The sequence below is a fragment of the Aliidongia sp. genome (genome assembly GCF_035943795.1).
Lineage (GTDB): Bacteria > Pseudomonadota > Alphaproteobacteria > ATCC43930 > CGMCC-115725 > Aliidongia.
The window spans coordinates 1-50,329 of sequence record NZ_DASZBY010000062.1 but is presented as its reverse complement, the minus strand read 5'-3'; the positions used below and the strand labels follow the sequence as shown (position 1 = coordinate 50,329).

Below are 50,329 nucleotides of genomic sequence, written 5' to 3'. Positions count from 1 at the left end.
TGATCCGCTCGATCTTGCCCGCGTCCTTGTCCACGCACACCACAGACGTGCCGAACTCCGAGAAGCACGCCCCAGACACAAGCCCGACGTAGCCCGTCCCGATGACCGCAATGCGCATCAATATCTCCTCGTGGTAATGGCAAGCTCAGCCAGACCACATGCCCGATCGGCCGGCCCGGCGCCAACAAAATCCGCCATCGCCCCGGTCTGCGGGTCGGTAAAACGACCGCCGGCCGGCAGGACTCGCCAGACAACGGGGCATCTGCGCGGAAAATTCCGCACTGCGGTCGTAACAATTTTGGTGCCGGTCGAAAGCGCTGGCGGCGGCGGCCGGGATCGTGAGAAAGAGCCTGTGGCATTGGCCGAAACCCGGACGGAAGAAACCCGGGGCATGACGCGTTATAGATCCGGAAGAACCGGGTACGGGCGCAATCCCTTCAGAGGATCGAAGAGACCGATGGCGAAAAATATCCTGGTCACCGGCGGCGCCGGCTATATCGGCAGTCACACCGCCAAGGCCCTGTCCCGCGCCGGCTATCGCCCGGTGACCTACGACAGCCTGGTCTACGGCCATCGCCACGCGGTGAAGTGGGGACCGTTCGTCGAAGGCGACATCGCCGATACCCCCAAACTCGAGCAGGTGATCAAGGACGAGGCGATCGATGCCGTCGTGCATTTCGCCGCCTTCGCCTATGTCGGCGAATCGGTCACCAAGCCCGAGATCTATTTCCAGAACAACGTGGTCGGCTCGCTGTCGCTGCTGGACGCGATGCGCCATACCGGCGTGAAGCCGATCGTGTTCTCTTCGACCTGTGCCACCTACGGCATGCCGGACCGCATGCCGATCACCGAAGAGACGCTGCAGCGCCCGATCAACCCCTATGGCGAGACCAAGCTGATGATCGAGCGGGCACTCGCCTGGTACGGGCCGGCCCACGACATCCGCTCGGTCTCGCTCCGCTATTTCAATGCCTGCGGCGCCGATCCCGAGGGCGAGATCGGCGAGGAGCATGATCCCGAAACCCATCTCATCCCGCTGATCCTCGATGCGGCGCTGGGCAAGCGCGCGGCGATCGACGTGTTCGGCACGGATTATCCGACGCCGGACGGCACGGCCGTGCGCGACTATATCCATGTCCAGGACCTGGCGGACGCCCATGTGAAGGCGCTGGCCTATCTGTTCGACGGCGGTGCCACCACCCAGGTCAATCTCGGCACCGGCACCGGCAATTCGGTGCGCGAGGTGATCGACGCGGTCGAGCGGGTGACCGGGCGCACCGTGCCGCGCCGCGAAGTGGCCCGCCGCGCCGGCGATCCGCCCGAGCTGGTCGCCGATCCGTCGAAGGCGAACAGCCTGCTGGGCTGGAAACCCGCGATGTCGGACATCGACAGCATCATCCGCACGGCCTGGGCCTGGCATACGAGGTAACGGCGTCGTTTCCCGCGGAAATGGGGTCGGGACGCTCGGGATTTGACAAGCCGGCGCCATGCAGGCTCTCTCTCACCGGTACGGTAGCCGGCGGGGGCGAGCCGGTACCGTTGCACATTTGAATCGAGTCGGGACGAGAATGGCCTTGAACGAAGAAAACGCGGCTGTCGACAATGCCGAGGACGGCGCCAGGAAGCGGGCATCCCGCGCGCGCAAGCCGGTGGAGCCGACGCCCCAGGTCATCGACCTCAGTCCGACGCCGGTCCGGGTGCCGGCATCGTCGTTCGAGCCGATCCGCGTCGAAGGCAAGTTCTTCTTTACCGGCCAGACCAAGTTCTTCCTCAAGGGCGTCACCTATGGCCCGTTCCCGGTCGGCGCCGACGGTACCCAGTTCCCGCCGGCCGATCGCGTGCGCCAGGATTTCGGCCTGATGGTCGAGGCCGGTGTCAACACGCTGCGCGTCTTCACCGTTCCGCCGGTCTGGCTGCTCGACATCGCCGCGGAATTCGGCCTACGCGTGCTGGCCGGCATTCCCTGGTCCCAGCACATCACCTTCCTCGACAGCGAGGCGACCAAGTCCGAGATCCGCCGCATGGTGATGGCCGGCGTGCGCTCGCTCGGCCGCCACCGGGCGCTGCTCGCCTACATGATCGGCAACGAGATTCCGCCCGACATGATCCGCTGGCACGGGCCGGACAAGGTGCGCGCCTTCCTGATCGATCTGGTCAAGGAGGTAAAGGCCTATGATCCGACCGGTCTGGTCAGCTACGCCAATTTCCCGTCGACCGAATATCTGACCGTCGATTTCACGGATTTCCTGTGCTTCAACGTCTATCTGCACAATGAATCGGCGTTCCGGCGCTATATCGCGCGCCTGCATAACCTGGCGGTCGACCGGCCGCTCGTGCTGACCGAGTTCGGCATGGATTCCATGCGCGAGGGCAAAGAGCACCAGGCCGAGACGATCGGCTGGCAGGTGCGTACCGCGTTCGAGCTCGGGTGCGCCGGCACCTGCGTGTTTGCCTGGACCGACGAATGGTTCACCGGCGGCCACCTGATCGAGGATTGGGAATTCGGCGTCGTCGACAAGGACCGGCAGAAGAAGCCGGCGTTCGACGCCATCGCCGCCAACTACCTGGGACAGCTGCCGCCGGCGCTGCCGGCCTATCCGCGCGTCTCGGTCGTGGTCTGCGCCTACAATGCCGACCGGACGATGGACCAGTGCCTGGCCTCGCTCGAGCACATGAACTATCCGAATTACGAGGTCATCGTCGTCAACGACGGCTCGACCGACCGGACGCTGGAGATCTCGCAGCGCTACGAATATTGCAAGATCATCAGCCAGCCGAACAAGGGCCTGTCGGTCGCGCGCAACGTCGGCGCGGAGCTGGCGACCGGCGAGATCGTCGCCTATACGGATTCCGACTGCGTCGCCGACAAGGACTGGCTGACCTACCTGGTCGCCAAGATGCAGCACAAGGGCCTGTCCGCGGTCGGCGGCCCGAACTTCCCGCCGCCGGAGGACGATCTGGTGCCGGCCGCCGTCGCGGTCTCGCCGGGCGGGCCGACCCATGTGCTGGTGTCGGACGAGGTGGCCGAGCATATCGCCGGCTGCAACATGGCGTTCAAGCGCGACGTGCTGTTGGAGCTGGGCGGGTTCGACCCGACCTACCGCGCGGCCGGCGACGATGTCGACATCTGTTGGCGCTTCCAGAATGCCGGCTACACCATTGGCTTTGCACCGGCCGCCGTGGTCTGGCATTTCCGCCGCAATACGGTCGAGGCCTATCTCAGCCAGCAGAAGGGCTATGGCAAGGCAGAGGCGCTGGTCTATTCCAAGCACCCCTTGCGCTTCAACCTGTTCGGCCAGGCGAAATGGCTGGGCCGGATCTATGGCGACCTGTCGGCCTCGCTGCTGCTGTCACGCCGGCCGGTGATCTATTCCGGCGTGTTCGGTCGCGGCCTGTTCCAGACCATGTACGAGCCGCCCTCGTCCTTGGCCGCGTTCCTGCCGCTGACCTTCGAATGGAACATCGTCGCGATCGCGCTCGCCTTCGTCGGGCTGGTCGCCGGCGGCTGGTGGCTGCTGCTGTGGGTGCCGCTGCTGACGACCTGGACCATGTGCATCTCGGGCGCGCTCAAGGCGCCCATCGACCGGCGCTTCCGCTCGCTGAAGGCGCGGGCGCTGATCGCCCTGCTGATCTACCTGGGGCCGATCCTGCGCGGCTGGACCCGGGTCAAGTGGCGGGTCAAGGAATCCAACGCGGTCGACCATCTGCCGGCCGAGCCGATCCAGCAGCAGGCGCGGCTCGACTGGCGCAACCGCGCGCTGTTCCTGTCCTATTGGGGCCAGAATTACGAAGAGAAGGAAGTACTGCTGGCCGGCCTGATGGAGTTCTTGGTGCCGCGCAAATACTTCCTGCAGATGGACGAGGGCTGGAGCGACTGGGACCTGAAGATCGCCCGCGGCCTGTGGAGCCGGGCGTTCGTCATGGTCTGCACCGAGAACCACGGCGGCGAGAAGCGGGCGGTGCGCGTGCGCTGCTCGATGCGCCTGTCGCGCCTGTCGTCCTTCGTGCTGCGGCTCTATGCCGGTGCCACGGCGGTGGCGCTGGTCGTGGGCGCGCCGGTGCCGGCGGCGATCATCGCCGTCGTGGGCCTGGCGAACTTCGCCTACATCGCCGACCAGACCTGGCGCTTCGGCACTATCATGAACCGCGTCATCGACGAGGTCGCGCGCAAGGCCCAGCTCCTGCCGATGACCGGCCGCAAGGCCGGCTGACCGCAACTCCATGGCCATGCGCGGGCTCGCCTGGAAGATCTCGGGCTATGTGCGGCCCTATACGCCGCTGCTCGCCGCCGCGCTGGTCCAGGTCTTCGTGCTGCTGGGCTTCGAGCTCCTGAAGCCCTGGCCGCTCAAGATCGTCATCGACAATGCGCTGGGCGGCAAGCCGCTCGCGTTCGGCCCGCTGCTGTGGCTGCTGCCGGGCATCCCGGCCTGGTCGGCCGACCGGCTGGTCGCGGTCGCGGTCGGCGCGCTCGTCGTGATCTACCTGCTGAGCGGCGCGCTGACCGTGGTCTATAATGCCATGGCGATCTGGCTGGGCCAACGCATGGTGACCGACCTGCGCGGCCGGCTCTATGCCCATCTGCAGCGCCTGTCGCTGGCCTATCACAGCCGCCAGCGGGTCGGCGACCTGATGATGCGCGTCACATCCGACAGCTATGCCGTGCAGACCATGATCATGAACGGCGTCTTGCCGATCCTGCAGGCGATCGTGCTGCTGATCGGCATGATCTTCGTGCTGGCGCCGATCGATCCGGAGCTGACCCTGGTCTCGCTCACGGTCGTGCCGCTGCTGTTCCTGCTGATCGGCCTGTTCAACCGCAAGATCGCCGATATCGCGACGGTGGCGCGCGACAACGACAGCCTGGTCTATTCGGTCGCCCATTGGGGCCTGGGCTCGATCAAGCTGGTCCAGGCCTTCACCAAGGAGGCCGAGGAGCATCGCCGCTTCATGGACGTAAGCGGGGCGGCCCTGCGCTCGCACCTGAAGCTCTATTCCTGGCAGACGCTCTATTCGGCGGTGATCGGCACCCTGATGGCGCTGGGCACGGCACTCGTCATCTATGTCGGCGCGCACGAGGTCCTGTCGGGCGCGCTGTCGATCGGCACGCTGCTGGTGTTCACGACGTATCTCGCCCAGCTCTACGGCCCGGTCAACCAGATCACCCAGAGTTGGGGGCTGATCGCCGGCGCCCGGGTCGGCGCCACGCGGTGCTTCGAGATCCTGGATACCGAGGCGGATCTCCAGGACGGCAGCCGGCTCTTCCCGGACAGCGGGGCCACCGGCCGGATCGAGTGGCAGGGCGTCGCCTTCCGCTACCGGGCGGACCAGTCGGTGCTGCGCGGCATCACACTCCAGGTCGAGCCGGGCCAGACCGTGGCGCTGGTCGGCGCCACCGGCGCCGGCAAGTCGACCCTGTTGGGCCTGATCCCGCGCTTCTTCGACCCGAGCGAGGGCGCGATCCTGATCGATGGCGTCGACGCCCGCGACTATGAGATCCGCTCGCTGCGCCGCCAGGTCGCCATGGTGCTGCAGCCGCCCCTGGTGTTTCCGCTGAGCGTGCGCGAGAACATCGCCTATGGACGGCCGGACGCGAGCCTGGACGAGGTCAAGCACGCGGCGCGCCTGGCCGAGATCGATCGGTTGATCGAGAGCCTGCCCGAGGGCTACGAGACCATCGTGGGCGAGGGTGGGGCGACTTTTTCCGAGGGCGAGAAGCAGCGCCTGACCATTGCCCGCGCCCTGTTGCGCGATGCGCCGATCCTGATTCTGGACGAGCCGACCTCGGCGCTCGACGCCGAGACCGAGTCGCTGGTCATGACCGGCATCCGCCGCCTGACCGAGGGCCGCACCACCTTCGTCATCGCGCATCGCCTGTCGACCGTGCGCCGGGCCGACGTAATTCTCGTGCTGAAAGACGGAGTGATTGCGGAGTCAGGGCGTTTCGATGAAATGATGCAGCGCAGCAACGGGTTGTTCAGACAACTCTACGATACTCAGTTCGATCTCACCGAGGAGACGCATGTTGGCGTCTAACAAAAAGACCGTGCTCGTCCTGCATCTCGCCGGACAGATTCCCATGGCAGGCATCGCCTGGCAGGCGCTGCATTATGTGCTGGGGCTGCGCCGGCTGGGCTACGACGTCTGGTATATAGAGGATTCGGGGGCGAACCCGTACGATCCCCGGCAGTTCAGCATCGTCGAGGATTGCACCTACAACGTCCAGTTCGTGAAGACGATGATGGAGCGCTTCGACCTGGGCGACCGCTGGGCCTACTGGGACGCGGCGAACGATGTGGTCCACGGCATTTCCAAGGAGCGGCTGATGTCGCTCTACGGTGAGGCGTCGGCCTTGTTCAATCTCTGCGGCGCCACGCGTTTGCGCGAAGAGCACCTGAAGTGCCCGGTCCGCATCTTCGTCGATACCGATCCGGTGTTCGAGCAGGCCAAGGTCGCCTCCGGCAACGTCGATTCGCTCGAGTACCTGAGCCTGCATACCCACCATTTCACCTATGGCGAAAACCTCGGCAACGAGGATTGCAAGGTGCCGATGGTCAAGTTCGAGTGGAAGAAGACGCGGCCGCCGGTGCTGGTCGACCTGTGGGACGCCGGCTGCGTGTCTGCCGGGCCGTTTTATTCCTCGATCGCGACCTGGGAGAACAAGGGCAAGGACATCGAGGTCGGCGGTGAGACCTATCGCTGGTCGAAGCATGTCAATTTCCTGAAATACCTGGACCTGCCGCGCGCCGTGATGCAGCCGTTCCGCCTGGCCATGACCCCGCCGTCCAAGGACGTCGAGGAGCGCGTGCGCGACGGCGGCTGGGACATCGTCGACCCGGTGCCGATCTCGGCCGACATGCAGGCCTACCGCGATTTCGTCGTCACCTCGCGCGGCGAATTCACGGTGGCCAAGGACATCTACGTGCGCCCGAACAGCGGCTGGTTCTCCGACCGCTCGGTCTGCTACCTCGCCGCCGGCCGGCCGGTCATCACCCAGGAAACCGGCTTCTCGAAATTCATCGAGACCGGCAAGGGCCTGTTCCCGTTCTCCTCGCTCGAAGAAATCCGCGAGGCGGTCGCCCGCATCAACGCCGACTACGCCCACCATTCGATCGGCGCGATCGAGGTGGCGAACGAGTTCTTCGACGCCCACACGGTGCTGACGAAGATGGTGGCGGAGGTCGGATTCTAGGCAGCGCTGGCTGGGCGGAAAAGCAGCGAAGCGCGTTCGCCGGAATTCTCCGTCATTCCCGCGCAGGCGGGAATCCAGTCAGAGCCGCGTCTGCGGCGACAAGGCTCTGTGTTCCCGCTGACCGCGCGTAACGCTGGATTTCCGCCTGCGTGGAAATGACGGTGGGACGTGTCAGCGGGCGCTGGGCGCTTCCGGCACCTGCCGGATATGCGCCCGGATCAGCGCCTTCAAGCCGGCTGTATCCCTCGCCTCGACCGCGTCGATCATCAGGAAATGCTCGCGGCTCGATTGTTCGATGCGGGCGCGGGTCTTCCATTGTTCGAGTGGGGCGGACGGGCCGCGGCTGCGGAACTCCAGGATCAGGTTGGCGAGTTCGCGGTTGCTGCACAGCCGCGCCATGCGGACGTGGAAGGCGATGTTCGCCTCGTACTGCTCCAGCAATGTGCCGTCGAACACCAGGTCGCTGAAGCGCCGGGCGAGGGCGCGCAGCTCGTCGATCGCGCCTTCGTCGGCGTTTTCGATCACGCTGTCGGCGGCCGCACTCTCCAGCACCACGCGCACGTCGCGGATCTCGTCGCTCTGGCGCGCGTCCGGCTGGTAGACGTGGTAGCCGCGGTTCGGGATGTGCTGGACCAGGCGCTTCAGCACCAGCTTATCGAGCGCGCGGCGCACCTCGATGCGGGTGCAGCCGTAGCGCCGTTCCAGGTCGATCTGCTTCAGCCAGGTGCCGAGGCCGAACAGGCCGGAATGGATATCGCGCGCCAGCAGCTCCGCCGCATCCTGGGCCGGCTTCGTCGGGGCCGCCGCACGCTTCATGTTTCCCTGCCGATCTGATCGCGAACAAACCGTTGCATAGCGGCTTGCCGGGGGTGTCATCAATATGCATTATAATTGGCGCCAATTATGGAAACAATTATGACGAACCCTGAAATCGATCCCACGTCGCGCGGCAGCGCCATGTACGACCTCGGCAGCACGCCGATCTTCGCCAGCAAGGGCGATCCGCGCTTCAGCTATTGCCTTTATGTGCCGCCCGGCATCGCCAAGGCCGCGACCCCGCCCGAGCTGATCGTCGCCATGCACGGCACCGGCCGGTCGTTCCTCGAATATCGCAATGCGCTCGCCGAGTTCGGGCGCTGGAACAATTGCATCATCCTGGCGCCGCTGTTTCCGATCGGCGTGCGCGGCGACGGCAATCGCGACGGCTTCAAGTACATGATCGAAGGCGACATCCGGTACGACCGGGTGCTGCTCGACATGGTCGACGAGGTCGGGGCTAAATACGGCCGCTCGTTCGAGCGCTTCGCCCTGTTCGGCTATTCCGGCGGAGGCCATTTCGCCCATCGTTTCCTGATGCTGCATCCGGATCGGCTGTGGGCGGCCTCGATCGGGGCCCCGGGCTCCGTCACCCTGCTCGATCCGACGCGCGACTGGTGGGTCGGCACGCGCGACGTGGCCGCCCGCTTCGGTGCGGAGATCGACACGGCAGCGATGGCGCGTGTGCCGGTGCAGATGATCGTCGGCGGCGCCGACCTGGAGACCTGGGAGATCACCCACCGCGAGGGCGGGCGGAACTGGATGCCCGGTGCCAACGATGCCGGCCGGACCCGGCCGGAACGGCTCGCCAGCCTGCAGCGCTCGTTCGAGGCGGCCGGCGTCACCGTGCGCTTCGACCTGATGCCCGGCATGGCCCATGACGGGCTGCGCGCCGTCGAGACGGTGAAGGATTTCTTCGCCGACGTGTTGAAGACCAAGCGCTGAACGGCGCACCTAGGAACAGCAGGGGTTATCGATGCAGGTGATCGGCTTCAAGCGGTGTCTCTCGGCCATGGTCCTGGCCGGCGTCGCGGCGATCGGGACGGCCCGGGCCCAGTCGGTCACGGTGGCGCTGAACGCCGATATCCGCAGCACCAACCCCGGCGTCAATCGCGACGACAATACCGACGGCGTCGTGCTGAACATGGTCGAGGGCCTGGTGGGCTATCGCCAGGACGGCACGGTCGGCCCGTTGCTGGCCGAGAAGGTCGACACCTCGGCCGATGGGCTCACCTATACGTTCCACCTCAGGAAGGGCGTCAGGTTCCACAATGGCGCGCCGATGACGTCGGCCGACGTGCTGTGGAGTTGGCAGCGCTACATGGACGCGAAGACGGAATGGCGCTGCCTCGCCGATTTCGACGGGCGCAGCGGCCTGAAGGTGGTCGAGGCCACCGCGCCGGACGCCGATACCTTCGTCATGAAGATCGACAAGCCATCGGCCCTGTTCCTCGACAGCCTGTCGCGCACCGACTGCGGCATGACCGGGATACTGTCCAAGGACTCGGTCAATCCGGACGGCACCTGGAACAGGCCGATCGGCACCGGTCCGTTCAAGTTCGTCGAATGGAAACGCGGCGAATATGTCACCGTCACCCGGTTCGACGACTATGTCTCCCCACCGGGCGACAAGGTCGACGGCTATGTCGGCAACAAGAAGGCGTTCGTGAAGGACGTGAAATTCCTGGTCGTGCCGGATGCGTCCACGGCCAAGGCCGGGTTGCTGTCCGGCGCGATCGACATCGCCCAGATCCTCGATTCCGACGCGCCGGAACTGCAGCAGAGCGACAAGGTCCAGGTGCTGACCCCGACCTCGGCGGTCAAGCACGTGCTGTTGATCCAGACCCGCGACCCGATCCTGAAGACCGTCAAGCTGCGCCAGGCGATCGCGGCGGCGCTCGACATGGGTCAGCTGGTCGCCGCCGCATCGAACGGGCTCGGCAAGATCAACAACGCGGCGGTGCCGTCGAGCTCGGCCTATTCGGACGCCGCCCAGAAGAAGGGCTATGCCTATGATCCGGCCAAGGCGAGGCAGCTGCTGGCGGAGTCCGGCTACAAGGGCGAGCCGATCAAGATCATCGCGAACAAGCGCCTGACCGTGCCCAGCTTCCCGGTCGCGGTCATGGCCCAGGCGATGCTGCAGGCGGTCGGCATCAACGTCGAGATCGAGGTGCTGGAGTGGGCGACCCAGCTCGACCGGTACAACAAGGGCAACTACCAGATGATGTCCTTCAGCTATTCCTCGCGGCTCGACCCGGCCTTGAGCTACGAGCAGTTCACCGGACCCAAGGACAAGCAGCCGCGCAAGGTCTGGGACAATCCGGACGCCCAGGCGCTGCTCGACAAGGCCTCGACCATCTCCGACCAGGCCGAACGGCAGAAGCTGTTCGATCAGCTCTACGCCATGCAACTGGCCGATACGCCGCTGATCATCCTGTTCAACGGCATCGAATTCTCGGCCCAGGGCAAGCGCGTGCAGGGCGAGCCCTATTGGGAAGGCAAGCAGCGGCTGTGGGGCGTCACGGTCGCGAATTGAGAAGACTGACCAATACTCATCGTCATCCCCGGGCTTGACCCGGGGATCCACGCAGGGCCGCTGCGCCAAACTGGGCGCCGAAGGTGAACTGCCCCACCGCGTGGATGGCCGGGTCAAGCCCGGCCATGACGGATGAAGATGAAATTTTTTTCTCCGAACTCCAACGGACGGACGCGTCATGGCCCAGGCAATCACCCCTTTCCCGTTCGTGTCCGTGTCCGGCACGCCCTACGAGCGCGGCCGGCAGTACGGCGCCGGTCTCCGGGACCGGGTGGTGGCGAGTGCCCGGCTCTACGGCAAGACGCTGGACGAGCTCGGCTACGACTCGGTCGGAAAGACCCGGCTGATCAAGCGTTTCGCGACCCAGATCGAAGGCTTCGGCGCGCATTACCTGGAAGAGATGCGCGGCGTCGCCGACGGGTCGGGCGTCGCGTTCGAAGACATCGTCATGATCAATGCCCGGACCGAGGTGATCGCCCAGGCCCGGCGCGAGAAGGACGCCGGCATCGCCGAGGTGCCGGACCCGGACGACGGCTGCACCGGCGCCGTAATCATGCCGGAGCGCAGCGTCACCGGCGCGTTGATCCACGGCCAGAACTGGGACTGGCGCGCCGAATGCGCCGAGACGGCGATCGTGCTGCGTGTGCGACGCGATGACGGGCCGGATTTCCTGACCTTCGTCGAGGCCGGCGGCCTCGCCCGCTGCGGCCTCAATGCGGCCGGCGTCGCGATCACCGCGAACTATCTGGAATCCGAGCGCGACTTCACCCAGACCGGCGTGCCGCTGTCGCTGATCCGGCGCAAGGTGCTGGAGCAGGAGCATTTCGCGCTGGCCATGCGCGCGGTCGCGACCACGCCCAAGACCTGCTCGAACAACATGATGCTCAGCACGGTCCAGGGCTTCGCCATCGATTTCGAATGCGCGCCCGACGAGGCGTTCCCGGTCTATCCGAGCGACGGGCTGATCGTGCATGCCAATCACTGGACCAGCCCGGTGGCGCTGGCCAAGCTCCGCGATACCGGCATCCCGAGCGTGCCGGAGAGCTTCTATCGCGACTGGCGGGTGCGCAAACTGCTGAGCGAGGCGGGCGGCAAGCTTGGCCCGGACGACCTCAAGGCGGCGCTGTTCGATACGTTCGGCACGCCCTATTCGGTCTGCCGTCCGCCGCGGCCGGGCAGCGGCGGCAACCTGTCGGCGACCGTCTCCATGGTGATCATGGAACCGGCCAACGGCACCATGGAGGTGGCGCCCCTGCCGGCGCTCAACCGCAGCTTCACGCGCTACAGCCTGACCGAGGATCCCGTCACCCTGGCCGCCTTCTAGGCAGGCAGCCCCATGCTGCGCTTCGCGTTCAACCGGATCCTGATGGCCTTGCCGACTCTGCTGATCGTAGCGGTGTCGGTCTTCATCCTGATCCGGCTCATCCCAGGCGATCCGGCGACCCTGATGCTGGGCGACCAGGCGACGCCGGCGAACCTGGCGGACCTGCGCGCGCGGCTGGGGCTCGACCGCAGCCTGCCGACCCAGTTCCTGCTGTGGGCCGGCCATGTGCTGCGCGGCGATTTCGGCCAGTCGATCACGTCCGGCCAGGCGGTGCTGCCGCTGATCTTCGAGCGCTTCTGGGTCAGCGCCAAGATCGTGCTGAGTGCCGCGTTCCTGGCCAGCCTGGTGGCAGTGCCGGCGGGCATGATCGCCGCTTGGCGGCAGAACAGCTGGGTCGACCTGGTGCTGGTCGGCGGGGCCACCCTGCTGTTGTCGATCCCGGCGTTCTGGATGGGCCTGCTGCTGCTGCTGTTCTTCGGGCTGAAGCTCGGCTGGTTGCCGGTCGTGGGCTATGTCTCCTTCTCCGACGACGTGGTGAAGGCGCTGCTCTATATGGTGCTGCCGGTCCTGACCCTGTTCCTGCACGAGATCGGCGTCATCCTGCGCATGTCGCGGGCGAGCACGCTCGAGGTGCTGCGGCTCGATTTCATCACCCATGCCCGTGCCAAGGGGCTGAGCGAGATGGCGGTGCTGTGGCGCCATGCCTTCAAGCCGGCGTTCGGGCCGACCTGGACCCTGCTGGGCCTGGTGCTGGGCAACCTGCTGGGCGGCATCGCGGTGGTCGAGACCGTGTTCACCATTCCCGGCCTCGGGCGCCTGCTGGTCGATTCGATCTTCGCGCGCGACTATCCGGTCATCCAGGGCTGCCTGATGTTCATTGCCTTCATCTATGTGCTGGTCAATCTGATCGTCGACCTGTGCTACCCGCTGTTCGATCCCCGGGTGACCGCGGAATGACTCGCCCCTCGCTCAACGCGATCTTCGGCGTCACGCTGATCGGGCTGCTGCTGGCCGTCGCCATCGCCGGCAGCTTCTGGACGCCGTTCGACCCGCTCGGCATCAATTTTCCGGCACGGCTGGGCGCGCCGGGTCCGCTCCATTGGCTGGGCACCGACGAGTTCGGCCGCGACGTGCTGAGCCGCCTGATGAAAGGGGCCGCCACCAGCGTGCGGATCTGCGTGCTGACCGTCTGCTTCGCGCTGGTCGCCGGCACCATCGTCGGCATCTTCACCGGCTTCGTGCGCGGCTGGAGCGACCGGATCATCATGGCCTTCGTCAATGCGCTGCTGGCCTTCCCGGGCATCCTGCTGGCGCTGGCCCTGCTGACGGTGGTCGGCGCCAACGAGTATGGCATCGTGCTGGCGCTGGGCTTCGCCTATACGCCGTCGGTCGCCCGCGTCGTGCGCGGCACCGTGCTGTCGCTGCGCGAGAAGGAATATATCGAGGCCGCGCGCGTCATGGGCAATTCGGAGCTTTTCATCATGGCGCGCCACATCCTGCCCAATTGCATCGCCTCGCTGATCGTGCTCGGCACCTCGATGTTCGGCTGGGTCCTGCTGGCCGAGAGCGCCCTGAGCTTCCTTGGCCTCGGCGTGCCGCCGCCGGCGCCGACCTGGGGCAACATGCTGGCGAGCGGCCGGCCCTACATGGTCCAGGCGGTCTGGTTGGGCCTGTTCCCCGGCCTGTGCATCGCGCTCACGCTGCTGGGCATCAACCTGCTGGGCGACGTGCTGCGCGACAAGTTCGACCCGAGGATGCGCGGGCTGTGAGCATGAACTCGACGCCCTTGCTCGAGGTCGATCGCCTGACCCTGCAGGTCGGGCGGACCGGTGCCATCGTGGTGAACGACGTCAGCCTTTCCCTGGCGCCCGGCGAGGTCCTGGGGGTCGTGGGCGAGTCCGGCAGCGGCAAGACCTTGCTGGCGCGGGCGGTCATCGGGCTGGAGCCGCCGGCGATCCGGCGGGCCGCCGGCACGATCCGGTTCGAGGGGCACGATATCGCGACCATGCCGCCAAAGGCGCTGCGCGCCTTGCGCGGCAACCGGATCGGCATGGTGTTCCAGGAGCCGATGACCTCGCTCAACCCGTCGCTGACCATCGGGCGGCAGTTGGAGGAAGGGTTGATCCTGCACCGCGACGGCGATGCGCCGGCGCGCAAGGCGGCGATTCGCGAGATGCTGCGGCGCATCGGCATCCAGGATCCCGAGGCGGCGCTGGCCGCCTATCCGCATCAATTCTCCGGCGGCATGCGCCAGCGCATCATGCTGGCCTCGGTCATGTTGCTGAAACCCGCCCTGCTGATCGCCGACGAGCCGACCACGGCCTTGGACGCGGTGGTGCAGCGCGAGGTTCTGGAGCTGATGCTGGAGCTGACGCGGGACCATGGCACGGCCGTGCTGATGATCAGCCACGACCTGTCCATGGTCGCGCGCTACAGCGACCGGGTCGCGGTCATGTGCCGGGGCGATCTGGTCGAGCAGAACACCACGGCCGAGCTGCTGCGCCGGCCGCAACAGCCCTATACCCAAAAGCTGCTGAACGCGATGCCGCACCGGACGCCGGCCCGGACCCTGCCTATGGACGAAACGCCGATCGTTGCCGTGCGCGGACTGACGGTGGACTATGCCGGCCATGGCGGGCTGATGCAGCGCCAGGCGCCGAAGCGGGCGCTGCACGGCATCGACATCGAAGTCCGGCCGCGCGAAGTCGTGGCGGTGGTCGGCGGTTCCGGCTCGGGCAAGACCACGCTCGGCCGCGCCATCGTCGGCCTGGTCAAGCCGTCGGGCGGCGAGATCCTGTTCGCCGGCCGGCCGATCGCACGCAGCGACGAGGGCTGGCGGCACTATCGGCTGAATTGCCAGATGGTGTTCCAGGATCCCTATGCCTCGCTCGATCCCCGCATGACCATCGGCCAGCTGGTGGGCGAGGCGCTGCGCCAGGTACCGGGCCTGGGACCCGCCGACAAGGTCCGGCGAATCGCCGAAGGGCTGGAGGAGGTCGGGCTCGAGCGCAAATATATCGACCGCTATCCCCACGAACTGTCGGGCGGCCAGCGACAGCGCGTCGCGATCGCCCGGGCCGTGGTGCGCCGGCCGTCCTTCGTCATCGCCGACGAACCGGTCTCGGCCCTCGACGTCACGGTGCGCGCGCAGGTCCTGGCGCTGTTCGTCGAGCTGCAGCAGCGCCACGGTTTTTCCTGCCTGTTCATCAGCCACGACCTGGGCGTGGTCGAGCAAGTGGCGGACCGGGTGGTGGTGATGCGCGACGGGCGGATCATCGAGCAGGGCGACCGCGATACGGTGTTCGACCATCCGCGCGAGGCCTATACCCGCACCCTGTTGTCGGCCATTCCGGCGCTGGAGCCGGAAAGCGGCGGCGGTGTCCGGCTGAAATGGCGGTTCGAGAATGACGCCCGGACGTCAGGCCGCGGCTGACTTCTTCCGGCCGGCGGGCAGCGCCTGGCACAGCTTTGCCAGGCAGGGCTCGCGCAGCAGCCTGGCGGCTTCCTGGGGCGAGACCCACTTCAGTTCGCGACGGCCCTTTTCGGGGAAATCCTTCAGGGTTTCGGTCACCTTCATCAGGTAGACCCAGACCTCGATCACGGTCTCGCAGGTCGAGCGCCGCTTGGTCGCGCGGTACATGCCGACCGAGGTGGGGGTGACTTCGCCCACGATACCCGCCTCTTCGAATGCTTCCTTGGCGGCATTGTCGCCGAAGCTCAGATGCGGCTCGACGCGTCCCTTCGGAATGCCCCAGCGATGGTTCTTCGCCGTCGTCACGACCAGCACGCGCGGTTCGCCCCGACGATCGAGCCGATAGGCCAGGACGCCGGATTCGAGCAGGGGCGGGTGTTTGGGCGAAACATCGAGCATGGTCGTGGCTGGTATGAAGCTCCGTCGGGAAATGCCTGGGCAGGTGGAAACGTTTTCAGAAAACAGTATAACGCCTAATCGATATCAATCGGTTAGCGAGAATACCGTTCCGGGTACGATGGCAGTGATGACTGATGTCACAGGTCGAAACCTGGGGATGCAATGCCAGCTCGCCCACTCGTTGACCGGACGAGACCCGGGGGTCTGAAAAGAAAAAACGCCGCCGAGGGGGGCCCTCGGTGGCGTTTTCGGATGCGACTCCAGAGCGGTCAGATCGCCTTCAGCTGGAACTCGATGTCGTTGGCGATGCCCCACATCCAGCCCTTGTCGGCGGACCCGACCAGCGCATAGCCGTGACCCTGGTGGCGCCAATACAGCAGGTTGACGCCGGCGCGCTTGTCGAAGGTCGGCGACATGTTGGCCCGGGTCGTGTTGGTCACCGTGATAGTGATGGGACCCAGGCTCTTGTTGTCCGTCATATAGAAGAACTGGAATGCCGGCTTGCCCTCGACCACCAGCTTGCGGGCGCCCTGGAACGCCAGGCCCCAGGGCTTCAGGTCCGGAATGCGCACGTCGGCCGGCAACAGTTTCTTTTCGGTCTCGGCGCTGGCCGGCACGTCGAACACGGCGCTCTCGGCGCCGTTGGCACTCGAGATCAGCAGATTGTGGTAGCCCGCGATATTGTCGAGCCAACTGGTCGCGGTCGAGGTCGGCTGCACGCCGTCGATCGAGACGTCGCCCGTGCCGGCCAGATAGCCGCCGCCGGCGCCGATCATCAGGAACGACAGCGAGGCGGCCGCGACCAGGCCCAGGCCCCAGCGCCGGTTGGCGATGCCCTTGCGGGCGGTCGAGGCCGCCAGCCTGGCACCGAACGACAGGATCGTGGCGCTCTTGGGCGCCTCGGCGACGGTATCGCGGCCGCGGGCGGCCGCCATCAGCCGGTCCGGCACCGGTTCGCGCAGAATCTCTTCGAAGGCGTCGCGGATCTGGGTCGCCGACTCGGTCAATGCCTGAAGCCGTGCCCGCAGTTCCGGATCCCGCTCCAGCCATGACTCGACCTCGACGGCTGCGGTCTCGTCGAGCTCGCCGTCCAGGTAAGCCACGAGCATCTCATCGCTGGGCCGCTGCATCATCACCACTCCTCCGAAGACCCCCGCCCGCGTCCAACTGCGCCACCAACGCAACCCTGGCCCGGGCGAGACGGCTCATGATGGTACCAACCGGGACCTGAGCGATCTCCGCTGCCTCCTTGTAACTGAACCCGTCCACCGTCACGAGCATCAACGCTTCCCGTTGCTCCGCCGGAAGCCGCGCCGCCGCGCGGCGGACTTCCTCCAGAGCCAGTCTCGCCTCTGCCCGTCTCACCGGCTCGTCGCTGCCGTACCGTTCGTCCTCGATCTCGCCGTCTTCCTTGCGCACGGCCTGGGATCGGATCTGATCGATCCAGATCGTCTGCACGATCCGGAACATCCAGCTGTCGAACCGCGTCCCCTCCTGGAACTGGTGTTGACGCGCCAGCGCCCGTTCGCAGGCCGCCTGCACGAGATCGTCTGCCTGGGACGCGTTGCCGGCAAGGCCCCGCGCGAACCGGCGGAGTCTCGGCAGCGACGCCACCAACTGATCGCTGAACGCCTCGCTCACCGCGACATCGTCCAGAGGGCAGTCCTCGTGCTCAGATAACGGACCGGCATCGGCTTTATTCCATTCCGCTTTGATTCTTGTCTTCAGGACCGGCCGACATTGCCGCTTTCCGCCCTCGACATAAGGCCATACCACGCCAGGGCCTGAGGGAAAACACATTGCCCTCGCAACGAAAAATCGCGATTGAGCGAGATTCTTCGCAGAAATTTCGTCGGACGCCGCGCCGAAGTCTGATACGAATGGCCGACCGGCTGGCGGGCCATGCGATTCTCGCAGGTGCCGGAAGGGTTTCGTTAGGCGCCCGGCAGATCCCGCCGCGGCCGCCGGGCTTCGGATCCTGCACGTGGGTCCGGGGTCGGTTCTTTTCCAGGGACGGAACGACGACCGATGAAAGTGGCCATCACAAAAGAGACCCGCGCCTTTGAAAAGCGGGTCGCAGCCTCACCGGAAACGGTGAAGAAAATGATCGCGCTCGGCCTCGAGGTTGTGATCGAAAAGGACGCGGGCACGTCCGCGTCCTTCACCGATGCGGCCTACGAGGCGGCGGGTGCCAAGATCGCGGCCGATGCCGCCGCGGCGATCGACGGCGCCGAACTGGTGCTCAAGGTCCAGCGACCGCAGCTGGCGACCGAGGGCGTCGACGAGCTCGCGTCGCTGAAGCCGGGCGTGACGCTGGTCGCGATCCTGGGCGCCTTGCAGAACCGTGCCGACGTCGAGGCCTATGCCAAGGCCGGCATCACCACGTTCAGCATGGACCTGATCCCGCGCATCACCCGCGCGCAGTCCATGGACGTGCTGTCATCCCAGGCCAACCTCGCCGGCTACAAGGCGGTGGTCGAGGCGGCGACGGAATATGGCCACGCCTTTCCGATGATGATGACGGCGGCCGGCACCATTCCGCCGGCGCGCGTCACGGTCATGGGCGCCGGCGTCGCGGGCCTGCAGGCGATCGCGACCGCGCGCCGCCTGGGCGCGATCGTCTCCGCCTTCGACGTGCGCGCCGTGGCCAAGGAACAGGTCGAGAGCCTGGGCGCCTCGTTCATCGAGGTCGATGCCGAGGCCGCCAAGTCGGCCGAGACCGCTGGCGGCTACGCCAAGGAAATGAGCGAAGACTACCAGCGCCGCCAGCGCGACAAGATCCACGAAGTGCTGAAGAAGGCCGACATCGTGATCTGCACCGCGCAGATTCCGGGCAAGAAGGCGCCGATCCTGGTGACCAAGGAAATGGTCGCCGACATGAAGCCGGGCTCGGTCATCGTCGATCTGGCGATCGAGAGCGGCGGCAATGCCGAGGGCGGCAAGGTCGGCAAGATCGTGACCACGCCCAACGGGGTGAAGCTGGTCGGCCATGCCAACATGCCGTCGCGCATCGCGGCCGACGCCTCGGCGCTCTATGCCAAGAACCTGCTCAATTTCCTGGCCCTGATCGTCGACAAGGAGACCAAGGGCCTGAAGATCGACGTCACCGACGATATCGTCAAAGGCACGCTCGTGACCCGCGACGGCCAGATCGTCCATCCGGCGCTGGCGCCTGCGGACGCCGCACCCGCCCAGCCTGCCGCCTGAGGAGCCCCGACATCATGGATCCGACCTCTCTGTCGCATCGCGCGACCGATCTCGCCGGCGATGCCTCGGCGCTGTCGCACAATCTCGACGACCTGGCCCGGCAGGTCGCCGAAACGGCGCAGACCGCGGCCGCCCACGGCGGCAGCCCGTTCGTGTTCTTCCTGACCGTGTTCGTGCTGGCCTGCTTCGTGGGCTATTACGTGGTCTGGCGGGTGACGCCGGCGTTGCATTCGCCGCTGATGAGCGTCACCAACGCCGTCTCCAGTGTCATCATCGTGGGCGCGCTGATCGCCGCCGGGCCGGCCGAGCTGACCTTTTCCAAGTTCATGGGCTTCATCGCCGTCGTGCTGGCTTCGGTCAACATCTTCGGCGGGTTCATCGTGACCCAGCGCATGCTGGCGATGTTCAAGAAAAAGCAGAAGTAAGGAGGACGGCCCCGTGACCGAGAACCTTTCCGCCCTTCTCTACCTCGTCGCCTCCGTGTGCTTCATCATGGCCCTGAAGGGCCTGTCGAGCCCGGAATCCAGCCGCCAGGGCAATTTCTTCGGCATCGCCGGCATGGTGATCGCCATCCTGACGACGCTCGCCTCGCCGCTGGTCGAAAGCTATTGGCTGATCGTCGTCGCCATCGCCATCGGTGGCGGCATCGGCGCCTTCATCGCGCGCAAGATCGAGATGACGGCGCTGCCGCAGCTCGTGGCTGCATTCCATTCGCTGGTGGGCTTGTCCGCCGTCTGCGTCGCGGCCGCCGCCTTCTACGCGCCTAGCCGCTACGGCATCCTCGAGCCGTCGGGCGCCATCCATACCGGCAGCCTGCTGGAAATGGGCCTGGGCACCGCAATTGGCGCCATCACGTTCACCGGCTCGATCATCGCGTTCGCCAAGCTGCAGGCGCTGATCACCGGCAAGCCGCTGGTGTTCCCGGGCCAGCATATGCTGAACCTGGCCTTGGGCGTCGGCATCGTGGTGCTGCTAGGCCTGTTCATGGCGTCCTCCTCGCCGCTGGTGTTCTGGCTGCTGGTGCTGGCCTCGCTGGCGCTGGGCTTCCTCTTGATCCTGCCAATCGGCGGCGCCGACATGCCGGTTGTGATCTCGATGCTGAACAGCTACTCCGGCTGGGCCGCCTGCGGCATCGGCTTCACACTGGCCAACAGCCTGCTGATCATTACCGGCGCGCTCGTGGGCTCGTCGGGCGCCATCCTCAGCTACATCATGTGCAAGGGGATGAACCGGTCGATCTTCAACGTCATCCTAGGCGGCTTCGGCACCGACGGCGGCACGGCGATGCCCGGTGCCAGCAAGGGCGACCAGGTGGTCAAGGCCGGGTCGGCCGAGGACGCGGCCTTCATCATGAAGAACGCGGCCAGCGTCATCGTCGTGCCCGGCTACGGCATGGCGGTGGCCCAAGCCCAGCACGCGTTGCGCGAGATGGCCGACGTGCTGAAGAAAGAGGGCGTCTCGGTCAAGTACGCGATCCATCCGGTCGCCGGCCGCATGCCGGGCCATATGAACGTGCTGCTGGCCGAGGCGAACGTGCCCTATGACGAAGTCATGGAACTGGACGAGATCAACCGCGACTTCTCGTCGACCGACGTCGCCTTCGTCATCGGCGCCAACGACGTGACCAACCCGGCGGCCAAGACCGACCCGACCTCGGCGATCTACGGCATGCCGATCCTCGACGTCGAAAAGGCCAAGACCGTGCTGTTCATCAAGCGCTCGATGGCATCAGGCTATGCCGGCGTCGATAACGAGCTGTTCTTCCGCCCGAACACCATGATGCTGTTCGGCGACGCGAAGAAGATGACGGAAGAGATCGTCAAGGCAATGACCGCCTGACGGAAGAACGAGACGCCGGCCCGGGAAACCTGGCCGGCGCTTCTTTTTCGTCATTCCCGCGAAGGCGGAAATTCAGTAAGGGCCCCGTCTGCGGCGCGTAACGCGGGATGACGGTCGGATCTGGATTCACCAGAACGAAAAGCGCCGGCAGATTGCTCTGCCAGCGCTCTCGTTTATTGCCCAAGGCCGATCCGGCGCTCTGGGAAGCCCGGGGCTAGTAGCCCTCGCGGTCCATGCGCTTGCGGAGCAGCTTGCGATGGCGGCGAACCGCCTCGGCCTGCTCGCGCGCCCGCTTCTCGGACGGCTTCTCATAATTCCGACGCAGCTTCATCTCGCGGAAAATGCCTTCCCGCTGCATCTTCTTCTTCAGCGCGCGCAGCGCTTGGTCGACATTGTTGTCGCGAACGAGGACTTGCACGGTTGACCGGCGCTCCATCGAGAGAATAAAAAACTGGCCGTGGATGCAGACTGCACCCCCGATCGAGCGGCTTTAATAGCACCGGGAAGGGGATAGGGAAAGAGGAGTCTTCCCTGCGCACCCGGCAGGGCGGACCAGCGGTGCTTGCGGGGCAATGGCGAAGCCGAAGAGCAGCGCCCTGACGGGAGCCGTCGCCGCTTGGCCTTTACCCACGCCGTGCCGCCACCCATACTCCTCATATCATGAGCATTCTCAAGATCGCCCGGATGGGGCATCCCGTATTGCGTCGCGTGGCCGATCCGGTCGCCGACCCGACCGCACCCGATGTGGCGCAGCTCGTGCGCGACATGATCGAAACGCTGGAGGACATCGGCGGCGTCGGCCTGGCCGCACCGCAGGTCCATGTCTCGCGCCGCGTCATCATCTTCAAGGTGCCGGAGGCGCGCACGACCGACATCGAGGGCGATGCGCCGCTGCCACTGACCGCATTGATCAACCCCACGATCGAGCCGGTGGGCGACGCGCTCAATCTGGGTTGGGAAGGGTGCCTGTCGATCCCCGGCCTGCGCGGCGCCGTACCTCGCTACACCACGATCCGCTATCGCGGCTTCGCGCCGGACGGGTCGGTGGTAGAGCGCGAGGCGGTGGGATTCCACGCAAGGGTCGTGCAGCACGAGTTCGACCATTTGAATGGGGTGCTCTATCCGGAGCGCATGAACGACCTATCTCTGCTGGCGTTCCTCGAGGAGGGGCAGAAGCACCCGATCGACCTGGCGGCTTACGCCCGGGGAGAAGTCGAATGACCGCACAAGCCGATTTCATCGCGGCCAAGGACCGGCTGCTGGAAGCGACCCTGCCGAACGTGCTGTTCGATGGCTGGTCGTTGGTGGCGCTCAAGGCCGGGGCCCAGGCGCTGGGCCTGCCCGAGGGCGAGATCGTCCGCCTGTTCCCCGACGGCGGGCGCGAGGCGGCTCTCTGGCTCGACGAGTGGGCCGATCGGCGCATGCTGGAAGCGCTCGAACCGATGAACCTGCCGGCCCTCAAGGTGCGCGAGCGGGTCGCGACCGCAGTCAAGACGCGGCTTAAGGTGCTGGAGCCCCATCGCGAGGCGGTGCGGCGTGCGATCGCGCTCAAGGCCTCGCCCTGGGGGGCGGCCAAGGCGGCGGAGATCGTCTATCGCACGGTCGATGCGGTCTGGTATGCCGCGGGCGACACCGCGACCGACTTCAATTTCTATACGAAGCGGGCGCTGCTCGCCGCCGCCTACGGCCCGACCGTGCTCTATTGGCTGAACGATTCGTCGGAAGGATCGGCGGACACCTTCGCCTTCCTCGATCGGCGGCTGGGCGAGATCCTGCAGATCCCGAAATTGACCGCCGGGCTGAAGCGGGCCGCCCGGCACATGACCGGCCCCTTCGAGTTTCTGCGCCAGGCCCGCCGCTAGGTGAGGCGCCTGATCCGCCGCGGCACCAGGCTGGGCTTTCAGCTGGTGCTGGGCGCGCTGGCGCTAACGGGATGCCGTGCGCTCGACATGGTCGACGCGGTGACCCCGCGCGGCGGCTATTCGATCGAACGGGACCAGGCTTATGGCCCCGATCCGCGCCAGCGCCTCGATGTCTATCGCCCGGCCGCGGATACCGGCCGTCCCATTGTGCTGTTCTTCTACGGCGGGAATTGGAAGGAAGGCTCGAAGAACGACTATCGCTTCGTCGGGCAGAGCCTGGCCACGGCCGGCTATGTCACCGTGGTCGCGGACTACCGGCTCTATCCCGCCGTCTCGTTTCCGGGATTTGTCGAGGATGGTGCGGCGGCCACGGCCTGGACCGCGGCGCATCTGACCCGGCCGGACGGCACGCCGCGGCCGATCGTGCTGCTGGGCCATTCGGCCGGCGCCTATATCGCGGCGCTGCTGGCGACCGACAAGCGCTACCTCGACGGTCCGGCGGGCCCCGGTCGGCGGGTCGTCGAGGCCTGGGTCGGTCTCGCCGGGCCCTATCAGTTCCAGCCGAAGGACGAGAACGCGCGGATCCTGGCCTCACCCGACGGACGACCCAACATGGCGGCCGACGCGGCGGATGCCGGGACGCCGCCGGCCTTCCTCCTGGTCGCCGGCGATGACGAGATCGTCGGCAAGGTCAATGCCGACCGGCTCGAGGCGAGGCTGCAGGCCCTGGGCGTGCCGGTCGTGCGCAAGACCTATCCGGGTCTGCACCACGCGACCCTTGTCGGCGGGCTCGGCTCGTCTTTCGGCTTCATCGGCCCGATCCGCGGCGACGTCCTGGCCTATCTGGACGCGTTGCCCAGCCATTGAGCTCAGCCGAGCAGCGAAGTAACGACGCCGACCGCTTCCATGGTGATGGCGAGGCCGGCCAGCGCCATGAACGTGACGCCCATCAGCACCGTCTCGATCCGCGCCCCTGCCGACGGCGCGAGCGTGACGGTCCGCTGCATCGGGTGCATCACCGGGCGCAGGGCGGGCAGGACGCGCGCCCGCACCAGCTTCCGGGCGGGAGCGACCCGAACCAGGCGGCTGGCGGCGCGGGGGGCGAAGGTCAAAGCGGCGTTGGTGTTCATGATCATCTCCTGCATGTCTTGTGTAAGGAACAAGAGCAACAGGCGGGCCAGATGATCGTATCGTTATAAATCAGTGGGTTGGGCGGAAGGGGTGGGCCGTGCCAGCGGCCGATCGTCCGGAAGCGGACGGCATTCTGTCCGGTTCCGGACAGTTCGGTGCGGCGGCGCGACCCCAGGGATCGCGCCGCCGCCCAGCTTCAGGCCGTCGCCGTACGCGGCTTCTCCAGGTTCGGCAGGAACACCGTGAAGATGCCGATCAGGGGTAGGAACGAGCATAGCTTGTAGACATAGTCGATGCCGGCCACGTCGGCGACATGGCCCAGCACGGCGGCGCCGATGCCGCCCATGCCGAAGCTGAGGCCGAAGAACAGGCCGGCGATCAGGCCGACCTTGCCCGGCACCAGTTCCTGGCCGAACACGACGATGGCGGAGAAGGCCGAGGACAACACCAGGCCGATGATGACCGAGAGAATGGTCGTCCAGAACAGGTCGGCATAGGGCAGCAGCAGGGTGAACGGCGCGACGCCCAGGATCGACACCCAGATCACGATCTTGCGTCCGATCTTGTCGCCGATCGGTCCGCCGATGATCGTGCCGGCCGCGACAGCGCCCAGCAGCACGAACAGGTGGATCTGCGCCGACGCCACGGTGAGGCCGAACTTGCTGATCAGGTAGAAGGTGAAATAGCTGCTGAGGCTGGCCAGGTAGAAGAATTTCGAGAAGACCAGCAGGCCCAGCACGCCGAGCGTGCCCAGCACCTTGCCCCGGCTCAACTCGACATGGCCGGGGCCGCGCTTCGCCTTGGGCTTCAGCAGCGACGCATTCGCCTTGTACCAGCGGCCGACCGCGAACAGCACGCCCATGGCGATCAATGCCGCGACCGAGAACCACGAGATGGCATATTGCCCGCGCGGAATGATGATGACGGCGGCGAGCAAAGGTCCCAGCGCCGAGCCGAGGTTGCCGCCGACCTGGAATAGCGACTGGGCGAAACCATGCCGGCCGCCTGACGCCATGCGGGCGACGCGCGAGGATTCCGGATGGAATACCGACGATCCGGTGCCGACGAACGCGGCCGCGATCAGCAGGATCGGATAGCTGGGCGCCACCGACAGCAGCAGCAGGCCCATCAAGGTGAAGCCCATGCCGATCGGCAGCGAATAGGGCTTCGGCCGCTTGTCGGTATAGAGCCCAATGACCGGCTGCAGCAGGGAGGCGGTGATCTGGTAGGTGAGCGTGATCAGCCCGATCTGGCCGAACGACAGGTCGAAGCTGGTCTTCAGCATCGGGTAGATCGCCAGCAGCAGCGACTGGATCATGTCGTTCAGCATGTGCGCGAAGCTGATCGAGCCCAGAATGCCGAACACCGGTCCGGCGCCGGCTTTCATCTTGTTCAGTGTGCCGTCGTCCAGGGTCGTGCTCATGGTACCGCCAGATCGTTGATGTCGCGATCGGAGCATAGCGCCGGTCGTTTTGCGATGTCCTGCCAACTTCTATCGATAAACGGACACGTATCTACGACGGCGATACAAAGCCCTTGACCGAAACCCTGGCTTGCAGCTCCCCTTAAAGCCATGGATTCGCTGATTTCCCTCGCCATTCTCATCGGCTTGTTCGCTGGTCTCGGCTGGCTGCTCGGTATCATCGGCTTCTTCAAGGCGCTGGCCGCCCGGGAGGAAGTGCGCGAGCTTCGTCAGATCGTCATCGCGTTGATGGCACGCGAAGCCGTTGCCGAACGCCCCGGCGAACCGGCCATGGCCCCGGTCGTTCCCGAATTCGTCGAGCCCTCGCCCGAGGTCGTCGACCCGGCAGAGCCGCCGCCCGTCGAGACGCTCGAGGCCGTGGTCGTGCCACCGCCCGTGAAGCCGAAGCGCGATCTGGAAGCGCTCATCACCATGCGCTGGGGCGTCTGGCTGGGGGCGGCGGCTCTGCTGTTCGCCGGCATCTTCCTGGTGCGCTATGCGGTCGAGCAGTCGTTGCTCGGCCCCGCTGCACGCTGCTCGCTCGCCGGTCTGCTGGGATTTGCCCTGCTGGGTACCGCCGAATGGCTGCAGCGTCATGAAGGTCCACCACTGCCCGGTCCGCTCGGCCGCGATCAGGCGCCGGCCGGGCTTGCCGCGGGCGGCATCGCGATCCTGTTCGGTGCCGCTTACGGCGCCGGCCCGTTCTATGGGCTGCTGCTGCCACTGGTAGCTTTTGCGGCGCTGGCCGCGGTTTCGCTGCTCGGGCTGGCCGCGGCCCTGCGCTATGGCCAATTGACCGCTGCGATCGGCCTGGCCGGCGCCTTCGCAACGCCGGCGCTCGTCGCGACCGATTCGCCGTCGCTGCCCGGCCTGTTCGCCTATCTGCTGCTGGTCTCGGCGGCGTCGCTGTTCGTGGTCCGCCATACCGCCTGGACCTGGCTCGGCTGGGCGACCGCGATCGCCGGCGCGGTCTGGATCTGCGTCGCCGATGCGATGCAGGTGCCCGATTCCTGGGTCGCCGGCCTCTTCATGCCGGCCGCCGTGGCGCTCAACCTGTTCCTGCTGCCGGCGGCCGCCCTCGATCATCCGGTCGGGCGGCGTCTCGCCTGGGTGCCGTTCGCCGTGCTCGCCGCCGCCGGCTTACTGCTCGAAGCCGGCGTGACCGGCAGCGCGCCGCGTCTGGGGCTGTTCCTGCTGTCGCCGCTCGCGGTGGCGAAGGCGGTAACGGAGCCGCGGCTCGACCGGCTGCCGTGGCTCGCCGCCCTGGTCGGCCTGGCGACGCTGCTGCTCTGGGCGCTGCCCGCCTGGGTGCCGACCGGTGAGGTGCTCACCATCGAGGGCGCCGTGCAGGCCGTGCTGCCCGGCGCCTGGGCGCCCCAGGTCGTCCAGCCGCTGATCATCGCCGCTGCCCTGTTCGCCGTCTTCCATGCCGCCGCCGGCTCCTGGCTGGAACGCCGGGCGCCCAACCCGCTGCATTGGGCAGCCCTGGTCGCCGCCGTCCCGGTCGTGACCCTGGCCGTCGTCTATACGCAGGTGACGCGTTTCCAACCCGACGCGGCCTGGGCCGTCGCGGCCGCCGTGCTGGCGGCCGCGCTGACCGGCGCCACGCTCGCCGCCGCGCGCGAGCAGTCGCTGCAGCGCGCCGGCACCCATGCCGCCGGCGCCGTTGCCGCCCTGGCGCTCGGATGCGCCATGCTGCTGCATGATTATTGGCTGTCGCTGGCGGTCGCCCTGTTCCTGCCGCCCTTGGCCTGGATCGAGGATCGGGCCGACCTGCCCCCGCTGCGCCGGGTAGCGCTGGCCGTGGCAACCCTGGTCCTGGTCCGGCTGCTGGCGAACTGGTACGTGCCGACCTATGAATTCGGCACCGGGGCGATGCTAAACGGCCTGATCCCCGGCTATCTCATTCCCGCAGCGGCCTTCGCCTATGCCGCGATCCTGTTCCGCCGCCGGGCCGATGACCTGCTCGTCGCCGTCCTGGAAGCCGGGGCGGTCGCCTTCGCCGCCTGCTTCGTGGCGCTTGAAATCCGCCATGGCTTCGGCCGGGGCCACCTCGACGGTCGGCTTGATTTTCACGAGGTCGCCTCGCATGTACTGACGGCGGCGCTGCAGGCCATCGGCTATCTCTACCTGGCCCGGCGCACCGGCCGCGCGGTGCTGCGCTGGGCCGGCCACCTGCTGGGCGCCCTCGCGTTCGTCTCGGCGGTGCTGCTGATCATCCTCAATCCGGCCTTCACCGGCGTGCGGGCCGACAGTCTCGCCCTGCTCGCCGCCTATCTCGCGCCGGCTGCGCTGGCGCTGGTCGCGCGCGGCTATCTGGCCGATCCGCGCTGGCGCAAGGCGCTCGCGACCTATGCCCTGGTCGCAGGCTTCGCATGGATCACCCTGCAGATCCGGCAGTTCTTCCATCCCGGCTCGCTCAGTCTGTTCGACGGGCGCGTCGAGGATGCGGAGCTCTGGGACTGGTCGGGCGCCTGGCTGCTCTACGGCATCGGGCTGATGGTCCAGGGCATCCGCACCCACGAACGCGGGCTGCGCCTGGCCGCCCTCGGCGTCATCGGGCTGGTGTGCGCCAAGGTCTTCCTGATCGACATGTCGGGCCTGACCGGCTTGTGGCGCGTGCTGTCGTTCCTGGGGCTCGGTCTGACGCTCATCGGCCTGGGCGTCTTCCAGCGTCGTTTCGTGCAGCCGGCCCGGCAGGCCGAGGATGCCCAGCCGGGCTAGCGGCCCCCGGACGCCCGCGCTATGTTCCGGCCCATGATGAGCGACGATATCCCCAGTCCCGCGAGCGACCCCCCCGGCTCGACCCATTTCGGCTTTCGTACCGTGGCCGAGGACGAAAAGGTCGGCCTGGTGCGCGGCGTGTTCGATTCCGTGGCTGGCCGCTACGATCTCATGAACGATCTCATGAGTGCCGGCATCCATCGCCTGTGGAAAACGGCGCTGATGGACTGGCTGCACCCGCGGCCGGGTCAGCATCTGCTCGACGTCGCGGGCGGGACCGGCGACATCGCGTTCCGCTTCCTGGAGCGGGCGCGGCCGCGCGACGCCACGGCGGAACATCCCCCGGTGCCGGCGCGGGTCACGGTCTGCGACATCAACTGGAACATGCTGGGCGTCGGGCGCGATCGGGCGATCGACCGGGGCATCCTGGGCGGCATCGACTGGGTGTGCGGCGATGCCGAAGCGCTGCCGGTGCCGTCGGGCTCGGTCGATGCCTATACCATCGCGTTCGGCCTGCGCAACGTCACTCATATCGACCTGGCGCTGGCCGAGGCGCGGCGCGTGCTGAAGCCGGGCGGGCGGTTCATCTGCCTCGAGTTCAGCCACGTCGCGGTGCCGGTGCTCGACAAGCTCTACGACACCTATTCCTTCCAGGTGCTGCCGCGGCTGGGCCGCTGGGTCGCGAAGGATGAAGAGTCCTATCGCTATCTGGCCGAGAGCATCCGACGCTTCCCGCCCCAGGGCGAGTTGGTGGAACGCATGCGCGCGGTCGGGTTCGACCAGGTGAAATATCGCAACCTCACGGGTGGCATCGCGGCGATGCATTCGGGCTGGCGGCTCTGAGCGGCGTGTTCCGCGCGCTACGGCATCTGGGCGCGCTCGTCCGGATCGGCTGGCATCTGGCCCGCCACGACGCCCTGTTCCCGTTGCGCAACATCGTCGGCCTGACGCCGTTCCTGCGTGTCGCCCGCTGGGTCCGGCCGCCCGCCGAAGTGGTGCTGGGCCTGCGCGAGGGGCAGCGGCTAGCCTTGGCACTGCGGCAATTGGGGCCGAGTTTCATCAAGCTGGGCCAGGCGCTGTCGACCCGGTCCGACCTGATCGGTGAGGAGGTCGCGGCCGATCTCTCGACCCTGCAGGACAATGTGCCGCCGTTTCCGGGTGCCCAGGCGGTAGCCGTCATCGAGGCCGAGATGGGCATGCCGCTCGCCCAGCGCTTCTGCCGGTTCGACGAGGTTGCCATTGCCGCCGCCTCGGTCGCCCAGGTGCATTTCGCGACGACGACCGAGGGTGCAGAGGTCGCGGTCAAGGTGCTGCGGCCGGGGGTCGAGCAGGCGTTCGCACGCGATCTCGACCTGCTGCTGTGGCTGGCCGAACAGCTGGAACGGTTCCAGGCCATGCGCCGGCTGAAGCCGGTCGAGGTCGTGGGCCGGCTCGCCGAATCCGTCGCCTTCGAAATGGATCTGCGGCTCGAGGCGTCGGCGGCGGCAGAGCTGGCCGAGAATTTCGCCAAGGATCCGGATTTCCGGGTGCCGTCGGTCGATTGGCTGCGGACCGGCCGACGCGTGCTGGTGACGGAACGGATCCACGGCATCCCGGTCGGCGACCGCGAAGCGCTGCTGGCGGCGGGGCTGGAGCCGAAGGAGATCGTGCGCAAGGCGGCCGCCGCCTTCTTCGCCATGGTGTTCCGCGACGGGTTCTTCCACGCCGACCTGCATCCGGGCAACCTGTTCGTGGGCCTGGACGGCGCCATCGTCGCGGTCGATTTCGGCATCATGGGCCGGCTCGACCGCAAGCATCGCTTCTACCTGGCCGACATGCTGCTGGGCTTCCTGACCGGCAATTACCGGCAGGTCGCCCAGGTACATTTCGACGCGGGCTTCGTGCCGGCCAGCGAATCGATCGACGCGTTCACGCAGGCCTGCCGGTCGATCGGCGAGCCGCTGATGGGCCAGCCCCTGGAAAAGATCTCGGTGGCTCGTCTGCTGTCGCAGCTGTTCCAGATCACCCGCACCTTCAAGATGGAAACCCAGCCGCAGCTGCTGATGCTGCAGAAGACCATGGTGCTGGCCGAGGGGCTGGGCCGGATCCTCGATCCGTCGGTCAATATGTGGTCGCTGTCCCGTCCGCTGGTCGAGGACTGGATGGCGATCAACCGGTCCGGCCCGGCGCGCGCGCTGCTGACCGTGGGCGACGCGCTGGCCGGGCTCGAACGCCTGCCGGCGATGATGGGCGATTTCGAGCGGCTGCTGCGCCAGCTGTCGCACGGCGGCCTGTCGCTCGATGCCGAAACGGTACGCGCGATCCGCGGCGACGGTGGCCACCGCAATCCGATGATCTGGCCGCTGTGGATCGCGGCCCTGGCGCTCGCCGCCATGGCCATCGCCCAATTGGTCGCGGCCGCGCATTCGGTGTAGGATCGACCCATGGAAATGAGCCTGACGGGCCGGCGGGTCCTGCTGATCATCTCGGGTGGTATCGCCGCCTACAAGTGCCTCGACCTCATTCGCCGGTTGCGCGAACGGGGCTGCGCGGTGCGCTGCGTCCTGACCAAGGCGGCCGAGCAGTTCGTGACGCCGCTCGCGGCCCAGAGCCTGAGCGAGGACAAGGTCTATACCGAGCTCTGGTCGCTGACCGACGAGAGCGAGATGGGCCATATCCGCCTGTCGCGCGAGGCCGACCTGCTGGTCGTGGCGCCGGCGACGGCCGATCTGCTGGCCCGCATGGCGGCCGGCATGGCGAACGACCTGGCTTCGACGACCCTGCTCGCGACCGACAAGCCGGTCATGGTGGCACCGTCCATGAACGTGATGATGTGGCAGCATCCGGCGACCCAGAAGAATTTCCGCACCCTGCTGGATCGCGGCGTGCTGAGCGTCGGCCCCAATGCCGGCGACCTCGCCTGCGGCGAGATCGGGTCCGGCCGGATGGCGGAGCCGATGGAGATCGTCGGCGAGATCACCGCCTTCTTCGCCGGCGAGCAGCGGCCGCTGATCGGCCGGCGGGTGCTGGTAACCAGCGGCCCGACCCATGAGCCGATCGATCCGGTGCGCTACATCGCCAACCGCTCGTCGGGCAAGCAGGGCCATGCCATCGCCGGTGCGCTGGCCCGGCTCGGCGCCGACGTGACCCTCGTCTCGGGCCCGACCCACGAACCGACGCCGGTCGGCGTGACCCTGGTGCCGATCGAGACCGCGGCCGAGATGCTGGTGGCCTGCAAGGCGGCGCTGCCGGCCGACGTCGCGGTCTGTGCCGCGGCGGTTGCCGATTGGCGCGTGGCCGAGACGGCGGGACAGAAGGTCAAGAAGACCGGCGGCGCACCGCCCAGTCTGGCGCTGGTCGAGAACCCCGACATCCTCGCGACCCTGTCCATGCCCGGCCCATCGCGGCCGCGTCTGGTCGTGGGCTTCGCGGCCGAGACCGAGGACGTGGTCGCGCATGCGACAGCGAAGCGTCGCCGCAAGGGCTGCGACTGGATCCTGGCCAATGACGTGGCGCCGGAAACCGGCACGTTCGGCGGCGACGCCAATACCATTCAACTGATCGATGACGCCGGGGTCGAGCCCTGGCCGACCCTGAGCAAACTTGCTGTGGCCGAACGCCTGGCCCAGCGCATCGCCGCCCATTTCGGCGGGGAGACCGTCTGATGTCCATTCAAGTGCCGGTACTGCGCCTGCCGCATGCTGCCGACCTGTCGCTGCCGACCTATGCCACTCCGCTCAGCGCCGGCGTCGACCTGCGCGCGGCGATCGACCAGACCCTGATCCTGCCGCCGCTCGGCCGCATCGCCGTGCCGACCGGCATCGCCATCGCCCTGCCGGCGGGCTACGAGGCGCAGGTCCGCCCGCGCTCCGGCCTGGCGCTCAACGAGGGTGTCACGGTGCTGAACAGCCCGGGCACGATCGATGCGGATTATCGTGGCGAGATCAAGGTCATTCTGATCAACCTCAGCCACCGCCCCTTTGCCATCGAGCGCGGCCAGCGTATCGCCCAGCTGGTCGTGGCGCCGGTGATCCAGATCGGGTGGCAGGAAGTGCACGTGCTGGAAAAGACCGAGCGCGGCGACGGCGGCCACGGCTCGACCGGCTCGATGTGAGGCGGGGCATTTGCAGGCGGATGTTCGCCACCCCACATATCCGTCATTCCCGCAAACGCGGGAGCCAGCGTTACGCGCGGTAGCGCGGAGATAGAGTTTCATGTCGCCGCCGACGCGGCTCTTGCGGGATTGCCGCCTTCGCGGGAATGACGGGCAGGGGTGGCAGATCGGTGTCTTCCAGATACGATCCTCAATTGCCAGGAGAACCTGATGTCCTCGACGCCACCCTTTCGCGGCCGGATCTATGACGGCATTCTGGACACGATCGGGGCGACGCCGCTGGTCCGGCTGCGCAAGCTGGCCCACCAGTACGGCGTCAAGGCCGACATCACGGCCAAGCTCGAGTTCTTCAATCCGCTGGCCTCGGTCAAGGACCGCATCGGTCGCGCCATGATCGAGGCGGCCGAGGCCGATGGGCGGCTGAAGCCTACCACCGTGATCGTCGAGCCGACCTCGGGCAATACCGGCATCGCGCTGGCCTTCGTCTGCGCCGCCAAGGGCTACCGTCTGATCCTGACCATGCCCGAAAGCATGTCGGTCGAACGGCGCAAGATGCTGAAGCTGCTGGGTGCGGAAACGGAGCTCACGCCCGCCGCCGCCGGCATGAAGGGGGCTATCGCCCGCGCCGAGGAACTGGTCAGGGAAATCGGCGACGCGATCATCCTGCAGCAGTTCCAGAATCCGGCCAATCCGGCGATCCATCGCGCGACCACGGCCGAGGAAATCTGGGGCGATACCGCGGGCCTGGTCGATGTCGTGGTTTCCGGCGTCGGCACCGGCGGTACGCTCACCGGCATTTCCCAGGTCATCAAGCCGCGCCGCCCCAGCCTCAAGATGATCGCGGTCGAGCCCGAGGACAGCCCCGTCCTATCCGGCGGCGCGCCCGGTCCGCACAAGATCCAGGGCATCGGCGCCGGCTTCGTGCCCGATACGCTGGATCCCAAGGAGGTCGACGAGGTCGTGCGCATTTCCAACGACCGCTCCTTCAAGATCGCCCGCGAGGTCGCCCGCCTCGAAGGCATACCGGTCGGCATCTCGTCCGGCGCGGCGCTGGCGGCGGCGCTCGAAGTGGGCTCGCGCCCCGGGATGGAGGGCAAGCTGATCGTCGCCATCATCCCGAGCTTCGCCGAGCGCTACCTGTCGACGCCCCTGTTCGAGGGGCTCTGACCCGGCCGATGCGCGATCTCGACGATGCCGAGTTCGAGCGCTATGCCCGGCATCTGATCCTGGACGAGGTCGGCGAGGAAGGGCAGGCGAGACTGCTCGCCGCCCGCGTCCTGGTCGTGGGTGCGGGCGGACTGGGATCGCCGCTGCTGCTCTATCTGGCAGCGGCCGGGGTCGGTACGCTCGGCATCGTCGATGATGACGCGGTCTCGCTGTCGAACCTGCAGCGGCAGGTGATCCACCGGACCGCGGATATCGGACGGCGCAAGATCGACAGCGCCGGCGAGGCCTTGAACGCGATCGAACCGGCGGTGACGCTCGATCTGTGGCCCGAGCGGCTGACGCAAGCCAACGTCGACGATCTGGTGGCGCGCTATGACCTAGTCGCCGACGGCAGCGACAATTTCGCGACCCGCTACCTGGTGAACGACGCCTGCGTGCGCCATGCGAAACCGTTCGTCTCGGGCGCGCTGCTGCGGTTCGAGGGGCAACTGTCGACCTTCAAGCCCCATGCCGGGCCGAGCCATCCCTGCTACCGCTGCCTGTTCCCGGAGCCGCCGGCTGCCGGCTCCGTGCCCCGTTGCGAGGAGGCCGGTATCCTGGGCCCGGTCGCCGGGGTCATCGGCACCCTGCAGGCGACCGAGGTGCTGAAGGAACTGCTGGGCATCGGCGAGAGCCTGTCCGGGCGGCTGATGATGTATGACGCGCTCGGCAGCTCGTTCTACACGGTACGCGTGCCGCGCGATCCGCATTGCCCCTGCTGCGGGACCGGGGCATCTTAGGCGCCAATCAAAACAATGCCCTGGGAGGGGCCGCCTGATGCGCCGCCTGATGTCCGTTCTGCTGCTCGCCGGCCTGGCCGGTTCCGCGCTCGCCGCCGACCCGATCACCCTCGACACGATCAAGACGCGCGGGACCCTGCGCGTCGGCACGCCGGGCGATTATCGTCCGTTCGCCATCCACAATGCCGATGGCAGCTACGAGGGCGCCGACATCGACATGGCCAAGGGTTTCGCCGGCAAGCTGGGCGTGCGGCTCGAGGTCGTGCCGACCGAATGGGCGAAGCTGCAGGGCGATTTCGACGGGGGCAAGTTCGATATCGCGATCGGCGGCATCACCATCACGCCGGACCGTGCGGCCAAGGGCGACTTCTCCGTGGCGCTGCTCGAAGACGGCAAGCGGCCGGTCGTACGCTGCGCCGACAAGGACAAGTTCACCTCCGTCGCCGCGATCGACCAGCCCGCGACCCGCGTGGTGGTCAATCCGGGCGCGGCCAACGAGGCTTTCGCCCGCGCCAACTTTCACCAGGCCGCCATCACCGTGAACCCGGAAAACCTCACGGTCCCCGACCGGATCGTCGAGAACAAGGCGGACGTGTTCGTCACCGACGGCATCGAGGTCGACCTGATCGCCAAGCGCCACCCGGGCGTGCTGTGCGCGGCCGCGGTGCCGGGGCCGTTCACCCACCTGACCAAGGCCTGGTACTTCCCGAAGGACCAGGCCCTGAAACAGGCGATCGACGGCTATCTGGGTGCCGCCAAGACTGACGGCACCTGGGCCGCGACACTCGAAGCGTCGATGAAGTAGCGGGCAGGACACACCCTTTCGTCATTCCCGCGCCGACGGTCGGCGATCACACGCTTACCGGATCGGAATGGCGCCCAGGAAGTCGCGCTTGCCGACGGCGACGCCGGCATGGCGCAGGATGTCGTAGGCGGCGGCGGCGTGGAAATAGAAGTTCGGCAGGCCGAAGCCGAACAGGTAGTCGGCACCGGTGAATTCCACCTCACGGCTGCCGAGCTTCATGGGAATGGTGCGCGCCTCGGCGCCCTCGAATTCGGCGGCGGGCAGCGACTTCACGAAATCCGCGACCTTGGCGATGCGCGCCTTCAACTCGTCGAAGCTGGTTTCGACGTCGGGCAGGCTCGGCATCTCGACGCCGGCCAGGCGCGCGGTGATGCCCTTGGCCTGGTCGGTCGTCACCTGGATCTGGCGGGCGAAGGCGTACATGTCCGGTGCCAGGCGATAGGAGATCAGCACGGCCGGATCGATCTTGCGCGCCTCGCAATGGGCGGCGGCCTTGTCGATGATGGCCGACAGGCTGTCCAGGATCTGCAGAATGGCCGGGACGGCGGCTTGGTGGATCGAGACGCTCATGGTTGGGTTCCTCCCTGGGGGTTCGTTCGGGTCGTGCGGCCGTGTGGATCGGCCGTCATGAAAAACGCCGCCCGGATCGCTCCGGGCGGCGCTCGCATTGTGCAACAGGGGCCTGCTCAGGCCGCCTGCTGGTTGATCACCTTCGGTGCCGAGGCGCCGCTGATGATCTGGATGGTCCGGGGCTTCAACGCTTCCGGCACTTCACGCTTGAGGTCGATCGACAGCAGGCCGTTCTCCAGGGCTGCGTCGGTGACCTCGATATGGTCGGCCAGCTCGAAACGACGATCGAAGCCGCGCTGGGCGATGCCCTGGTGCAGGTACTGCACGCCGTCCTTGGCCTGGCGCTTGCCAACGACGACGAGTTGGTTCGGACGGGCGGTGATCGTGATGTCGTCGAGCGAGAAGCCGGCCACCGCGAGCGTGATGCGGTAGGTCTGCTCACCGGTCTTTTCGATGTTGTAGCGGGGATAATTGTCAGCCGGGGCCGACTGCTGGGATTCCTGGAGGAGATTCAGGACCCGATCGAAGCCGATGGCCGAACGATAAAGGGGCGCGAAGGCGAGAGCACTCATGTCCATATCCTCGTGTGTGAGCAACATGGGAGCGCAGACGGCCGCTGCGGGACGTCCGCGCGCCAGATGTGTTCGAACCCCTTCTGGGCATCCGAACGAGACTGAATTTGGGGAGGATGCCCGGCGCTTCAAGAGGGCAGGGCATTCATCCGATCAAATTTTCCAGGCGAGCTGGTTCGGCGCTTCCGCCGGCTTGGCTCCGGCCGCGTCGGGCCCGGTCGGATCGCCGGGCGCAGTTTCCCAGCCGAGTTCCGGCAGCGCCACGATGCGATGGCCCGACAGGTCCTGGCGGCAGACGATCGAGCCCTGTTCCTCCATGTAGGTCAGCAGCCGTCGGGCGCGGCCCAACGAACGGCTGCCGTAGGCCCGCGCGATCGTGCCGTCGGACGGGCAGGGCAGATGGTCGAGCGCCGAGCGGGCGAGCAGCAGGAACACGCCCTGCACGTCGTCGGGCAGGCCGGCGGCGATGGCCAGCGCCTGGGCCCATTCCGGACTGTCCGCGACCTCGGCACCGACGCCGGCGCGCGCGGTGGCGAGGCGCCGGCGGAACGCCGGGATGTCGAGCGGCTTGCCGGCCATGTTGTGGATCCGGCAGCGCACCAGGAAATCCTGATACAGCACGGCGACCGAGCGGAACGCCGCATCCGGGTCGGCCGCGACCTGGCGCAGCACGTCGTCGAGCTTGCGCGCCGTCTCGGCGGCTTCCTCCGGCGTGGCCGTGCGCGGCGCCGGGCGGCCGCGATCGCCGAACGGTGCCGGACGCGACTGGGCCAACTGGGTCAGGATGTCGGGCGGCGGGCTCGCCGGGGCTGCTCGGCGGATGCTGGTCCGCATCGGTTCCGCTTCCGGCGCCCTCAGGATCAGCTCGCGCATGTCTTCCGACGCCGACTGGGGCAGCGGCATCAGCTTCGGGCTCATGCCGCGCGTCGCGGTCTCGACCGTGCCGATCTTCAGCGGCAGCGGCCGGCGCGATAGGGCCGGGCCCAGCGCGATGAAATGCCCGCGCTCCAGGTCGCGGAACATCTCGGCCTGGCGCCGTTCCATGCCCAAGAGGTCGGCGGCGCGCGCCATGTCGATGTCGAGGAAGGTGCGGCCCATCAGGAAATTGGACGCCTCGGCCGCGACATTCTTGGCGAGCTTGGCCAGGCGCTGGGTCGCGATCACGCCGGCCAACCCGCGCTTGCGGCCGCGGCACATCAGGTTGGTCATGGCGCCCAGCGACACCTTGCGCGCCTCGTCCGACACCTCGCCGGCGGCGGCAGGCGCGAACAGCTGGGCCTCGTCGACCACGACCAGCATTGGGTACCAGAAATCGCGCTCCGCATCGAACAGCCCGCCCAGGAAGGCGGCGGCGTGGCGCATCTGCAGTTCGGTATCGAGGTTTTCGAGGTTCAGCACGACCGACACGCGATGCTGGCGCACCCGTTCGGCGGCGCGCTGCAGCCCGGCCTCGGTATGGGCGGCGGCATCGATCACCATGTGGCCGTGCTTGTCGGCCAAGCTGACGAAATCGCCTTCCGGATCGATCACCGCCTGCTGCACCCAGGGCGCGCTCTGCTCCATCAGCCGGCGCAGCAGGTGCGACTTGCCGGAGCCCGAGTTGCCCTGCACCAACAAGCGGGTCGCCAGCAGCTCCTCCAGGTCGAGCGTCGCCGCCGGACCCGCCGCCGTGTTTCCCATGTCGATGGCAACCGTCATGCCGTGCTCCGAAGCCCCACCCGTGCCGCCGACTCGCAAGGCCGGTCGGCGGCCCCGTTCTATAGCGGATCGCGGGGGTGGGGCGGGAGTCTTGATCGCGCAGGGGCGGGGTGCGGTGGGCTTAGCGGACGTCGACCACGAGCTTGCCGGCGAGGCCGCCGTTCCGGATCGCCTGGTAGGCGTCGGCCACCGTTTCCAACGTGAAACGGCGCGGATCGAGTTGGGGCGCGACCTTGCCGGCTTCGACCAGCCGCGTCGCCTCGCGCAGGATCTCGCCATGATGCTCGCGCCCTTCGCCGGTCAGCATCGGCAGCAAGGTGAACACGCCGGAATAGGTCGCGGCCCGGAACGACAGCGGCGCAAGCGCATGGGTGCCCCAGCCGAGGCAGCTGACGACGTGGCCGAAGCGGCCGACCGCCTGGAATGCGCCGTCGAGCGTGGCGCCGCCGACCGTGTCGTAGACGAGGTCGAAGCCGCGTCCACCAGTGTGATGGGCGACATATTGCTCGACCGTCATGGCGCGATAATCGATCGGCTTGGCGCCCAACTGGATCAGGAATTCCGCTTTCGTCGCCGAATCGACGGCGAAGACCTCCGCACCCAGGGCATGGGCGATCTGGACCGCAACATGGCCGACGCCGCCGGCACCGCCCAGGACCAGCACCTTCTGGCCGGCCTGGATTTTGGCACGGTCGACCAGCCCTTCCCAGGCGGTGATGAAGATCAGCGGCAGGGCCGCAGCCTCGCGCATGCTGAGGTTCGCGGGCTTCGGCGCCAGCAGGCGGGCGTCGACCGCGGCGTATTCGGCGAGCGAGCCCTGCAGGCCACCGACGCCACCGGTCATGCCATAGACCTCGTCGCCGCGGCGGAACCCGCTGACGCCGGGGCCGACCGCCTCGACCACGCCGGCGAGATCGATGCCCAGGATGGCCGGCAGCGGGTGGCGGGCATGGGCCGCCTCGCCGGCATGGATCTTGGTGTCGAGCGGGTTGACGCCGCTGGCCTCGATGCGGACCAGGACCTGGCCGGCGGCCGCGACCGGCCGTGCGATCGGGGCGACGCGGAAGACCGCGCCATGGGTCTCGAGAATTGCCGCCGTCATCAGGGTATCCGTGGCCATGGTGCGTTCCTTTGGGTTGGTTGGCTTGTCCTGCTCCCTAATTTCGGTATTAAAGGCTTGTTTGGAAACGAACGATACTGCACGAATTCCATTCAGAAATGAATGGAAGGTGCTATCGATGGAATGGAGCGATCTGCGGATATTCCTGGCCATCGCGCGCGAAGGCACGCTGGGCGCCGCCGCGCGGAAGCTGGGGCAGAGCCAGCCGACCATGGGGCGTCGCCTGCGCGCCTTGGAGCAGGCGGTCGGCCAGACATTATTTCAGCGCACCGGCGAGGGTTTCGTGCTGACCGACGAGGGTGCCGCCGTGCTGTCCCATGCCGAGCGCATCGAGGAGGAGGCCCTGGCGTTCGAGCGCCAGCTGGCCGGCCAGGACCGGCAGCTCGACGGCATGCTGCGGCTCTCGTCGTCCGACTGGTTCGGCGTGCATCTGCTGACGCCGGTGCTGGCCGAATTCGCGACGCTGCAGCCGCGCGTCGTCGTCGAATTGCTGACCGACGCGCGGCTCTACAGCCTGCCCCGGCGCGAGGCCGACATGGTGTTCCGGATCAAGCCGTTCGACGAACCGGAGGTCGTCTCACGCCGTCTGATGCATATCGGTTATGGCGTCTATCTCAAGGCCGGCCTGGCGCCGCCGCGTGCCGGCGACGGCACGGGCACGCCACTCATCACCATGGACACGGCGTTTGGCGGCATGCCCGACGCGGTCTGGCTGGCCCGCATGCTGCCGAACGCCCATGTCGTCTCGCGCAGCAACAACCGCGACATTCAGGCCCGGATGTGCGCCCGCGGCGCCGGTGTGGCCGTGCTGCCCCGCCCGCTGGGCGACGGGCTGCCGGGGGTCGAGCGCATCGACCTCGGCGAGGCACCGCCCGGGCGGGACACCTGGGTCGGTTATCACCGCGATCTGAAACGCCTGGCGCGGTTGCGGGCGCTCCTGGACCTGATGATCGAGCGGCTGGCGAATTGAGTGGGCTGGAGCTCTATCCGTTCAACTCTTCCGTCCTTGAGGCTCACGCCGCCCTCGACCGCTGGCGTTGCCGCACCGCATCGGCCAGTGTTTCCAGCACGGTGACCGAGGTCGCCCAGTCGATGCAGCCGTCCGTGATGCTCTGGCCATAGACCAGCGGCTGGCCGGGGACCAGGTCCTGGCGGCCGGCGACCAGGTGGCTTTCGATCATGGCGCCGATGATGCGGCGGTCGCCGGCCGCGACCTGGGCCGCGATCGCATCCACGACCTGCGGCTGGTTCTCGGGCTTCTTGCTGCTGTTGGCGTGGCTCGCATCGATCATGATCCGCGGGGCGAGGCCGGAACGGGTCGCTTCGGCCGAGGCGGCCTCGACGCTGGCGGCATCGTAGTTCGGTGCCTTGCCACCGCGCAGGATGACGTGGCAATCCTCGTTGCCCGTGGTGGCCGCGATGGCGGCGCGGCCTTCCTTGGTGACGGCCATGAAATGATGCGGGTGCGAGGCGGCGGTCACCGCATCGACCGCGACGCGCACGCCGCCGTCGGTGCCGTTCTTGAAGCCGATCGGACAGCTGAGGCCGGACGCCAACTCGCGATGCACCTGGCTTTCCGTGGTGCGCGCGCCGATGGCGCCCCAGGCGACGAGGTCGGCCATGTATTGCGGCGAGATCGTATCCAGGAACTCGCAGCCGGCCGGCAGGCCCATGCGGTTGATGTCGAGCAGCAGATTGCGGGCGCTGCGCAGGCCCTCGTCGATCCGGAAACTGCCATCGAGCCGCGGGTCGTTGATCAGGCCTTTCCAACCGACCGTGGTGCGCGGCTTCTCGAAATAGACGCGCATGACGATTTCGAGCGCGTCGCCAAGGCGCCGGCGCTCGCCCAGCAGCCGTTCGGCGTAGTCGCGCGCGGCGACCGGATCATGGATCGAACACGGGCCGATCACGACGACCAGCCGGTCGTCCTGGCCGTGCAGGATGCGATGCACGGCACGCCGGGCGTTCGTCACCGTCGCGGTGACGGTTTCGTTCCGGGGCAACTCGTCGATCAGCGTGACCGGGGGAACGAGTGCGGTGATCTCGCGGATGCGCAGATCGTCGGTGGTATGCGGCACGGGTCGGCACTCCTGGTGATGGTCGTGCCGGCGGCACAAAAAAAGCCGCCAGGCAGACTGGCGGCTCTTCGGATTTCGCGTTTTCGTTCGTCTAGGTCACGCGCTCCCGGTCCCGCCAGCGATGTAGCGGGGATAAAATCGGGCATAATAGGTCCGGGCGGCGATCATGGGCGTGACGCTACCGGCAGAAGACGTGGCCTGTCACGCATAATGTGCGACGCTATCGGCCGGAACGCGAGGTAGGGGCGATGCTGCGGCGATCCGTTCTGATCCTGATCTGCCTCGGGCTTGGGGGCGCGGCCCGCGTCGATCGCGCCGTCGACGTGGCGCTGGTGCTGGCGGTCGACATCTCCTCGAGCGTCGACGAAGCGCGCTTCCGCCTGCAGCAATCGGGCTATGCCGCCGCGTTCCGCAGCCCGTTGGTTCAGGCGGCATTGCTGAGCGGCCCGAAGCATTCGATCGCCGTCGCCTACGTGCAATGGGCCGGTGCGCGATCCCAGCATCTGGTGGTGGCCTGGACGCTGATCGACAGCGAGGCCGCGTCGCAGGCGCTGGCCGACCGGATCGAGGCGAGCGACCGGCTCGACGAAGGCAGCACCTCGATCAGCGGCGCCATCGCCTTTGCCATGGACCTGCTCGCGAGCGCGCCCTATGGCGCGGAGCGTCGGATCATCGACGTCTCGGGCGACGGCAGCAACAACAGCGGCCGCATGGCGCATCTGGCGCGCGACGAGGCGGTCGCGGCCGGCATCACCATCAACGGGCTGCTGATCCTGGCGGTCGAACCGGAATTGGACCGCTACTACCGCGAAAACGTCATCGGCGGGCCGGGGGCCTTCCTGGTCTCGGCGACCAGCTTTGCGACCTTTGCCACCGCAATCGCCAACAAACTGGTGCGCGAGGTGGCGGCGGTGAGGGGGCCGGCGCCCGGCTGAGCCGTCATTTCGCCCAGCGCAATGCCAGCGGGTCGAGCCTGCGGGCGATCTCGATCAGGCCGGTGCGCGTCGCCGGGTGCAGCGGGGCGATCGGCGCTCGCGGCGCGTCGCTGGCGATGATGCCGCCGGCCTGCATCAACGCCTTGGCCGCCAGCAGCCCGCATTGCCGGTTCTCGTAGTTGATGAGCGGCAGCCACCGGTCGTAGCCGCGCTGGGCCGCATCGCGGTCGCCGGCCAGATAGTCGCGCACGATCGGCGCCAATCCATCCGGATAGCCGCCGCCGGTCATGGCGCCGGTGGCGCCCGCGTCGAGGTCGGCCAGCAGGGTGATCGCCTCCTCGCCGTCCCACGGGCCCACGACATGCTCGCCGCCTTGCGTGATCAGGTCGCGCAGCTTGTTGGCGGCGAACGGCGTCTCGATCTTGAAATAGGCGACGGCCTCGACCTCGCGCGCCAGCCGGGCCAGGAACGCTGCCGACAGGGGAGTGCCGCTGACCGGCGCGTCCTGGATCATGATCGGGATGGTGATCGCGTCGGACACGGCCCGGAAGAACTGCTCGATGCCCGGCTCCGCCACGCGGATCGTGGCGCCGTGATAGGGCGGCATGACCATGACCATCGCGGCGCCCATGTCCTGCGCCTGGCGCGACCGCTCGGCGCAGAGCCGCGAGGAATAATGCGACGTGGTGACGATCACCGGCACCCGGCCCGCCACGTGCTCGAGGATCGCACGGGCCAGTGTGACCCGCTCCTCGTCCGACAGCACGAACTGCTCGGAGAAGTTGGCGAGGATGCACAGCCCGTTCGAGCCGGCATCGATCATGAAATCGACGCAGCGTTTCTGGCCGGGCAGGTCGATCTCGCCGGTCTCGGTGAAGATCGTCGGCACGACCGGGAAGACGCCTTGGAAGCGGGGTTGGGTCGGCATGCTATCGGTCTCCGTTCTGTGCAACACGGGTCATCGCGGGGCGACCGCCGGCAGGGCGCCGGGCGTCGCGTTGTCGTCCGTGCCCAATCTTACCTCCGGCCGGATGGTAAAAGCCAAGACCGCGCCGAGCAGCAGCAAGACGACCGAGCCGACGAACGGGGCGGTCCAGCTGCCGGTCCGGTCGATGATGAAGCCGAACAGGATCGGCGAGACGATCCCCGCCACCGCCGACCCGGCGTTGATGATGCCGCTCGCCGTGCCGGCATAGGCCGGCGCCACGTCCATCGGCACCATCCAGATCGGCGCGATCGACATTTCGATGAAGAAGAACGCGGCGCTGAGCGAGAGTGTCATGATGGTGAGGTCGCTGCTCGCCAGCACTGGCACGAGGCAGATCGCCGAAGCGACGAAGGTCGCCGAGATCAGGACCGAGCGCGAGAGGGTCAGGCTGCCGGTCTGCTTGAAGATCCGGTCGGCGAGGATCCCGCCCATCGCATCGCCCACCACGCCGGCGAAGAACACGCCCGACACGAACATCGACGAGCTCTTGATGTCGTATTTGTACGCGTGCAGGAAGAAGCTCGGCAGCCAGGTGAAATAGAGCCAGCCGGTCCAACCGTAGCAGAAATAGACCGCAGCCGACGGTGCGATGCGCTTCAGCAGGCGTCGCCACGGGATCGGATCCTTGCGGGTCGACTGCGGCGCCACCTCGGCCCGGGGCGGCAGGCGGTCGAGCTCGGCCTGGGTGATGCCCGGGTCCTCGGTCGGATGGTCGCGGAACCCCAGATACCAGAAGACGAGCCACACTGCGGTGCCGATGCCGACGATGATGAAGGAGGTCCGCCAGTCGGTCAGCGTGATCAGCAGGGCCACGACCGGCGGAGCCACCGCGTTGCCGAAGCGCGAGAAGGAATGGGTGACGCCCTGGGCCATGCCGCGCTTGTCGACCGGAAACCAGTTGGTGATCGCCCGGGCGGCGGCCGGCAGGGCGGCGCCCTCGCCGATGCCGAGTGCCAGGCGGACGGCGAACAGCGCGGCCAGGCTGCCGACGAAGCCGGTTGCGATCGTCGTCACCACCCAGATCGACACACAGCCGAGCAGGGTCCAGCGCGGCCCGAACTTGTCGGCGATCACGCCGCCGATGATCTGGGTCACCAGGTAACTGTAGGCGAAGGCGGAAAACGCGATGCCCAGTTCGAGATTGCTGAGCCTCAATTCCTTTTGCACGAAGGACGCGGCGGTCGATAGGTTGACCCGGTCCAGGTACAGAAGGAAGCTGAGGCCGCACAGCAGCGCGAAGACCCTGGTGGTCGCTCGTGGCCGAAACATGGGTTTCTCCCTCTTGAGGCGGCGCCCTGTCGACGGCGCTCTTTTCTCGGATGGCGGGTGGCGCTATTCGATGATGTCGAACTGATCCAGGTACTCGTCGGAGATCTCGAGGCCGAGGCCGGGCAGGTCGTCGTCCAGATCCAGGAAGCCGTTCACCGGCGTCGGGTCGCCCTTGAAGATGTAGTAGAACAGCTCGTTGCCGACCTCGACGTCGTGCACCGGGAAGAACTCGGACATCGGGCTGGCGAGCGTGGACATGGTCAGGTGGTAGTTGTGCATCTGGCCGGCATGCGGGATGACCGGCACGCTGAACGCCTCGGCCAGCGCATTGATCTTGTGGGCCGCCGTGATGCCGCCGACGCGGTTGGTGTCGTATTGGATGACGGAGACCGCCTTGCGCTCCAGCAATTGCCGGAAGCCGTAGGGGGTGAACTCGTGCTCCCCGCCCGAGATCGGGATGCTGGTCAGGGCGTTCAGCTCGGCATAGCCGTCGATGTCGTCGGCGATCACCGGCTCTTCCAGCCAGCGCGGCTCGAACTTCTCCAGCTTCGGCAGGATGCGCCGGGCATATTCGACGTTCCAGCCCATGTAGCATTCGAGCATCAGGTCGCGATCGTCGCCGATGACTTCGCGTAGTGCTGCGACCGCGTCCAGGTTCTTGCGCACGCCCTCCGGCCCGTCCTTCGGGCCGTAGCCGAAGCGCATCTTCATGGCATTGAAGCCCTGGTCGACGTAGGATTGCGCCTCGCGCTGCATTTCCGTGAGATCGGTGCGATAGAGCTTGCTGGCGTAACACGGGATCTTTTCCTTGGTGCGCCCGCCCAGCAGCTTGAACACGGGCCGGCCCACTGCCTTGCCCATCAGATCCCAGATCGCAATGTCCACCGCGCTGATCGCGGCCATGCCGATGCCCTTGCGGCCCCAGGCCATCGTGCTGCGATACATGCGCTGCCAATGGTATTCATAGTCGAACGGGTCGCCGCCGATGAGCATTGGCGCCAGGTAGAGATCGATGATCTGCTTGGCGATCCGGGGCGCCAGCGCCACGTTGCCGATGCCGACATGGCCCTCGTCGGTCTCGATCTCCACGACCGTCCAGCCATGGAAGCGGAACGTGCCCATGGCGTCGCCGCGGGCATAGAGCGCATCGGTGGCGTTGGTGCAGAAATGGCTTTGGGGCGGAACGACATGCCCCTTCCATTCAAAGACCCGCGTACGGACTTTGGTGATCTTCATCGATTTGGTCCTTGTCGAAAATCAGGCGGCGATGCCGCTGCCGGCCCGGTAGCTGGCGCCGAGGCGTGCCGCGAGCAGGAACGCCTGGGCCGTCGCCTCGACGTTCGCCTTGTTGGCGCCGACGATGTCGAATGCAGTGCCGTGGGCCGGTGTGGTGATCGGCACCGGCAAGCCGCCCTGCACCGTGACGCCCTTCTCGAAGCCCAGCAGCTTGATCGCGACCTGCCCCTGGTCGTGGTACATGGTCACGACCGCGTCGAGCAGCCCGTCGCGCGCCTTGAGGAAGATCGTGTCGGCCGGGTAGGGGCCGAGGATCGGCACGCCCTCGGCGTTGAGCTCCCGGGCCGCCGGCTCAATGATGTCGATCTCTTCCCGCCCGCAAGTGCCGCCGTCGCCGCCGTGGGGATTGAGTGCGGCCAGGCCGATGCGCGGGTTGGCGAAACCCGCGCGGCGCAGGGTCTCCCCGGTCAGTTTCGCCGCCGCCTTGATCCGGTCCTTGGTGATGAGCGTCGTCACCTGGGCCAGCGGCACATGGCTGCTGATGCGCGAGGTCCATAGCGTGCCCAGCGTGTTGAACTCGCAGAAATAGGACGTGACGCCCAGGTGGTCGGCGAAGAAATGCAGCTCGTCCTCGAATGCCATGCCGCCTTTCTTCAAGGCCTGCTTGTTGAGCGGGGCGAAGCAGATGGCGTCGATGTCGTGCCGGGTGAATGCGTCGAGGCAGAGCGTCAGCGCCGCGCGGGCGCCGCGACCGGCCGCGGCGGTCATCCGGCCCGGGACGATGTCGGCCTGGGCGACGGTATCGGTCGCCAGGAACATCGGCAGATCGTCGCCGCCCGTCTTGGCCGCGGCCCAGTTCTCGATCGGCCGCACCGTCGGCGTCAGGTTCGCGACCCGCTGCCCCTCCGCCCAGACCCAGGGGTCGCCGACCAGCACGATCCGGGCGGCCGCGACGACATCGGGGCGTGACAGCAGCTTCGCCACCAGCTCGGGTCCGATGCCGGAAGCGTCGCCGAGCGTCAGCGCGACAACGGGTCTGGTGGATGCGGACATCGGTTCACTCCCTCGTACGCGGCTTCCACGTCCGGTTGGTCCGGGGCGGGGCTGCGTTGATTTCGTTATCGCGAAGGATCGGTGGATCCATCGAATGACGCAGTATCGCGAGAGTTCTTGCCGTCGGCTAATCGGAAGATGACATCATGCGATCACGTTTTCGGATCGCAAGGGTCAGGGCATGGGCTCGAGCGGTTCCGAGGTGATGCGGAGCTGATGGGCCGTGCTGCGAAGCGTCGTCATCAGGCATTCGAGCGCAGGGCCGATCGGGCGGTCGGCGAGGGTGATGAGGCCGCACGGCTCCATGCCGGCCGGCAGTTCGACCGGCAGTTCGGCGAGGGTGCCGAGGGCGATGAAATAGCTGGCGATGCTGTCCGGCACCGAGCCGACCATGCCGGTCTGGGCCAGCAGGCTCGCGGTTGCCAGCATCGAGACGGTCTCGACCGAATGGCGCGGCAGGTCGAGCCCGGCCGTGGCGAAGGCGGCCTCGATCGTATGGCGCATCGGGGTCGTATCCTGCTGCATCACCCAGTTCTCCTGGGCGAGGTCGGCGAGCGTCAGCCCGCGCCGGGCCAGCAGCGGATTGTTCGCGCCGACGACGATCCGGATCTCTTCGTCGAGCAGGGGCTCCCAGGTCAGGCTGTCGCGATCCCGCTTGCTGATCGGACGGCCGACCACGACATCCAAGCGGCCACCATGCAGTTCCGCCAGCAACGCGTCGCTCGTATCCGTCAATAGCGAGACGCGCAGGGTCGGATGCTGCTGGCTGATCGACGCCAGCGCCCCGGCGATCAACCGCGGCACCGCGGCCATGACCGAGCCCAGATGGACGGTGCCGGCAATGCCGCGCTTCAAGCCCTCCATCTCCTGTTGCAACCGATGCAGGTCGCGAAGCAGCAGGCGGGCATGGCGGGCGGCGGCCATGCCATAGACCGTCGGCACCATGCCGCGCGGTTGGCGATCGAACAGGCTGACGCCCAGGGTGCGCTCAATTTCCTGCAGCAGCTTTGTGGCGGCCGGCTGGGACAGGTTCAGGCTCTCGGCCGCGCGATGCAGGTTCCTGGTCTCGATCAGCGCCAGCACCAGCGACATCTGCCGCAGCTTGAGGCGGCTGATGGTCGAGGACAGGAAATCGAAGGTCGCCGGGACGCGTGTCACCGCTGGGGCCTGCCGGTTCGTTTGCTCGGAGCCGCCAATGTAGGCGAAAGGTCGGCCCCGGCGCAAAGCGCTCCGGCGGGTCCCCGGATGAGACGGCCCGGCACCATGACGAGCCCCAGTCCGCGACAGTCCCCAGGCGCGCGGCCCATCCGCGTCGAAGGACTTGCATCGGATCGCGGCAAGGTGCCTTCTAAAGGGGTTGTAAACCCGGCGGGGCGCAGGCTTCCGATCGGCATAGCGGCTTGGCGCAGGAGCAGGACATGCGCGGTATCGGCGGTCTTATCTGGTTGATGGTCTTGACCATGGGCATCGTGCTGATCGCAGCCGCCCGCGGCGTCGGCGAACGCGCACTGGCACCGCTCCGACGCAAGCGCTGATCTCCTAGACCCGCGGCGGAACGGCTCGGTCGCCGAGAGAAACCTTCATGCCCGCTGCGCGCTACATCCTGACCCTGTCCTGTCCAAACCGCCCCGGCATCGTCGCCGCCGTCGCTGCCCATCTGTTCGAGAGCGGCAACAACATCCTCGAAGCGCAGCAGTTCGACGATACCGAAACCGATCGCTTCTTCATGCGCATCATGTTCAATCCGGTGGCGGAGAACCGGCCGCTCGACGACATGCGCCAGGCCTTCCGCCCTTGCGCCGACCGGTTCGCGATGGATTGGAGCCTGCGCGATCAGGCCGAAAAGCGGCGGGTCATGCTACTCGTTTCCAAGTTCGATCATTGCCTGACCGACCTGCTGTATCGCTGGCGGATCGGCGAGATGGCGATGACGCCGACCGCGATCGTCGCCAACCATCCGCGCGAAACCTATGCGGACATGGATTTCGGCGCGATCCCCTTCCATCACCTGCCGGCGACGCGCGAGACCAAGGCCGCCCAGGAGGCCCGGATCTGGGATCTGGTGCAGCAGACCGGAACCGACCTCGTCGTGCTCGCCCGCTACATGCAGGTGCTGTCGGACGATCTTGCCGGCAAGCTGGCCGGACGCTGCATCAACATCCATCATTCCTTCCTGCCGGGGTTCAAGGGCGCGAAGCCCTACCATCAGGCCCATGCCCGTGGCGTCAAGCTGATCGGCGCCACGGCGCATTATGTGACGGCCGACCTCGACGAAGGGCCGCTGATCGAGCAGGACGTCGAGCGGATCAGCCACAGCGACACGCCGGAGGACCTGATCCGCATCGGGCGCGACATCGAGCGGCGGGTGCTGGCGCGCGCGGTGCGCTATCACCTGGACGACCGCGTGCTGCTGAACGGCAGCAAGACGGTGGTGTTCGCTTCCTGACGCCGGTTCAGCGGCCGGCGTCGACCAGGCCCTGGAGCACCGTTTCCAAGGTGATCCGCCCGATCCGCTTCTGGGCATCACCGCCCTCGAAATCGATCCAACCTTCATTGAAGCCGTCGATCATCCGGATGCGCGGCAGGGGGTTCTTCATGCCCTGGGCGCGAAACAGCGACTCCCAGGTCTCGTGCGGCACTTCCTGCATTGCGACCGGATGGCCGAATGCCGTGGCGAAGCCGGCGGCGATGTCGTTGGCACCATAGCGGCGGGGACCTTCCAACTCGACGATGCGCGTGCCGCTCCAACTCTCGCCCAGCAGGTCGGCCGCAGTCCGGCCGATGTCGGCGGTGGCGACCATCGGGATCGGATGATCCAGCGGCTGCAGGAAACTGGGGACGGTCCCGGTCTTCGCCGCGGCCACGTCCCAGGCCGCGTTCTCCATGAACCAGGCAGCGCGCAGGAAAGCGACCGGCAGCGGCAGCGTGCGCAGGCCGTCTTCCGTGATCTTGGAATTGTTGAGCAGGTTCGGCTGCTCGGCCTGGGCGCCGACGGTCGATAGGAACACCAGCTTCGCCGGCCGCGCCGCCGTCAGGGCCGTCAGGATGCCTGCCAGGTTCGCACGGGTTTCCGGAAAGCCGGGCTCCGGATCGTAGTTCGGCGGCGTCATCAGGAAGACGCCTTCGACGCCGGTGAAGGCCGCGGTTAGCGCCGCGACGTCGGTAAGGTCGGCGACCGCGATCTCGCAGCCCTTGTCGGCCCACGGCTGGCCCTTGTCCGCATGGCGCACCACGGCGCGGACTGTGTGGCCGGCGTCCAGCAAAGCCTGGGCGGTGGCCCCGCCGACCTGGCCGGTAATTCCGGTGATGGCATACATGCTGGAGACTCCTTGTATGGCGGCCCTCTCGATCGACCGCCTTCGATAACAGGGGTTATCGCATGGGCCGGTCAGTGATTTTGCTGCGCTTATATCAGGGGATTCATGAGTAAAAATCACTTCTGCCTCGACCACCGCGGCACCAGTCGGCATCCAAATCGGAAATGCCGGAGATGTGATCGAGATCGCAGGTGTGTCCTGCCGTTCTCCTGCATAGTCGCCTTCAGGGTTTACCGCGCCGGCTTCCGTCTTGGCGTCGCGGATCACCCATCGTGTTGGCGATCAGTTCATCAGCCGCCCGTAGGAATGTCTTGAATTTAACCAGCGGTTCTCGACAAACTTTAGCGAACAAGCGCAAAATCTTTCCGATGTCCGACAGGGGTATGAGGCCATGATTCGTCTTGGTGTCGTTGCCGTTCCGCTGATGTTGTTCGCCTCGATCGCCATGCCCGCCCGGGCCGGGGTGGTCGTGCAGAACATTCCGAACCTCGTCGAGAGCTTGGGCGATTTCACCCCGTTCGACGTCAAGGCGCTGCCGTTCAACACGGCCTTGGGCGCGCTTCAGGATGTCACGCTGGAGTTCATCGGCAATTACACACCGGAGGTCCACAATGACCTCGGGCCGTTTCCTGCGACCGCGACGCTGTCGACGCGACTCTTCGTCTTTGCCGAGAATGGCGGTCCGACG

47 protein-coding genes are annotated in these 50,329 nt (G+C 67.1%); 28 read left to right on the top strand and 19 right to left on the bottom strand.

What is annotated here, in order from left to right:
- Positions 1-118 (bottom strand): hypothetical protein (locus tag VGV37_RS10680; protein WP_326879650.1); only part of this gene is annotated, 118 nt, incomplete at its 3' end.
- 339 nt (positions 119-457) lie between these two features.
- On the opposite strand from VGV37_RS10680, the gene galE reads away from it, so the two are divergent.
- From galE to VGV37_RS10660, 4 genes are all read left to right on the top strand, one after another.
- Positions 458-1,429 carry a UDP-glucose 4-epimerase GalE gene (galE, locus tag VGV37_RS10675; RefSeq protein ID WP_326879648.1) on the top strand — a complete coding sequence of 324 codons (972 nt, stop codon included), beginning with the start codon at positions 458-460 and terminating at the stop codon, positions 1,427-1,429.
- Positions 1,430-1,574: 145 nt separating this feature from the next.
- Complete coding sequence (locus tag VGV37_RS10670) at positions 1,575-4,211, top strand: glycosyltransferase (protein ID WP_326879647.1); 2,637 nt, start codon at positions 1,575-1,577, stop codon at positions 4,209-4,211.
- A 16-nt stretch (positions 4,212-4,227) separates the two neighbouring features.
- Entirely contained in the window at positions 4,228-6,033 is a 1,806-nt protein-coding gene (locus VGV37_RS10665; RefSeq protein ID WP_326879646.1) for an ABC transporter ATP-binding protein, read from the top strand.
- On the top strand, positions 6,023-7,189 hold the full coding sequence (locus VGV37_RS10660; RefSeq protein ID WP_326879645.1) for a hypothetical protein: 1,167 nt from the start codon (positions 6,023-6,025) through the stop codon (positions 7,187-7,189). Before VGV37_RS10665 ends, VGV37_RS10660 begins: the two co-directional genes overlap by 11 nt.
- A gap of 171 nt (positions 7,190-7,360) precedes the next feature.
- On the opposite strand, the gene VGV37_RS10655 is transcribed toward VGV37_RS10660, so the two are convergent.
- Positions 7,361-8,005, bottom strand: coding sequence for a GntR family transcriptional regulator (locus VGV37_RS10655; protein ID WP_326879644.1), 645 nt, complete (start codon positions 8,003-8,005; stop codon positions 7,361-7,363).
- A 99-nt stretch (positions 8,006-8,104) separates the two neighbouring features.
- Between VGV37_RS10655 and VGV37_RS10650 the strand changes: the two genes are divergently transcribed.
- From VGV37_RS10650 to VGV37_RS10625, 6 genes are all read left to right on the top strand, one after another.
- The gene (locus VGV37_RS10650) at positions 8,105-8,950 is read left to right on the top strand and encodes an alpha/beta hydrolase (protein ID WP_326879643.1); all 846 of its coding nucleotides are present in this window, start codon (positions 8,105-8,107) and stop codon (positions 8,948-8,950) included.
- A gap of 31 nt (positions 8,951-8,981) precedes the next feature.
- On the top strand, positions 8,982-10,541 hold the full coding sequence (locus VGV37_RS10645; protein WP_326879642.1) for an ABC transporter substrate-binding protein: 1,560 nt from the start codon (positions 8,982-8,984) through the stop codon (positions 10,539-10,541).
- Positions 10,542-10,719: 178 nt separating this feature from the next.
- Positions 10,720-11,865 (top strand): C45 family peptidase, encoded by a 1,146-nt coding sequence (locus tag VGV37_RS10640; RefSeq protein WP_326879641.1) that lies wholly within the window; start codon positions 10,720-10,722, stop codon positions 11,863-11,865.
- Positions 11,866-11,877: 12 nt separating this feature from the next.
- Positions 11,878-12,822 carry an ABC transporter permease gene (locus VGV37_RS10635; protein WP_326879640.1) on the top strand — a complete coding sequence of 315 codons (945 nt, stop codon included), beginning with the start codon at positions 11,878-11,880 and terminating at the stop codon, positions 12,820-12,822.
- The gene (locus VGV37_RS10630; RefSeq protein ID WP_326879639.1) at positions 12,819-13,634 is read left to right on the top strand and encodes an ABC transporter permease; all 816 of its coding nucleotides are present in this window, start codon (positions 12,819-12,821) and stop codon (positions 13,632-13,634) included. The genes VGV37_RS10635 and VGV37_RS10630 overlap by 4 nt, the downstream gene beginning before the upstream one ends.
- Before the next feature lie 2 nt (positions 13,635-13,636).
- Entirely contained in the window at positions 13,637-15,298 is a 1,662-nt protein-coding gene (locus tag VGV37_RS10625) for an ABC transporter ATP-binding protein (RefSeq protein ID WP_326879638.1), read from the top strand.
- On the opposite strand, the gene VGV37_RS10620 is transcribed toward VGV37_RS10625, so the two are convergent.
- The 3 genes from VGV37_RS10620 to VGV37_RS10610 all read right to left on the bottom strand — a co-directional run bounded on the left by VGV37_RS10620 (position 15,284) and on the right by VGV37_RS10610 (position 17,377).
- Positions 15,284-15,736 (bottom strand): NUDIX hydrolase, encoded by a 453-nt coding sequence (locus VGV37_RS10620; RefSeq protein WP_326879637.1) that lies wholly within the window; start codon positions 15,734-15,736, stop codon positions 15,284-15,286. The two genes, VGV37_RS10625 and VGV37_RS10620, sit on opposite strands and share 15 nt — an antisense overlap.
- Positions 15,737-16,005: 269 nt before the next feature.
- On the bottom strand, positions 16,006-16,866 hold the full coding sequence (locus VGV37_RS10615) for a hypothetical protein (protein ID WP_326879636.1): 861 nt from the start codon (positions 16,864-16,866) through the stop codon (positions 16,006-16,008).
- Complete coding sequence (locus VGV37_RS10610) at positions 16,847-17,377, bottom strand: RNA polymerase sigma factor (protein WP_326879635.1); 531 nt, start codon at positions 17,375-17,377, stop codon at positions 16,847-16,849. The genes VGV37_RS10615 and VGV37_RS10610 overlap by 20 nt, the downstream gene beginning before the upstream one ends.
- A gap of 387 nt (positions 17,378-17,764) precedes the next feature.
- Between VGV37_RS10610 and VGV37_RS10605 the strand changes: the two genes are divergently transcribed.
- The 3 genes from VGV37_RS10605 to VGV37_RS10595 are packed head-to-tail and all read left to right on the top strand — an operon-like array spanning position 17,765 to position 20,782.
- Complete coding sequence (locus VGV37_RS10605) at positions 17,765-18,943, top strand: Re/Si-specific NAD(P)(+) transhydrogenase subunit alpha (RefSeq protein ID WP_326879634.1); 1,179 nt, start codon at positions 17,765-17,767, stop codon at positions 18,941-18,943.
- 14 nt (positions 18,944-18,957) lie between these two features.
- Complete coding sequence (locus VGV37_RS10600; protein ID WP_326879633.1) at positions 18,958-19,368, top strand: NAD(P) transhydrogenase subunit alpha; 411 nt, start codon at positions 18,958-18,960, stop codon at positions 19,366-19,368.
- A gap of 13 nt (positions 19,369-19,381) precedes the next feature.
- Positions 19,382-20,782: an NAD(P)(+) transhydrogenase (Re/Si-specific) subunit beta gene (locus tag VGV37_RS10595; protein WP_326879632.1), complete on the top strand. Its 1,401-nt coding sequence runs from the start codon at positions 19,382-19,384 to the stop codon at positions 20,780-20,782.
- A 214-nt stretch (positions 20,783-20,996) separates the two neighbouring features.
- Here the strand turns inward: VGV37_RS10595 and rpsU are convergent, their stop codons facing one another.
- Positions 20,997-21,200, bottom strand: a complete 204-nt coding sequence (gene rpsU / locus VGV37_RS10590; RefSeq protein WP_189050969.1) for a 30S ribosomal protein S21 — start codon at positions 21,198-21,200, stop codon at positions 20,997-20,999.
- Between the two features lie 242 nt (positions 21,201-21,442).
- Between rpsU and def the strand changes: the two genes are divergently transcribed.
- Genes def through VGV37_RS10575 form a run of 3 tightly spaced genes read left to right on the top strand, consistent with a single transcriptional unit; the run spans position 21,443 to position 23,511 of the window.
- On the top strand, positions 21,443-22,003 hold the full coding sequence (gene def / locus VGV37_RS10585; RefSeq protein WP_326879631.1) for a peptide deformylase: 561 nt from the start codon (positions 21,443-21,445) through the stop codon (positions 22,001-22,003).
- Entirely contained in the window at positions 22,000-22,644 is a 645-nt protein-coding gene (locus VGV37_RS10580) for a COQ9 family protein (RefSeq protein WP_326879630.1), read from the top strand. Before def ends, VGV37_RS10580 begins: the two co-directional genes overlap by 4 nt.
- Complete coding sequence (locus VGV37_RS10575; protein ID WP_326879629.1) at positions 22,645-23,511, top strand: alpha/beta hydrolase; 867 nt, start codon at positions 22,645-22,647, stop codon at positions 23,509-23,511.
- A 2-nt stretch (positions 23,512-23,513) separates the two neighbouring features.
- Here VGV37_RS10575 and VGV37_RS10570 read toward each other — a convergent pair whose 3' ends face one another.
- Entirely contained in the window at positions 23,514-23,774 is a 261-nt protein-coding gene (locus VGV37_RS10570) for a hypothetical protein (RefSeq protein WP_326879628.1), read from the bottom strand.
- 197 nt (positions 23,775-23,971) lie between these two features.
- Positions 23,972-25,198 carry an MFS transporter gene (locus VGV37_RS10565; RefSeq protein ID WP_326879627.1) on the bottom strand — a complete coding sequence of 409 codons (1,227 nt, stop codon included), beginning with the start codon at positions 25,196-25,198 and terminating at the stop codon, positions 23,972-23,974.
- Between the two features lie 150 nt (positions 25,199-25,348).
- On the opposite strand from VGV37_RS10565, the gene VGV37_RS10560 reads away from it, so the two are divergent.
- From VGV37_RS10560 to VGV37_RS10525, 8 genes are all read left to right on the top strand, one after another.
- Positions 25,349-27,961 carry a DUF2339 domain-containing protein gene (locus VGV37_RS10560; protein ID WP_326879626.1) on the top strand — a complete coding sequence of 871 codons (2,613 nt, stop codon included), beginning with the start codon at positions 25,349-25,351 and terminating at the stop codon, positions 27,959-27,961.
- A gap of 36 nt (positions 27,962-27,997) precedes the next feature.
- A complete protein-coding gene (gene ubiE, locus VGV37_RS10555; protein ID WP_326879625.1) occupies positions 27,998-28,804 on the top strand; it encodes a bifunctional demethylmenaquinone methyltransferase/2-methoxy-6-polyprenyl-1,4-benzoquinol methylase UbiE in 807 nt (268 codons plus the stop codon).
- Between the two features lie 5 nt (positions 28,805-28,809).
- A complete protein-coding gene (gene ubiB, locus VGV37_RS10550; protein ID WP_326879624.1) occupies positions 28,810-30,375 on the top strand; it encodes a 2-polyprenylphenol 6-hydroxylase in 1,566 nt (521 codons plus the stop codon).
- Between the two features lie 9 nt (positions 30,376-30,384).
- Complete coding sequence (gene coaBC, locus VGV37_RS10545; protein ID WP_414637969.1) at positions 30,385-31,605, top strand: bifunctional phosphopantothenoylcysteine decarboxylase/phosphopantothenate--cysteine ligase CoaBC; 1,221 nt, start codon at positions 30,385-30,387, stop codon at positions 31,603-31,605.
- Positions 31,605-32,054 (top strand): dUTP diphosphatase, encoded by a 450-nt coding sequence (dut, locus tag VGV37_RS10540; protein WP_326879623.1) that lies wholly within the window; start codon positions 31,605-31,607, stop codon positions 32,052-32,054. Before coaBC ends, dut begins: the two co-directional genes overlap by 1 nt.
- A 210-nt stretch (positions 32,055-32,264) precedes the next feature.
- The gene (gene cysK, locus VGV37_RS10535) at positions 32,265-33,221 is read left to right on the top strand and encodes a cysteine synthase A (RefSeq protein ID WP_326879622.1); all 957 of its coding nucleotides are present in this window, start codon (positions 32,265-32,267) and stop codon (positions 33,219-33,221) included.
- An 8-nt stretch (positions 33,222-33,229) separates the two neighbouring features.
- A complete protein-coding gene (locus VGV37_RS10530) occupies positions 33,230-34,000 on the top strand; it encodes a molybdopterin-synthase adenylyltransferase MoeB (protein ID WP_326879621.1) in 771 nt (256 codons plus the stop codon).
- Between the two features lie 37 nt (positions 34,001-34,037).
- Entirely contained in the window at positions 34,038-34,805 is a 768-nt protein-coding gene (locus VGV37_RS10525; protein ID WP_326879620.1) for a transporter substrate-binding domain-containing protein, read from the top strand.
- Between the two features lie 54 nt (positions 34,806-34,859).
- Here VGV37_RS10525 and VGV37_RS10520 read toward each other — a convergent pair whose 3' ends face one another.
- The 4 genes from VGV37_RS10520 to VGV37_RS10505 all read right to left on the bottom strand — a co-directional run bounded on the left by VGV37_RS10520 (position 34,860) and on the right by VGV37_RS10505 (position 38,765).
- Positions 34,860-35,375, bottom strand: a complete 516-nt coding sequence (locus tag VGV37_RS10520) for a DUF1993 domain-containing protein (protein WP_326879619.1) — start codon at positions 35,373-35,375, stop codon at positions 34,860-34,862.
- 116 nt (positions 35,376-35,491) lie between these two features.
- On the bottom strand, positions 35,492-35,947 hold the full coding sequence (locus VGV37_RS10515) for an Hsp20 family protein (protein WP_326879618.1): 456 nt from the start codon (positions 35,945-35,947) through the stop codon (positions 35,492-35,494).
- 153 nt (positions 35,948-36,100) lie between these two features.
- Positions 36,101-37,645 carry an ATP-binding protein gene (locus VGV37_RS10510; RefSeq protein ID WP_326879617.1) on the bottom strand — a complete coding sequence of 515 codons (1,545 nt, stop codon included), beginning with the start codon at positions 37,643-37,645 and terminating at the stop codon, positions 36,101-36,103.
- Positions 37,646-37,766: 121 nt separating this feature from the next.
- Complete coding sequence (locus VGV37_RS10505) at positions 37,767-38,765, bottom strand: zinc-dependent alcohol dehydrogenase family protein (RefSeq protein WP_326879616.1); 999 nt, start codon at positions 38,763-38,765, stop codon at positions 37,767-37,769.
- 118 nt (positions 38,766-38,883) lie between these two features.
- Here VGV37_RS10505 and VGV37_RS10500 point away from each other — a divergent pair, with 118 nt between their 5' ends.
- Positions 38,884-39,735: a LysR family transcriptional regulator gene (locus tag VGV37_RS10500; protein WP_326879615.1), complete on the top strand. Its 852-nt coding sequence runs from the start codon at positions 38,884-38,886 to the stop codon at positions 39,733-39,735.
- A gap of 43 nt (positions 39,736-39,778) precedes the next feature.
- Here VGV37_RS10500 and VGV37_RS10495 read toward each other — a convergent pair whose 3' ends face one another.
- On the bottom strand, positions 39,779-40,843 hold the full coding sequence (locus VGV37_RS10495; protein WP_326879614.1) for a 3-deoxy-7-phosphoheptulonate synthase: 1,065 nt from the start codon (positions 40,841-40,843) through the stop codon (positions 39,779-39,781).
- A 248-nt stretch (positions 40,844-41,091) separates the two neighbouring features.
- Between VGV37_RS10495 and VGV37_RS10490 the strand changes: the two genes are divergently transcribed.
- Entirely contained in the window at positions 41,092-41,778 is a 687-nt protein-coding gene (locus VGV37_RS10490; RefSeq protein WP_326879613.1) for a DUF1194 domain-containing protein, read from the top strand.
- Positions 41,779-41,782: 4 nt separating this feature from the next.
- On the opposite strand, the gene VGV37_RS10485 is transcribed toward VGV37_RS10490, so the two are convergent.
- The 5 genes from VGV37_RS10485 to VGV37_RS10465 form a co-directional block, all read right to left on the bottom strand.
- The gene (locus tag VGV37_RS10485) at positions 41,783-42,706 is read right to left on the bottom strand and encodes a dihydrodipicolinate synthase family protein (protein ID WP_326879612.1); all 924 of its coding nucleotides are present in this window, start codon (positions 42,704-42,706) and stop codon (positions 41,783-41,785) included.
- A gap of 30 nt (positions 42,707-42,736) precedes the next feature.
- Complete coding sequence (locus tag VGV37_RS10480) at positions 42,737-44,035, bottom strand: MFS transporter (RefSeq protein WP_326879611.1); 1,299 nt, start codon at positions 44,033-44,035, stop codon at positions 42,737-42,739.
- Positions 44,036-44,098: 63 nt separating this feature from the next.
- Positions 44,099-45,271, bottom strand: a complete 1,173-nt coding sequence (locus VGV37_RS10475) for an L-rhamnonate dehydratase (protein WP_326879610.1) — start codon at positions 45,269-45,271, stop codon at positions 44,099-44,101.
- Positions 45,272-45,292: 21 nt separating this feature from the next.
- On the bottom strand, positions 45,293-46,324 hold the full coding sequence (locus VGV37_RS10470; RefSeq protein WP_326879609.1) for a 4-hydroxythreonine-4-phosphate dehydrogenase PdxA: 1,032 nt from the start codon (positions 46,322-46,324) through the stop codon (positions 45,293-45,295).
- A 174-nt stretch (positions 46,325-46,498) separates the two neighbouring features.
- The gene (locus tag VGV37_RS10465; protein ID WP_326879608.1) at positions 46,499-47,482 is read right to left on the bottom strand and encodes a LysR family transcriptional regulator; all 984 of its coding nucleotides are present in this window, start codon (positions 47,480-47,482) and stop codon (positions 46,499-46,501) included.
- 424 nt (positions 47,483-47,906) lie between these two features.
- On the opposite strand from VGV37_RS10465, the gene purU reads away from it, so the two are divergent.
- Positions 47,907-48,770 carry a formyltetrahydrofolate deformylase gene (gene purU, locus VGV37_RS10460; protein WP_326879607.1) on the top strand — a complete coding sequence of 288 codons (864 nt, stop codon included), beginning with the start codon at positions 47,907-47,909 and terminating at the stop codon, positions 48,768-48,770.
- Positions 48,771-48,777: 7 nt separating this feature from the next.
- Here the strand turns inward: purU and VGV37_RS10455 are convergent, their stop codons facing one another.
- Positions 48,778-49,641: an NmrA family NAD(P)-binding protein gene (locus tag VGV37_RS10455; protein ID WP_326879606.1), complete on the bottom strand. Its 864-nt coding sequence runs from the start codon at positions 49,639-49,641 to the stop codon at positions 48,778-48,780.
- Positions 49,642-50,032: 391 nt separating this feature from the next.
- Between VGV37_RS10455 and VGV37_RS10450 the strand changes: the two genes are divergently transcribed.
- A partial coding sequence (locus VGV37_RS10450) for a hypothetical protein (RefSeq protein ID WP_326879605.1) occupies positions 50,033-50,329 on the top strand: 297 nt, incomplete at its 3' end.

Excerpts from the sequence above, each read along its gene's own strand:
- VGV37_RS10560 (WP_326879626.1), top strand. The coding sequence starts at position 25,349 with ATGGATTCGCTGATTTCCCTCGCCATTCTCATCGGCTTGTTCGCTGGT.
- def (WP_326879631.1), top strand. The coding sequence starts at position 21,443 with ATGAGCATTCTCAAGATCGCCCGGATGGGGCATCCCGTATTGCGTCGC.
- VGV37_RS10500 (WP_326879615.1), top strand. The coding sequence starts at position 38,884 with ATGGAATGGAGCGATCTGCGGATATTCCTGGCCATCGCGCGCGAAGGC.
- VGV37_RS10665 (WP_326879646.1), top strand. The coding sequence starts at position 4,228 with ATGCGCGGGCTCGCCTGGAAGATCTCGGGCTATGTGCGGCCCTATACG.
- VGV37_RS10630 (WP_326879639.1), top strand. The coding sequence starts at position 12,819 with ATGACTCGCCCCTCGCTCAACGCGATCTTCGGCGTCACGCTGATCGGG.
- VGV37_RS10485 (WP_326879612.1), bottom strand. The coding sequence starts at position 42,706 with ATGCCGACCCAACCCCGCTTCCAAGGCGTCTTCCCGGTCGTGCCGACG.
- VGV37_RS10570 (WP_326879628.1), bottom strand. The coding sequence starts at position 23,774 with ATGAACACCAACGCCGCTTTGACCTTCGCCCCCCGCGCCGCCAGCCGC.
- VGV37_RS10565 (WP_326879627.1), bottom strand. The coding sequence starts at position 25,198 with ATGAGCACGACCCTGGACGACGGCACACTGAACAAGATGAAAGCCGGC.
- purU (WP_326879607.1), top strand. The coding sequence starts at position 47,907 with ATGCCCGCTGCGCGCTACATCCTGACCCTGTCCTGTCCAAACCGCCCC.
- VGV37_RS10605 (WP_326879634.1), top strand. The coding sequence starts at position 17,765 with ATGAAAGTGGCCATCACAAAAGAGACCCGCGCCTTTGAAAAGCGGGTC.
- VGV37_RS10475 (WP_326879610.1), bottom strand. The coding sequence starts at position 45,271 with ATGAAGATCACCAAAGTCCGTACGCGGGTCTTTGAATGGAAGGGGCAT.
- VGV37_RS10525 (WP_326879620.1), top strand. The coding sequence starts at position 34,038 with ATGCGCCGCCTGATGTCCGTTCTGCTGCTCGCCGGCCTGGCCGGTTCC.
- VGV37_RS10625 (WP_326879638.1), top strand. The coding sequence starts at position 13,637 with ATGAACTCGACGCCCTTGCTCGAGGTCGATCGCCTGACCCTGCAGGTC.
- VGV37_RS10490 (WP_326879613.1), top strand. The coding sequence starts at position 41,092 with ATGCTGCGGCGATCCGTTCTGATCCTGATCTGCCTCGGGCTTGGGGGC.
- VGV37_RS10600 (WP_326879633.1), top strand. The coding sequence starts at position 18,958 with ATGGATCCGACCTCTCTGTCGCATCGCGCGACCGATCTCGCCGGCGAT.
- VGV37_RS10580 (WP_326879630.1), top strand. The coding sequence starts at position 22,000 with ATGACCGCACAAGCCGATTTCATCGCGGCCAAGGACCGGCTGCTGGAA.
- VGV37_RS10640 (WP_326879641.1), top strand. The coding sequence starts at position 10,720 with ATGGCCCAGGCAATCACCCCTTTCCCGTTCGTGTCCGTGTCCGGCACG.
- VGV37_RS10615 (WP_326879636.1), bottom strand. The coding sequence starts at position 16,866 with ATGCAGCGGCCCAGCGATGAGATGCTCGTGGCTTACCTGGACGGCGAG.
- ubiE (WP_326879625.1), top strand. The coding sequence starts at position 27,998 with ATGAGCGACGATATCCCCAGTCCCGCGAGCGACCCCCCCGGCTCGACC.
- coaBC (WP_414637969.1), top strand. The coding sequence starts at position 30,385 with ATGGAAATGAGCCTGACGGGCCGGCGGGTCCTGCTGATCATCTCGGGT.
- VGV37_RS10510 (WP_326879617.1), bottom strand. The coding sequence starts at position 37,645 with ATGACGGTTGCCATCGACATGGGAAACACGGCGGCGGGTCCGGCGGCG.
- VGV37_RS10520 (WP_326879619.1), bottom strand. The coding sequence starts at position 35,375 with ATGAGCGTCTCGATCCACCAAGCCGCCGTCCCGGCCATTCTGCAGATC.
- VGV37_RS10530 (WP_326879621.1), top strand. The coding sequence starts at position 33,230 with ATGCGCGATCTCGACGATGCCGAGTTCGAGCGCTATGCCCGGCATCTG.
- VGV37_RS10655 (WP_326879644.1), bottom strand. The coding sequence starts at position 8,005 with ATGAAGCGTGCGGCGGCCCCGACGAAGCCGGCCCAGGATGCGGCGGAG.
- dut (WP_326879623.1), top strand. The coding sequence starts at position 31,605 with ATGTCCATTCAAGTGCCGGTACTGCGCCTGCCGCATGCTGCCGACCTG.
- VGV37_RS10470 (WP_326879609.1), bottom strand. The coding sequence starts at position 46,324 with ATGTCCGCATCCACCAGACCCGTTGTCGCGCTGACGCTCGGCGACGCT.
- VGV37_RS10645 (WP_326879642.1), top strand. The coding sequence starts at position 8,982 with ATGCAGGTGATCGGCTTCAAGCGGTGTCTCTCGGCCATGGTCCTGGCC.
- VGV37_RS10505 (WP_326879616.1), bottom strand. The coding sequence starts at position 38,765 with ATGGCCACGGATACCCTGATGACGGCGGCAATTCTCGAGACCCATGGC.
- cysK (WP_326879622.1), top strand. The coding sequence starts at position 32,265 with ATGTCCTCGACGCCACCCTTTCGCGGCCGGATCTATGACGGCATTCTG.
- VGV37_RS10635 (WP_326879640.1), top strand. The coding sequence starts at position 11,878 with ATGCTGCGCTTCGCGTTCAACCGGATCCTGATGGCCTTGCCGACTCTG.
- galE (WP_326879648.1), top strand. The coding sequence starts at position 458 with ATGGCGAAAAATATCCTGGTCACCGGCGGCGCCGGCTATATCGGCAGT.
- VGV37_RS10515 (WP_326879618.1), bottom strand. The coding sequence starts at position 35,947 with ATGAGTGCTCTCGCCTTCGCGCCCCTTTATCGTTCGGCCATCGGCTTC.
- VGV37_RS10455 (WP_326879606.1), bottom strand. The coding sequence starts at position 49,641 with ATGTATGCCATCACCGGAATTACCGGCCAGGTCGGCGGGGCCACCGCC.
- VGV37_RS10620 (WP_326879637.1), bottom strand. The coding sequence starts at position 15,736 with ATGCTCGATGTTTCGCCCAAACACCCGCCCCTGCTCGAATCCGGCGTC.
- VGV37_RS10480 (WP_326879611.1), bottom strand. The coding sequence starts at position 44,035 with ATGTTTCGGCCACGAGCGACCACCAGGGTCTTCGCGCTGCTGTGCGGC.
- VGV37_RS10650 (WP_326879643.1), top strand. The coding sequence starts at position 8,105 with ATGACGAACCCTGAAATCGATCCCACGTCGCGCGGCAGCGCCATGTAC.